The sequence below is a fragment of the Cohnella sp. 56 genome (assembly GCF_037963805.1).
Lineage (GTDB): Bacteria > Bacillota > Bacilli > Paenibacillales > Paenibacillaceae > Cohnella.
In genome coordinates this window covers 1-57,671 of record NZ_JAZDQE010000026.1, presented here as the reverse complement: position 1 = coordinate 57,671, position 57,671 = coordinate 1, and the positions used below count along the sequence as shown (strand labels likewise).

The 57,671-nt window shown below is 62.3% G+C and carries 47 protein-coding genes (1 of these 47 running past the window's edge); 8 read left to right on the top strand and 39 right to left on the bottom strand.

Features of this window, described 5'->3' with window-relative positions; genetic code table 11:
• The 8 genes from VQ071_RS28025 to VQ071_RS27990 form a co-directional block, all read right to left on the bottom strand.
• On the bottom strand, window positions 1-1,709 hold the start of the coding sequence (locus VQ071_RS28025; protein ID WP_340518029.1) for an RICIN domain-containing protein. The gene continues 4,675 nt to the left of window position 1, outside the view; only the first 1,709 of its 6,384 coding nucleotides appear in the window; its start codon is at window positions 1,707-1,709; its stop codon lies beyond the left edge, outside the window.
• A gap of 21 nt (window positions 1,710-1,730) precedes the next feature.
• Complete coding sequence (locus VQ071_RS28020) at window positions 1,731-4,166, bottom strand: glycoside hydrolase family 31 protein (protein WP_340518027.1); 2,436 nt, start codon at window positions 4,164-4,166, stop codon at window positions 1,731-1,733.
• Window positions 4,167-4,213: 47 nt separating this feature from the next.
• Window positions 4,214-5,056: a sugar ABC transporter permease gene (locus VQ071_RS28015; RefSeq protein ID WP_340518025.1), complete on the bottom strand. Its 843-nt coding sequence runs from the start codon at window positions 5,054-5,056 to the stop codon at window positions 4,214-4,216.
• On the bottom strand, window positions 5,056-6,360 hold the full coding sequence (locus tag VQ071_RS28010) for a sugar ABC transporter permease (RefSeq protein WP_340518023.1): 1,305 nt from the start codon (window positions 6,358-6,360) through the stop codon (window positions 5,056-5,058). The genes VQ071_RS28015 and VQ071_RS28010 overlap by 1 nt, the downstream gene beginning before the upstream one ends.
• 84 nt (window positions 6,361-6,444) lie before the next feature.
• Window positions 6,445-7,785 carry an extracellular solute-binding protein gene (locus tag VQ071_RS28005; protein ID WP_340518021.1) on the bottom strand — a complete coding sequence of 447 codons (1,341 nt, stop codon included), beginning with the start codon at window positions 7,783-7,785 and terminating at the stop codon, window positions 6,445-6,447.
• Between the two features lie 601 nt (window positions 7,786-8,386).
• Complete coding sequence (locus tag VQ071_RS28000; protein WP_340518020.1) at window positions 8,387-9,235, bottom strand: AraC family transcriptional regulator; 849 nt, start codon at window positions 9,233-9,235, stop codon at window positions 8,387-8,389.
• Between the two features lie 132 nt (window positions 9,236-9,367).
• On the bottom strand, window positions 9,368-10,096 hold the full coding sequence (locus tag VQ071_RS27995; RefSeq protein ID WP_340518018.1) for an HAD family hydrolase: 729 nt from the start codon (window positions 10,094-10,096) through the stop codon (window positions 9,368-9,370).
• Window positions 10,097-10,104: 8 nt separating this feature from the next.
• Complete coding sequence (locus VQ071_RS27990; RefSeq protein WP_340518016.1) at window positions 10,105-10,965, bottom strand: hypothetical protein; 861 nt, start codon at window positions 10,963-10,965, stop codon at window positions 10,105-10,107.
• Window positions 10,966-11,320: 355 nt separating this feature from the next.
• On the opposite strand from VQ071_RS27990, the gene VQ071_RS27985 reads away from it, so the two are divergent.
• Window positions 11,321-12,298, top strand: coding sequence for an aldo/keto reductase (locus VQ071_RS27985; RefSeq protein ID WP_340518014.1), 978 nt, complete (start codon window positions 11,321-11,323; stop codon window positions 12,296-12,298).
• An 86-nt stretch (window positions 12,299-12,384) separates the two neighbouring features.
• Here the strand turns inward: VQ071_RS27985 and gpmA are convergent, their stop codons facing one another.
• The gene (gene gpmA / locus VQ071_RS27980) at window positions 12,385-13,167 is read right to left on the bottom strand and encodes a 2,3-diphosphoglycerate-dependent phosphoglycerate mutase (RefSeq protein WP_340518012.1); all 783 of its coding nucleotides are present in this window, start codon (window positions 13,165-13,167) and stop codon (window positions 12,385-12,387) included.
• 252 nt (window positions 13,168-13,419) lie between these two features.
• Between gpmA and VQ071_RS27975 the strand changes: the two genes are divergently transcribed.
• A complete protein-coding gene (locus VQ071_RS27975; protein ID WP_340518010.1) occupies window positions 13,420-14,871 on the top strand; it encodes a SulP family inorganic anion transporter in 1,452 nt (483 codons plus the stop codon).
• A 105-nt stretch (window positions 14,872-14,976) separates the two neighbouring features.
• Here the strand turns inward: VQ071_RS27975 and VQ071_RS27970 are convergent, their stop codons facing one another.
• The 5 genes from VQ071_RS27970 to VQ071_RS27950 all read right to left on the bottom strand — a co-directional run bounded on the left by VQ071_RS27970 (window position 14,977) and on the right by VQ071_RS27950 (window position 25,343).
• Window positions 14,977-22,590: a hypothetical protein gene (locus VQ071_RS27970; protein ID WP_445293351.1), complete on the bottom strand. Its 7,614-nt coding sequence runs from the start codon at window positions 22,588-22,590 to the stop codon at window positions 14,977-14,979.
• Between the two features lie 480 nt (window positions 22,591-23,070).
• The gene (locus VQ071_RS27965) at window positions 23,071-23,379 is read right to left on the bottom strand and encodes a hypothetical protein (RefSeq protein WP_340518008.1); all 309 of its coding nucleotides are present in this window, start codon (window positions 23,377-23,379) and stop codon (window positions 23,071-23,073) included.
• Window positions 23,366-24,505 (bottom strand): glycosyltransferase, encoded by a 1,140-nt coding sequence (locus VQ071_RS27960; RefSeq protein WP_340518006.1) that lies wholly within the window; start codon window positions 24,503-24,505, stop codon window positions 23,366-23,368. Before VQ071_RS27960 ends, VQ071_RS27965 begins: the two co-directional genes overlap by 14 nt.
• Before the next feature lie 9 nt (window positions 24,506-24,514).
• Window positions 24,515-25,024, bottom strand: coding sequence for a hypothetical protein (locus VQ071_RS27955; protein ID WP_340518004.1), 510 nt, complete (start codon window positions 25,022-25,024; stop codon window positions 24,515-24,517).
• Window positions 25,014-25,343 carry a hypothetical protein gene (locus VQ071_RS27950; RefSeq protein WP_340518043.1) on the bottom strand — a complete coding sequence of 110 codons (330 nt, stop codon included), beginning with the start codon at window positions 25,341-25,343 and terminating at the stop codon, window positions 25,014-25,016. Before VQ071_RS27950 ends, VQ071_RS27955 begins: the two co-directional genes overlap by 11 nt.
• A 206-nt stretch (window positions 25,344-25,549) precedes the next feature.
• Between VQ071_RS27950 and VQ071_RS27945 the strand changes: the two genes are divergently transcribed.
• Window positions 25,550-26,662: a glycosyltransferase family 2 protein gene (locus VQ071_RS27945; RefSeq protein WP_340518002.1), complete on the top strand. Its 1,113-nt coding sequence runs from the start codon at window positions 25,550-25,552 to the stop codon at window positions 26,660-26,662.
• Window positions 26,663-26,957: 295 nt separating this feature from the next.
• Here the strand turns inward: VQ071_RS27945 and VQ071_RS27940 are convergent, their stop codons facing one another.
• Together VQ071_RS27940 and VQ071_RS27935 are read right to left on the bottom strand one after the other, a co-directional pair.
• Window positions 26,958-27,974 (bottom strand): Gfo/Idh/MocA family protein, encoded by a 1,017-nt coding sequence (locus VQ071_RS27940; protein WP_340518001.1) that lies wholly within the window; start codon window positions 27,972-27,974, stop codon window positions 26,958-26,960.
• A 51-nt stretch (window positions 27,975-28,025) separates the two neighbouring features.
• Window positions 28,026-28,730: a hypothetical protein gene (locus VQ071_RS27935; RefSeq protein ID WP_340518000.1), complete on the bottom strand. Its 705-nt coding sequence runs from the start codon at window positions 28,728-28,730 to the stop codon at window positions 28,026-28,028.
• 189 nt (window positions 28,731-28,919) lie between these two features.
• On the opposite strand from VQ071_RS27935, the gene uraA reads away from it, so the two are divergent.
• Window positions 28,920-30,218 (top strand): uracil permease, encoded by a 1,299-nt coding sequence (gene uraA, locus VQ071_RS27930; RefSeq protein WP_340517998.1) that lies wholly within the window; start codon window positions 28,920-28,922, stop codon window positions 30,216-30,218.
• A 335-nt stretch (window positions 30,219-30,553) separates the two neighbouring features.
• On the opposite strand, the gene VQ071_RS27925 is transcribed toward uraA, so the two are convergent.
• The 7 genes from VQ071_RS27925 to VQ071_RS27895 form a co-directional block, all read right to left on the bottom strand.
• Complete coding sequence (locus tag VQ071_RS27925; RefSeq protein WP_340517996.1) at window positions 30,554-30,976, bottom strand: hypothetical protein; 423 nt, start codon at window positions 30,974-30,976, stop codon at window positions 30,554-30,556.
• 10 nt (window positions 30,977-30,986) lie between these two features.
• Window positions 30,987-31,289 (bottom strand): hypothetical protein, encoded by a 303-nt coding sequence (locus VQ071_RS27920; protein ID WP_340517994.1) that lies wholly within the window; start codon window positions 31,287-31,289, stop codon window positions 30,987-30,989.
• Between the two features lie 17 nt (window positions 31,290-31,306).
• Window positions 31,307-34,789: a PAS domain S-box protein gene (locus VQ071_RS27915; RefSeq protein ID WP_340517991.1), complete on the bottom strand. Its 3,483-nt coding sequence runs from the start codon at window positions 34,787-34,789 to the stop codon at window positions 31,307-31,309.
• Window positions 34,790-34,978: 189 nt separating this feature from the next.
• On the bottom strand, window positions 34,979-36,220 hold the full coding sequence (locus VQ071_RS27910; protein WP_340517988.1) for an MFS transporter: 1,242 nt from the start codon (window positions 36,218-36,220) through the stop codon (window positions 34,979-34,981).
• Between the two features lie 18 nt (window positions 36,221-36,238).
• Window positions 36,239-36,676, bottom strand: coding sequence for a MarR family winged helix-turn-helix transcriptional regulator (locus VQ071_RS27905; RefSeq protein WP_340517987.1), 438 nt, complete (start codon window positions 36,674-36,676; stop codon window positions 36,239-36,241).
• 141 nt (window positions 36,677-36,817) lie between these two features.
• Complete coding sequence (gene fabI / locus VQ071_RS27900; protein WP_445293350.1) at window positions 36,818-37,600, bottom strand: enoyl-ACP reductase FabI; 783 nt, start codon at window positions 37,598-37,600, stop codon at window positions 36,818-36,820.
• A gap of 114 nt (window positions 37,601-37,714) precedes the next feature.
• The gene (locus tag VQ071_RS27895) at window positions 37,715-38,953 is read right to left on the bottom strand and encodes an MFS transporter (protein WP_340517983.1); all 1,239 of its coding nucleotides are present in this window, start codon (window positions 38,951-38,953) and stop codon (window positions 37,715-37,717) included.
• Window positions 38,954-39,071: 118 nt separating this feature from the next.
• On the opposite strand from VQ071_RS27895, the gene VQ071_RS27890 reads away from it, so the two are divergent.
• Window positions 39,072-39,974, top strand: coding sequence for a metallophosphoesterase (locus VQ071_RS27890; protein ID WP_340517982.1), 903 nt, complete (start codon window positions 39,072-39,074; stop codon window positions 39,972-39,974).
• Window positions 39,975-40,041: 67 nt separating this feature from the next.
• Here VQ071_RS27890 and VQ071_RS27885 read toward each other — a convergent pair whose 3' ends face one another.
• On the bottom strand, window positions 40,042-40,548 hold the full coding sequence (locus tag VQ071_RS27885) for a ferritin (protein WP_340518041.1): 507 nt from the start codon (window positions 40,546-40,548) through the stop codon (window positions 40,042-40,044).
• A gap of 239 nt (window positions 40,549-40,787) precedes the next feature.
• Here VQ071_RS27885 and VQ071_RS27880 point away from each other — a divergent pair, with 239 nt between their 5' ends.
• Together VQ071_RS27880 and VQ071_RS27875 are read left to right on the top strand one after the other, a co-directional pair.
• Complete coding sequence (locus tag VQ071_RS27880) at window positions 40,788-41,585, top strand: formate/nitrite transporter family protein (protein WP_340517980.1); 798 nt, start codon at window positions 40,788-40,790, stop codon at window positions 41,583-41,585.
• Between the two features lie 26 nt (window positions 41,586-41,611).
• Window positions 41,612-42,526: an L-lactate dehydrogenase gene (locus VQ071_RS27875; protein ID WP_340517977.1), complete on the top strand. Its 915-nt coding sequence runs from the start codon at window positions 41,612-41,614 to the stop codon at window positions 42,524-42,526.
• Between the two features lie 118 nt (window positions 42,527-42,644).
• On the opposite strand, the gene VQ071_RS27870 is transcribed toward VQ071_RS27875, so the two are convergent.
• The 15 genes from VQ071_RS27870 to VQ071_RS27800 form a co-directional block, all read right to left on the bottom strand.
• The gene (locus VQ071_RS27870; protein WP_340517974.1) at window positions 42,645-43,019 is read right to left on the bottom strand and encodes a hypothetical protein; all 375 of its coding nucleotides are present in this window, start codon (window positions 43,017-43,019) and stop codon (window positions 42,645-42,647) included.
• A gap of 99 nt (window positions 43,020-43,118) precedes the next feature.
• Window positions 43,119-44,177 carry an FUSC family protein gene (locus tag VQ071_RS27865; protein WP_340517972.1) on the bottom strand — a complete coding sequence of 353 codons (1,059 nt, stop codon included), beginning with the start codon at window positions 44,175-44,177 and terminating at the stop codon, window positions 43,119-43,121.
• 73 nt (window positions 44,178-44,250) lie between these two features.
• Window positions 44,251-45,093, bottom strand: a complete 843-nt coding sequence (locus VQ071_RS27860) for an SDR family oxidoreductase (RefSeq protein WP_340517971.1) — start codon at window positions 45,091-45,093, stop codon at window positions 44,251-44,253.
• Between the two features lie 345 nt (window positions 45,094-45,438).
• Window positions 45,439-46,284, bottom strand: a complete 846-nt coding sequence (locus VQ071_RS27855) for an SDR family NAD(P)-dependent oxidoreductase (protein WP_340517970.1) — start codon at window positions 46,282-46,284, stop codon at window positions 45,439-45,441.
• A 323-nt stretch (window positions 46,285-46,607) separates the two neighbouring features.
• Window positions 46,608-47,936 carry an LLM class flavin-dependent oxidoreductase gene (locus tag VQ071_RS27850; protein WP_340517968.1) on the bottom strand — a complete coding sequence of 443 codons (1,329 nt, stop codon included), beginning with the start codon at window positions 47,934-47,936 and terminating at the stop codon, window positions 46,608-46,610.
• A 27-nt stretch (window positions 47,937-47,963) separates the two neighbouring features.
• Entirely contained in the window at window positions 47,964-48,494 is a 531-nt protein-coding gene (locus tag VQ071_RS27845) for a GNAT family N-acetyltransferase (protein WP_340517966.1), read from the bottom strand.
• A 2-nt stretch (window positions 48,495-48,496) separates the two neighbouring features.
• Window positions 48,497-49,009, bottom strand: a complete 513-nt coding sequence (locus tag VQ071_RS27840; RefSeq protein WP_340517964.1) for a DinB family protein — start codon at window positions 49,007-49,009, stop codon at window positions 48,497-48,499.
• Between the two features lie 119 nt (window positions 49,010-49,128).
• The gene (solA, locus tag VQ071_RS27835) at window positions 49,129-50,298 is read right to left on the bottom strand and encodes an N-methyl-L-tryptophan oxidase (RefSeq protein ID WP_340517962.1); all 1,170 of its coding nucleotides are present in this window, start codon (window positions 50,296-50,298) and stop codon (window positions 49,129-49,131) included.
• A complete protein-coding gene (locus VQ071_RS27830; protein ID WP_340517960.1) occupies window positions 50,295-51,506 on the bottom strand; it encodes an amidohydrolase in 1,212 nt (403 codons plus the stop codon). Before VQ071_RS27830 ends, solA begins: the two co-directional genes overlap by 4 nt.
• Window positions 51,507-51,519: 13 nt before the next feature.
• Window positions 51,520-52,560, bottom strand: a complete 1,041-nt coding sequence (locus VQ071_RS27825; RefSeq protein WP_340517958.1) for an LLM class flavin-dependent oxidoreductase — start codon at window positions 52,558-52,560, stop codon at window positions 51,520-51,522.
• A gap of 20 nt (window positions 52,561-52,580) precedes the next feature.
• The gene (locus VQ071_RS27820; RefSeq protein ID WP_340517956.1) at window positions 52,581-53,333 is read right to left on the bottom strand and encodes an amino acid ABC transporter ATP-binding protein; all 753 of its coding nucleotides are present in this window, start codon (window positions 53,331-53,333) and stop codon (window positions 52,581-52,583) included.
• Window positions 53,330-54,040 (bottom strand): amino acid ABC transporter permease, encoded by a 711-nt coding sequence (locus VQ071_RS27815; RefSeq protein WP_340517954.1) that lies wholly within the window; start codon window positions 54,038-54,040, stop codon window positions 53,330-53,332. The genes VQ071_RS27820 and VQ071_RS27815 overlap by 4 nt, the downstream gene beginning before the upstream one ends.
• Window positions 54,037-54,819 (bottom strand): amino acid ABC transporter permease, encoded by a 783-nt coding sequence (locus VQ071_RS27810; RefSeq protein WP_340517952.1) that lies wholly within the window; start codon window positions 54,817-54,819, stop codon window positions 54,037-54,039. The genes VQ071_RS27815 and VQ071_RS27810 overlap by 4 nt, the downstream gene beginning before the upstream one ends.
• 21 nt (window positions 54,820-54,840) lie before the next feature.
• Complete coding sequence (locus VQ071_RS27805) at window positions 54,841-55,770, bottom strand: transporter substrate-binding domain-containing protein (RefSeq protein WP_340517950.1); 930 nt, start codon at window positions 55,768-55,770, stop codon at window positions 54,841-54,843.
• 203 nt (window positions 55,771-55,973) lie between these two features.
• A complete protein-coding gene (locus tag VQ071_RS27800; RefSeq protein ID WP_340517949.1) occupies window positions 55,974-56,861 on the bottom strand; it encodes a LysR family transcriptional regulator in 888 nt (295 codons plus the stop codon).
• Window positions 56,862-57,028: 167 nt separating this feature from the next.
• Between VQ071_RS27800 and VQ071_RS27795 the strand changes: the two genes are divergently transcribed.
• On the top strand, window positions 57,029-57,388 hold the full coding sequence (locus VQ071_RS27795; RefSeq protein WP_340517947.1) for a hypothetical protein: 360 nt from the start codon (window positions 57,029-57,031) through the stop codon (window positions 57,386-57,388).
• The last annotated feature ends 283 nt before the right edge of the window (window positions 57,389-57,671 follow it).

Below are 57,671 nucleotides of genomic sequence, written 5' to 3'. Positions count from 1 at the left end.
ACATGAATGTAAAGCTGGCTCCCCGGCACGTCGTTGCGGTCGCGCGCGCTGTGGATCTCCTTGTTGACGCCGTAGTCCTCAATGATCCAGTCGCCCGCGTCCGAGCCTTCGGCCAGCGCCGACGCCTTGAGCGCCTGACGCGCGTCCGTCACGCCTTCCAGAGTGATGAAGTGGCCCGTCGCGCGGTTCTGGATGCGCTTGAACCCGTCGCCCGATACGATCAGCCACTCGGCCTTCGGATCGCCCACGGCGGCGTTACCGTACTTGACGATGCCGCCCTCCTCGAACAAATAGAGTTGCAGCCAGTCGTTCTTAATGCGGATATAGCTCGGCTTCGGGTCCTCGCCGCCGCCGATCGGCGCGGCGGGGTCCTCGAGCGACCACTGCGCGCTGCCCCACGTCGCCTGCGCCCAGTCGTTGACGTGCCCGGCTCCGTCCTGGGCCTGCACGTTGAGCAGTGCCGAAGCGTCCGCGGGACTCGCGAAGGTGAAGTGTCCGTCCACGGAGCTGCCGCCCGAATCCTTGGCCGCCGCCTTGTTCCAGGCGGCAGGCGCGGATGCGGTGGCCGCAGGCTCGCCCGGCTGCAGATAGCGCCCGCTCTGCAAGTTGCGGATGAGCGTACCGTCCGCCGCATCGTACACGAGCCACTGCGCGGACTTGTCCGCGCCGTCCTCCGGTATGCCGTACTTCACCGCCCCGGCCTCATCCTCGTACAGGTAGCCGCCCTTCCAGCCGTCCTTCAGCCGCACGGGCGCCGTATCGGCAGCGATATCCAGCTTCCACAGCGCGCTGCCCCACGTCGCCTGCGCCCAGTTGTTAGCGTGGGCGTAGCCGTCCTGCGACTGCACGTTCAGCAGACGGTCCGCATAGACGGTGCTCGCCACGCTGATCTCGCCCGCCGCGTTCGGCGGCGACAACTGCCACAGCGCCGCGACCGCCGCCTCCCCGTCCTCCCAGGGCAGCGCCTCAAGCGGCTGGGTTACGTTTTCGGAAGCGAATACATTTTTCATATTCAAAAAATGCCCGCTCGCCCGGTTGCGGAACGCCGTCTTGCCGTCCACCGTCTCCGCGAACCACTGCGAGGACGCATCCGTCAGCGCCGGCTTGCCGTACTTGACTTGTCCGGCGTCCTCGTACAGATAGGTGCCCTGCCAAGAATTGAGGAGACGCACGGGCTCCGCCGCATCGGCCGCCTCCAGATGCCATACCGCGCTGCCCCAGCCGGGCTGCGCCCAGTTGTTGACATGCGCGTAGCCGTCCTGCGACTGCACGTTCAGCAGCCGGCCAGCATAGTCGGGACTTGTGACGCTGACCGCGCCCGGCTTGCCGGCAACGTCGCTCACCAGCCAGAGCGCACCCGGACGAGACGCATCCGCCCCCGTCGCTTCGAGCGGGTCGGTCATGCGCGCGTCCGGCGTGGCCGACGTCATATCGAGGACATGGCCGCTCGCCCGGTTGCGGATGAGCTTCTTGCCGCCGCCGGCGTCCTCGATACGCCACTGCGCGGACGCATCGGACAGCGCCGTCGTGCCGTAGCGCACCTTGCCGGCGCTGTCCTCGTACAGGTACTTGCCCTTCCAGTCGTCCTTGAACCGGACGTAGGCCGCCGTATCGCCCTGCGCGCCGGACGGTGCCGCGAACGCTTGCAGCGGCGCGAGCAGCAGCGCCGCGATCAGGCTGTAGACCAGCCAATTGCGCCATCGAACCATGCTTGAATTCCTCCTTGGAATCTATGATTGCGAATCTGTCTCTTGCAGGCGGAACGTGAGCGTGCCTGCCGCTTCGTCCGCCGTGCCGCCCGCGAGCCGCTTGCCATTCAGCTCCACGGCGACGTCCGCGGCGCCGGCATGGACGACCAGCGTCCGCTCGCGCCAGTCCGGCGCATAGCCGTCCAGCAGCAGCGCCGTGTCGATACGCAGCAGGAGCGATGCGGACTCGCCCGCCACTTCCCGCTCCGCATCTGCCGACGCGCTCGCCGCGATCCGCTCCTCGTACGACCGGTTCTGCTCGTAATCGAACGTCGTGCCGTCGTCCTCATACAGATCGAACACGGACGTATCGCCCGCGCGCGGCGGATAAACATGGAGCTCGAGCGTCTGCGGACTCTCCTCCGTGGACAGACGGTCCGAGGCGAGCGGCAAGATCGCGCCTTCCTTGACGAACAACGGGATGATGTCGTGCGGAGCGTCCGCGATGACGTAGCGGCCGCCCTCGAGCCGCTCCTCCGTCCAGTAGTTCACCCAGCCGCCCGCCGGCAGGTAGACGAGGCGCGTGTCGGTCCGCGGCCTGACGACAGGCGCGACCAGCACGCTGCCGCCGAGCATGAACTGGTCGCTCGCCGCCTGCGCCCGCTCATCGTCCGGATACTCGAGCAGCAGCGGCCGCATCGCGGGGATGCCGGTGCGCGACGCCTCGGCGAACAGGCTGTACAAATACGGCAGCCAGCGGTATCTGAGCTGCACGTACCGGCGCACGACCTGCTCGGTCCGGGCGCCGAACGACCAGGGCTCCTGCCGGATCGACTTCATCTCGCTGTGGTTGCGGTAGAACGGCATGAACGCGCCGAGCTGGCTCCACCGCTCCAGCAGCTCGCCGTGCGAGTCGTGGGCGAAGCCGCCGACATCCGCGCCGCACAGCGCGACGCCGGAGAGCCCCAGGTTCAGGCACATCGGCACGCACAGCTCCAGATGCTCCCAGAAGCTGCGGTTGTCTCCCGTCCACACGGCCGCATAGCGCTGGATGCCCGCGAAGCCCGCGCGCGTCAGCACGAACGGACGCCGCCCGCCGAGCTGCCGCTTCATCCCCTCGTATGTCGCACGCGACATCTGGTAGCCGTACGTATTGTGCAGCTCCCGGTGGGTGGCCGGGCGGCCGTCGTTGTCGTGCATGACGTCGAGATCCATCGTCTTCGATTCGTTGAACACGGACGGCTCGTTCATGTCGTTCCATATGCCTTCGACGCCGAGCTCCGCATAGTAGCGGTGCTCGTCGCCCCACCAGGCGCGCACCGCTTCGTCCGTGAAGTCCGGGAACGCGCTCCGCTCCGGCCATACTTGCCCGTAGAACAACTGGCCGTCCAGGTATTTGCAGAATCGCCCCTGCCGCACGCCGTCTCGGAATACGCGGTAGGCAGGATCTGCCTTCACGCCGGGGTCCACGATCGGCACGACGCGGACGCCCAACGCGCGCAGCTCGGCGATCAGACCGCCCGGATCGGGGAAGCGCTCCGGATCGAACGTGAACACGCGGTAGCCGTACATGTAGTGGATGTCCAGGTACACGACGTCGAGCGGGATGCCGCCGGCCCGGAAGCGGCGTACCATCTCGCGCACCTCGTCCGCCGTCTCGTAGCTGTAGCGGGATTGCTGGTAGCCGAGCGTCCATCTGGGCGGCAGCGGCATCCGTCCCGTCAGCGCCGTATACTGCGCGACGACATCCTTGGGCGCCGGTCCGGCGAAGAAGAAGTAGTCGAGCTGGCCGCCCTCCGCGCGGAAATAATAGTCGTCCTCGCCGCGCAGGTTGAACTCCGTCCGGTGCGTGTTGAAAAAAAACAAGCCGAACGCCCGGCCGCCGCGCAGCGTCATGTAATAAGGAATCGAGACGTACAGTTCCTGCGTCTCGGGATTGTGCGGCGCATATACGTCGGTGTTCCACATCGTCAGCCGCTCGCCCCGCTTGTCGAGGAAACCCGCCTTCTCCCCGAAGCCATAGAAGCGGTCGCGGGCGTCCATCGCCTTGAAGCAGGCGACCTCTCCGCGCGCATTAAACTTCATGCCGCCTGTCTCGGGCAGCAGCGGCTCGCCCGTCGCCGGATCGACAAAGGCGATGCGCAGCGGGGAGCGCTCAATGCGCACCTCCAATCGGGAGGAGGACAGCACGATCCGGCCCTCCTCCTCCCGCCACTCGACGGCGACGCCCGATGCCGGCGCGGCGCCGTCCGCCAGAATATGCGCGTTCAGCTCGAAGTCCGGCTCGCCGAGCGGGCTGTAGACGACGCGCGCCGTGTCTTCTCCGTAAAAGGCGATCGCGCCGCTCCCCCGCTCCGCCTCGAAGCGAAACCAGTCGCCGTCCCGCGCGAACGCGACGAGCCCGCCCGCATCGGACCATACGGTCGCCGCGCCTGCCGCCGCGTATAAATTCGGATGTATCGCCAAGCTGTTGTCCATGTTCGTTTCTCAATCCTTTCCGAAAGTAGAGCCGCTCGTCCGCCCTGCTACCCCTTGGTCGCGCCCTCCGCGAGCCCCGCGATCAGGTAGCGCTGCAAGAGGAGGAACACAATCGCGATCGGCAGCGCGACGAGAATCGTGCCGGCCGCGAACATCGTGAAGTTGTTGCCGACCTTGTCGTTGATGAAGCTGAACAGGCCGAGCGCGATCGTGAACTTCTCCGGCGAGCGCAGGATGATGCGCGGCGTCAGGAAGTCCATGAACGGCGCCATGAAGGTGAACAGCGCGACGACCGCCAGAATCGGCCGCACGAGCGGGAACAGGATGCGGAAGTACGTCGTGAGATGGCCCGCGCCGTCCATTTTCGCAGACTCGTCCAGGTCCCTCGGGATCGTATCCATGTACCCTTTGACGAGGAACACGTTCATCGGCAGCCCGCCCACCACATAGAAGATGATGAGTCCCGCGAACGTATCGAGCAGGCCGACGAGATTGAGCAGCAGGTAGATCGCCACCATCCCCATCAGCACCGGGAACATCTGCATGAGCAGCACCGCATAGATGCTGTTCTTGCGCCCCGCGAAGTGATAGCGGGAGAAGACGAACGCGACGAGTCCGACCATGATGACGGAGAACAGCGCGTTCAGGACGGCGACGTAAATCGTGTTTTTGTACCAGAGCACGTAGTCGCTGCGCGGATCGTAAAACAGCCACTTGTAATGCTCGAGCGACAGCGAGTCGGGGATCAGCTTGGAGCTGAACATGCTCGTGCCCGGATTGAGCGAGATGCTGACCGCCCACAGCAGCGGGTACAGAATGACGGCGAACATGATCAGCACGACGAGATAAATGCCGGCCACCTCGAGCCGCGACTTCAGCTTATGTCCCATCAGTACATGCCCTCCTCTCGGAACGAGCGCGTGCGGCGGAACTGGAAAAACGCGAACAGCGCAACGACAAGCCCCATGATGATCGAGATCGCGGCGGCCATCTTGTAGTTGTTCTGATCGAACGTGAGCGTGTACACCCAGGAGATCAGAATGTCGGTCGCACCCGAGCTTTGTCCCGGTACCGGCGGCCCGCCCTTGTTGAACAGATAGATGATGTTGAAGTTGTTGAAATTGTAGGAAAACTGCATGATGAGCAGCGGGGCGGTCGCGTAGAGGACGTGGGGCAGCGTGATGAAGCGCATCTTGTCCCAGCGCGAGCCGCCGTCGACGTCGGCCGCCTCGTACCAATCTCTGGAGATGCTCTGCAAGACACCCGTCACGAGTGTAAACACGTACGGGAAGCCAAGCCAGATCTGCACGAAAATGATCGCGATGCGCGCCCAGGTCGGATCGGTCAGCCACGGCACGGACGTGCCGAACAGCGACATGATGTCCCGGTTCACCGAGCCGAACGTATCGTTGAACATCGCGGCGAACACGAGCACCGTCATGAACGACGGCACCGCCCACGGCAGGATGAACACGGTGCGGATGAGCTTCTTGAAGCGGACGCGGGCGTCGTTCACCAGCAGCGCGAGGAAAAAAGCGAGCGTAATCTGCAAGCTCGTCGCGACGAGCGTCCAGACGACCGTCCAGGTGAGCACCGCGAGCAGGCTCTTGGTCCATATGCCTTCGGTGAACAGCGCGACGAAGTTGTCGAAGGCGACCCAGTCCAGCAGATGCGCGGGCGGCGAGTTGTACAGATTGTAGTTGGTGAACGCGAGGCAGATCATGAACAGCAGCGGGAAAATGACGATCATCGTCAGCAGCATAAACGTCGGCACGATGACGAAGTACGGGAAGCCGTGCTCCCAGCTATCGTGGAACGCCTGGCGGACGGACGGAATGCGGTAGCCCTCCCGTCTCTTGGCTGCGTCCCGATAGGCATCGCGGATGTTGAGCGCGTAGGCGGCCGCAAGCACGACGAGCAGCAGAATGGCGATGATCCCTTCGACGAGCAGCGTGCGGGAATCGTCGACATCCGGGTTGCTGCCGAGCGTGACGAAGCCATAGACGCCGTTCACGACCGGCGCCGCCAGCGCGATGCCGAGCGCCGCCGCGAGCAGCAGGAAGATGACGCCCTTGATGTAGCGGCGGTTGGCGAACTGGCCGAGTCCCGGCACGATGGACAGCAGCGCGGCCGTCCGGGGCGCCGGTCCGTATCCGGCGGGCGTGCCGCCGGCCGTCGCGTGATGGATTTGCATTGGTCTGACACCTTCCTCGTTAACGAGAAGAGGGACTGCGATGAGCCCCTCCTCCCTTCATTCTTGTATGTTGCCGCGCCGCGATCAGGCGCCCGTCATCTTGATCTTGTCTTCGATCTGCTTCACGGCGTCGTCCATCGAGCCTTGCACGTCCTTGCCGCTGGCGATGAACTTGAGCGCGTTGGCCATCGGGTCCCACACCGTATCGAGCTCCGGTACGGTCGGGAACGGCATGCCGTACGTGTTCTGCTCGGAGAAGCCGGCGACCAGCGGGTCGCTCGTCAGATCGGAGCTGGACAGCACGCTTTTGACCGGAGGCACTTCGCCCGTCTCCTTGAAGTAGTAGAGCGAGTTCTCCTCGTTCGTCATGAACGCCGCCAGATCGGACGCCCACTCGGGGCTCTTGGAGAACTTCGACAGCATCCAGCCCTTGACGCCGATGAACGAGGTCGGGTGCTTGCCGTTCTCGAGCGTCGGCAGCGGTGCGACGGCGAGATCGTCGCCGAGCTGCTTTTTCAGATCCTGGATCGCCCATGGCCCGTTGATGATCGCGCCGACCTTGCCTTGGCCGAACAGACCGCCGACGATGTCGCCGTTGACATCCTTCGGAATGTAGCCCTTCGTGAACCAGCTCTGGATGAGTTGGCCGCCCTTGACCGCGCCTTCCTTGTTGAAGCCGATATCCTTGGTGTCGAAGCCGCCGCCGTCCTTGGGCTTGAAGATGTAGCCGTCGTTGCCGCCCATGAACGCCCAGGCGTAGTAGAAGTTCGTCGCCTCGAACAGGAAGCCGTACTCCTGCTTTTTGGCGTTGGTCTTCTCCGCCATGATCTTCTCCAGATCGGCGATCGTCTTGGGCGCTTCGGGCACAATCTTCTTGTTGTAGAAGAGCGCATACGTCTCGGTGACGGCCGGCAGACCGTACAGCGTGCCGTCCTGGCTCAGCGCGGACAGCGCCTCGGGCGTGTAGGTATCGAGTACCTCCTGCTTCGCCTTCAGCTCCTGTACGAGCCCCTTGATGACGAGTGCGCCGATGCCGGGCTGGTAGAACAGGTCCGGGCCCTTGCCGGCGGGACCGTCGAGCGCCAGTACGTCCGGCTGGTCGTTCATGGCGACCGGCTTGATGTTGACCTTGATGCCCGTCTTGTCGGTGTACTTCTTGGCGATCTCCGTCGAGACGGCGATCTTCTCGGCGTTGTCGTCCTGCCAGATCGTGAGCTCGGCCGGCTTGGCCGGCAGGTCGGATGCCGCCGACGCTGATGCGGACGGCGATGCGCTCTCGGAGGCCGGAGCGGATGCGCTCGGCGCGGCCGATTGGCTGGCGGACGGCGATGCGCCGCCGTTGTTGTCGTTGCTGCCGCAGGCGGACAGCGCGCCGGCGACGAGCAGCGTGCCGAGCGGGATGGCGATTACCTTTTTGTTCAACATGTGTTCTGACTCCCTTTCCCTCTGGACCGTATGATGGTTGCGCCGCTTGGCGGGCGCGTTGATCTTGCATGCCTTCATGTTAAGGCAGAGAGGGCGGGGCCAACTACCAACTTGGTGACCGTTGATCGTAAGATTGTGACCAGGGGGAGCAGCCACTGTGGCGCGTTGCGAAGCGCGAATGCCGGGAGAACCGCACAGATTTGTGCGGTTTGAGGTGCGCGCGGGCGCGAGCAGCGAGCGATGGCGAGCGGGATGGCGCGGGCGAGCGAGATGGCGCAGGGAGAGCGTTATGTGACGCGGCGCGGCGGGTGAATGCGGAAGAACCGCACAAATCTGGGCGGTTTGAGGTGCGCGCGGGTGTGAGCAGCGAGCGGATGCGGGCGGCACGACGCGGCGCGGCGCGCAAATGCCTGAAAACCGCACAAATTGGTGCGGTTTGAGGTGCGCGCGGGCGCGAGCAGCGAGCGAATGCGGGCGAGATGGCGCGACTGGAGCGCAATGTGACGCGGCGCGGTGCGGAATGCGGAAAAACCGCACAAATCTGTGCGGTTTAAGGTGTGCGCGGGCGCGAGCAGCGGGCGGATGCGGGCGGGATGGCGCCTTACTTTTTCTTCACAGGTATCCAGATCTCGCTCGTCACATTCGCCGCCATGCCGTAGTACATTTCAAAGCAAGGGCCCTCGACCTGCTCGTATTCGGAAGTCGGGAACCACTCGGAATAGATTCGTTCCCACAGTCGCTGCAGTTCGCATTGCGGTTCCGGGAAGATCGCCCACGTCGATGCAGGGACTGCCAGCTTCGTAAATAGCTCCGGAATCTCGAGTCCCTTCGGCAAGTTGTAGCACACCATGTATTTGAAGTTCTCTCTGGTGTGATCGTATAAGGCGGCATGCAGTACCGTGTCTCCGAATCGGCCCAGCAATTCGTTCATCAGACTGACACTGCCGTCTTCATCGCACTGTTGCCGGAATACAGGCACTTCCGAGAACGCCGTCTTCTGATCCGAATCAATAAGACCATAGACGCCGAACATCTCAAAAGCCCCTCTTTGTTCAACGCGATAGTTCATTTCGACATCTCCTCTGATTGAAATATGAAAGGACATGCGAGGATAGGCTTTGAGCGTAACGCCCCGATCGCGCGCGGACGCAGGCATGATCCCGTGAAGATTTTTGAATGCACGGGCGAATGCTTCCGGCGAATCATATCCATACTTCATGGCAACGTCGATAACCTTCGCATTCGTAGTCTGGAGTTCGAACGCCGCCAATGTTAGACGCCGACGCCGAATATACTCGGATAGCGATACGCCGGTTATAAAAGGAAACATTCTCTGGAAATGATACGTCGAGCAACAGGCTTTCCGCGCAATCTCATCGTAGGAGATGCTATCCGTCAGATTGGCTTCGATATAATCCATCGCGCCTTTCATCCTGTCCAGCCAATCCATCGCCTTCCCTCCCTTCACGATCAATCTTATTGGAGATGACTATGGAATGCCTTGCATCTGCTGCACGAAAAAGTCAGCAGTATCTCTCTATCGGTCCGCAGAAGTATGTACTTGTACTTGGGAAGCGAGCGTTCAGATGAATTTTAGCAACTCACCTATGGAGTGGATAATCATAAAAGGCTGCGTAGACGAGTCGGCGGGGACTCCTTTTCTTTTGTGGTCGATCCATATCCCTCTAATCCCTACACGCTGCGGCGCCGCTACCTCCCACTCCAAATTATCTCCTACCATCCATGCTGCGTCGGCGCTGACGCCTAACTGCTCAAGCGCATGGAGATACACGCGTTCTTCCGGTTTGCCGACGCCCAGCTCTCCTTCAATCAAGATATGGTCAAAAAACGGCGGAAGATCGAACCGGCGAATCTTGATCCACTGCGTATCCGCATTGCCATTCGTCAGCAAAGCCAGTTTAATTCCTCTGGCTCGGATTTGTCTGATCGTCTCAACAGCATCGGGAAATATAGCAACCGCCTTATCCCGCTCCGCACCGTACGTAGCTGCAATATGACCGGCCAGACCAGCATCGCGGATATCGCAGTTCATGAGAGCTGCGCACACAATCTCCTGCCTCGCTTTATATAGATCGAGCCTGCCTGTCCGATGCCGCTCGGGATCGCTCCAGTACCATGAAGCTTTTTCTTTGATCGTCATCAGCAGCGCTTGCGCGGCGGCGGCGTCTGTCTTGGGCATATGATCCCGAATGGATTTTTGCCAGCATGCGTCCAAGTCCAAGCCGTGCTCGAAAGAGATGATCGTATCGTCCATATCCAGCAATATTGCTTTTGGCGGTATCACCCGCATGTAGTCTTCTATACCACCTTATACTCGGATAAACTGCGAATGGCATCGAGGGTAATGCGACCGCGCCACTCCAACCCGGAAGCAGGACCCGGAGCATCCCAGCTAATGGGCCAGCCGCCATCGGGCAGTTGTTGTCCCGCCAGCACTTCAAGATGAGCTTCTATCTGGCCTGGAGCGAACAATGGTCGACATATCGATTCCGGCTTGCTTGCAAAATGAAGAGGCGTCAGTCCGTAAGCGTCCGAAGAAGCGTCGGCCTTGAAAAAGCTGGCGCGCGGAAGAGACGTTGCGATAATATCCAGCAGGTTTGCGGCCATGCCTCGATCGGGGATGTACTCCGCCAATCTGGCAGCGCACAACAGCGTGTGAGCCTCCAAAGGCGGCTCCTCGACAAGTTTTTTTGTACAAGTGTCCGTTGCCAAGGTCAGCCATTCGTCCACTACGCCCTGGTAATGAAGAAGCCCGCAAATATCCGCTGTCGGATTAAGACCGGGAGATAGCGTGGAATTGATCCAATGACCGGCCAATGGCGACTGAAGCGCAGATGCTGTGAAAAAGGTGACAAGTCCATCCTCAGCCGCCACGGACTTCATATAATTGCAAATAGACGTTGCCAGTTCAATGTCCCGATACCCGGCTTCTTCCAACGCTCCGAGACCGACAGAAGTCAAGAGCGGCTGGCTCTCCGGGCAGCGTATATCCGGTTCCAGCGCATGCCCGAGCCCGCCGTCCTTATTCTGATAGGCGCGCACAACATGACCGACCACAGCAGGCGATTCGCCTTCAAAATGAACCCCGAACAATCTGCGTTCCAATAAGCGCGCATGGGTTAGCATAAACGTCCGTGCTCTGACCAACATCTCGTTCATAAAGTTATATTCCTCCGCCCGAAGATTTAATAGGTACCGAGTTGGACTGACCAAGGGGTGACGCCGACGTTAACGGCCGGCCTGCTCGCGTATGCCCGTGATGGGATGGAAAGGTGGATACCGTACCGCCGAGAAAAAACAAACGGCCCCTCGTCTGAAGGGACGAGGAGCCGCGGTACCACCCTATATTGGAACCATCCTGCAACACGGAATTTTGTGTTTATGCAATTTTACCCATCGTAGTTCAACTTCCACTGTATGTCAATAAGCGGATATATTAGGTTGATTGCATGTCCGCATCGTGAGACAATCTCAAGACGAGATCAAGCTGTTAGCTAAGAGAGGGGACATGTGTATGCAGTATCGCAATTTGGGCCGCAGCGGACTTCGTGTATCGGCGATCGGGCTCGGCACGAACGCGTTCGGCAAACGCGCCGACAAGGAGACTTCGATACGGATCGTACACGAGGCGCTGGACAGCGGGATCAATATGCTCGATACGGCCAATATCTATGCCGGTACGCTGTCGGAGTCGATCATCGGAGAAGCGCTGGCGGGCAGACGGCAAGAAGCGGTGCTGGCGACGAAGGCCGGTCTGCCGATGGGGCAAGGGCCCAACGATCGGGGCTCGTCCCGCTTCCATTTGCAGCGAGAGCTGGAGGGCAGCCTGAGGCGGCTGAAAACGGATTATGTAGATCTGTATCAGATTCATACATTCGATCCGGGGACACCGCTGGAGGAAACGCTGCGCACGCTGGACGACTTCGTCAGCGCGGGCAAGGTGAGATATATCGGCGCATCCAACTACGCGGCCTGGGAGCTGATGAAGGCGATCGGCGTCAGCGATCGGTACGGGTACGCGCGTTTTATATGCACGCAGGCCAGCTACTCGCTCGCCGATCGCACACCCGAGGCCGAGCTGATCCCGCTGTGTATCGACCAGGGCGTCGGGCTGATCCCCTACTTCCCGTTGGCCGGCGGTATCCTGACGGGCAAGTATGCGACAGCCGGCGATCCGGCGCCGGAAGGCTCGCGCGCGAACACCGACCCGACATTCCGCAGATTCCTGGGCGGGCGGGCCGACGAACTGGGCAGGGAATTGTCGGCGCTGGCCGACGAGCTCGGCGTAGAGCCGGCCGTGCTGGCCATCGCCTGGCTGCTGGCCCGTCCGGCGGTGGCGACCGTCATCGCAGGCGCGACCCGGCCCGGACAGCTTCGCGCCAATCTGGCGGCGGACGCGCTGATCCTGTCCGAGGACACGCTGGCGCGGCTGGACCGGATCAGCGACGACTTCCGGCACGGCGATCCGTTCGCGGTGTATCGCCTGTCCTGACCATGGCGCTGCGCCACGCCGAACGGCATCCGACCGGCGCATCGCGCTGCCGCACGAAGCGCGATGCGCGGCAGCGAATACAGGGCTTACGCCTGCTCGCGATGCGCTTCGCCCAGCGCCGGCATGACCTGCGCCGGATCGGGCGAGATTTTGCGCGGGATCTCGCCCGGCGGCAGCGGCCCTTCTTCGCCGAGATAGTAATGTGCGACGGGCTTCATATCGTCGCCCAGCTCATACACGAGCGGCACGGCCGTCGGGATGTTGAGATTGACGACGCCGTCCTCCGGCAGATCGTCCAGATACCGGATGAGCGCCCGCAGCGTGTTGCCATGCGCGCAGAGCAGCAGCTTGCGCCCGGCCGCAAGCTCGGGTACGATCGTGTCCTTCCAGTAGACGAGCGCGCGCGCCGCTGTGTCGTCGAGATTTTCCGTCAGCGGCACTTCGCCGTCGATGTCCCGGTAGCGCGGATCGTCTCCAGCGTAGCGTTCGTCCCCGCGCTCCAGCGCCGGCGGACGCTCGCTGACCGATCGGCGCCACAGCAGGACCTGATCGGCGCCGTAGCGCTCCGCCGTCTCCGCTTTGTTAAGCCCCTGCAGCGCGCCGTAGTGCCGTTCGTTTAGCCGCCAGTTTTTCGTCACGGGAATCCAGAGCAGTCCCATCTCGTCCAGAATCATGCCCATGGTGCGGATAGCGCGCGTCAGCACGGACGAATGCGCCGCATCGAACCCGTACCCGTTTGCCTTCAACACCTTCCCGGCTTGCCTGGCTTCTCTCCTCCCCTGCTCCGACAGATCCGAATCTGTCCAGCCCGTGAACCGGTTCTGGAGGTTGTATTCGCTCTGACCATGTCTCACAAAAACAATTTTCATACCCTTTCCCTCCATTCCTTTCTCAATGTTTCTATTATAAGCGTTTATCGGCCGGCGACGCATTTTCAATCTGGATGGGGTATTCATGCCTCCTGCGAACATGTATAATGAACCGGTTGACAATCGGACCCGGCTTTTCTGAGAGTGGAAAGCCTTCGTATTCAAACTGGCAAAGGGCAGGCTGCGATCGGTACGGAATGTGGCATGAACGAGAACAGTGCGCCTTTTACATCCAAGAGAGGAGTTTATTTGTTGCTGCAAAAATGGAAAAGCATCTGGTTCTTCAACACGCGCAAAGATATCTTGTCCGGATTGACAGTCGCATTCGCGCTTATTCCCGAGGCTATCGCCTTCTCGATCCTCGCCGGGGTCGACCCGATGGTCGGCCTGTATGCGTCCTTCTGCATCGCCGTGACGATCTCGATCGTCGGCGGACGCCCCGGCATGATCTCGGCAGCGACCGGCGCGATGGCCTCTCTCATGGGGCCGATCGTCGCCAAGTACGGCATCGAGTACATTTACGCAGCGGCACTGCTGACCGGCGCCATCCAGTTCACGATGGGACTGCTCCGGTTCGGACGCTTCATTACCTTTATCCCGCACTCTGTCGTCACCGGATTCGTCAACGCGCTGGCCATCATCATCTTCATGGCGCAGCTGCCGAACTTCGAGGGCTCCAACTGGCAGATGTATGCGATGGTCGCCGCCACGCTCGCTATCATTTATCTGTTCCCGCTGTTGACCAGGGCCGTCCCCTCCGCTCTCGTCGCCATCATCGTCATGACGATCGTCTCCGCCAGCCTCGGCCTGGACCTGCGGACGGTCGGCGACATGGGGCCGATCACGCAGCAGCTGCCGTTGTTCCATCTCCCGGACATCGATCTCTCCTTCGACGCGATCTGGCGCATCGTGCCGATCTCGCTCGCGCTCGCGGTCGTCGGACTGACCGAGTCGCTCATGACGGCCACGATCGTCGACGAGATGACCGAGACCAAGAGCGACAAAAACCGCGAGGTGCGCGGACAGGGCATCGCCAACATCGTCTCCGGCCTGTTCGGCGGCATGGCCGGCTGCGCCATGATCGGACAGACCGTCATCAACGTCAAGTCCGGCGGGCGTTCGCGGCTGTCGACATTCGTGGCGGGCATCTTCCTGCTGTTCCTCATCCTCGTGCTCGGCGATGTCGTGCGCGAGATTCCGATGGCCGCGCTCGTTGGCGTCATGATGATGGTCTCGATCGGCACCTTCGACTGGCACTCGCTGCGCACGCTGGCGAAGATTCCGCGCAGCGACGCGTTCATCATGGTCGTGACCGTCGGCATCGTCGTGGCGACGTCCAACCTCGCACTCGGTGTCGTCTCCGGCGTCGTGCTCAGCGCGGTATATTACGGCTGGCGCACATCACAGATCAGAGCGCATGCAGAGACGGGTGCCGACGGCGGCATAACGTATCGGATTGCAGGACAGCTCTTTTTCGGAACGATGAACCACTTCGTGGATCTATTCGACTATAAGGGCGATCCCGATCGCGTCACGATCGACTTCTCCGCCTCCCACGTATGGGACCACTCGGCCGTGACCGCGATTGCCAAGACGGTCGATAGGTACGCACAGTACGGCAAGACGATCCGGATCGTCGGACTCGATCATGACAGCCGCCGACTGGTCGAGCGGGCGGGATTGGCATCGGACTCCGCCTCTTAATTCAAACGCCCTTGCCACACAGTAAAAAGCTTCCCTACGCTGCAAGAACTGCGCAAGTTCTGCCGGTGAGGGGAAGCTTTCTGTTATTGTAAAATCGTCATCCCGTTATAAAATACGGTACATCGACCACACGACCCCGCTCCCGCTGCCTCCTAGATTAATGCCTACCGTCAATCCGTTAGCGACATAGAACAACCCGACCACGTCACCGGCATTCAGCTCCACAGTTCCAGCCAGTGTGACCGTACCGCTCCCCAGTATCGCCCTGAGCGTGAGCACTAGCACCACGTTGACATTCAGAATCGGAAACAAACCGGTAATCAGATCCGTCGTCGTCGGCGACGTCCGCCTGACGACGAAGGCTGGATTGACGCCGCTGCCCAAGCTGACCGACAACGCAGCGGTCGTCGAGTAGTTGATCGTCGCTTCAATATCGTAGCGACCGCTCGCGGGGGCAGTAAAATTGCCGGTAGTCGGATTGAATGCCGGATTCGAATAATAGGGCGATGCCACCGAAAAATTGGTCAATTGCGCGGTAGTCGACACACCCGACAGGCTGGAAATAAAGCCGGAAAAGCCAGTAGACGCGAAATCAGGTCCGGTCGGTCCGGTTGGACCGGTTGGGCCAGTTGGACCGGTTACTCCAGTTGCTCCGGTCGAGCCGGTCGGGCCGGTTGAGCCCGTTGGACCGTTTATTCCAGTTGCTCCGGTCGAGCCCGTTGGGCCGATTGAGCCCGTTGGACCGGTGATTCCAGTTGCTCCGGTCGGGCCGGTTATGCCGGTTGAGCCCGTTGGACCGGTGATTCCAGTTGCTCCGGTCGGGCCCGTTGGGCCGGTTGAGCCCGTTGGACCGGTGATTCCAGTTGCTCCGGTCGAGCCCGTTTGACCGGTTATTCCAGTTACTCCGATCGGGCCGGTTGTGCCGGTTGCCCCTGTCTCGCCGGTCGCACCTGTTGGGCCCGTTGCACCTGTAGCGCCTGTTGCTCCCGTTTCTCCGGTTGGACCTAGCTCGCCAGTCGGTCCAGTTGCTCCGGTAGCTCCGATCTCGCCTGTTACGCCAGTTGGCCCGGTTGGTCCCGTTGCTCCGATCTCGCCCGTTACACCGGTAGCTCCGGTGGGGCCGGTTACTCCGATCTCACCCGTTACGCCAGTAGCTCCGGTGGGGCCGGTTGCTCCGATCTCACCTGTTACGCCCGTCGCCCCGGTTGCTCCCGTTGCTCCGTTTTCTCCAGTTACACCCGTCACTCCGGTGGGTCCCGTTGTTCCGATCTCACCCGTTGCACCCGTCGCTCCGGTTGCTCCAACCTCGCCCGTTATACCGGTAGCTCCGGTGGGGCCAGTTGCTCCATTCTCACCCGTTACGCCCGTCGCCCCAGTTGGTCCCGTTGCACCACTCTCTCCTGTTACGCCAGTCGGCCCGGTTGGTCCCGTTGCACCGAACTCACCTGTTACGCCCGTCGGCCCGGTTGGTCCCGTTGCACCGATCTCGCCTGTTACGCCCGTCGGCCCGGTTGCTCCAACCCCGCCCGTTATACCGGTTGCTCCGGTGGGGCCGGTTGCTCCATTCTCACCCGTTACACCCGTCGCTCCGGGGGAGCCCGTTGCTCCGATCTCACCTGTTACGCCAGTCGCCCCGGTTGGTCCCGTTGCACCAATCTCTCCTGTTACGCCAGTCGGCCCGGTCGGTCCCGTTGCACCGATCTCACCTGTTACGCCCGTCGGCCCGGTTGGTCCCGTTACTCCGATCTCGCCTGTTACGCCAGTCGGCCCGATCGGTCCGGTTGCTCCCGTCGCCCCTGTGGGTCCTGTTAGCCCTATTTCTCCGGTCGGCCCCGTTGGTCCGGTCGGCCCCGTTGCTCCGATCTCACCTGTTACGCCCGTCGGCCCGGTTGGTCCCGTTACTCCGATCTCGCCTGTTACGCCAGTCGGCCCGATCGGTCCGGTTGCTCCGACTTCACCCGTCACACCAGTCGACCCGGTCGCTCCCGTTGCTCCGACCTCGCCCGTTAAACCCGTCGCTCCCGTCGGTCCCGTTGCTCCGATCTCCCCCGTTACGCCAGTCGCCCCGGTGGGTCCCGTTGCTCCGATCTCACCTGTTACGCCAGTCGGTCCGATCGGCCCCGTTGCTCCGATCTCGCCTGTTACGCCAGTCGGCCCAGTGGGTCCCGTTGCTCCGATTTCTCCTGTTACGCCAGTAGGTCCGGTGGGGCCGATTGCTCCGATCTCACCCGTTACACCGGTCGGTCCGGTCACGCCCGTTGCTCCGACCTCGCCCGTTAAACCCGTCGCTCCTGTCGGTCCAGTTGCTCCGGCAGCTCCGTTTTCTCCCGTTACACCCGTCGTTCCGCTGGGGCCGGTTACACCGATCTCGCCCGTTACACCAGTCGACCCGGTCGCCCCCGTTACTCCGACCTCGCCCGTTACACCCGTCGGTCCGATCGGTCCTGTTGCTCCGATCTCACCCGTTACACCAGTCGACCCGGTGGGGCCGGTTGCTCCGATCTCGCCTGTTACGCCAATCGGCCCGGTTGGTCCCGTTACTCCCATCTCGCCTGTTACGCCAGTCGGCCCGATCGGTCCTGTTACTCCGATCTCACCCGTTGAACCTGTCACACCAGTCTCGCCGCTTGGTCCAGTTGCTCCCGTCGCCCCTGTGAGTCCTGTTAGCCCTATTTCTCCGGTCGGCCCCGTTGGTCCGATTTCACCCGTCATACCAATCGGCCCGGTCGCTCCCGTTGCTCCGATCTCCCCAGTTACACCCGTCGCTCCGGTGGGGCCAGTTGCTCCGATCTCACCCGTTACGCCCGTCGGCCCGGTCGCTCCCGTTGCTCCGACCTCACCCGTTACACCGGTCGGGCCGGTAACTCCGATTTCACCCGTTACACCAGTTGTTCCGGTGAGGCCGGTTGCTCCAATCTCACCCGTTGCACCCGTCGCTCCGGTTGCTCCAATCTCACCCGTTACGCCCGTCGCTCCCGTCGACCCCGTTGCTCCGATCTCTCCTGTTACGCCTGTTGCTCCGGTTGGTCCCGTTGCTCCGATCTCTCCTGTTACGCCAGTCGCCCCGGTTGGTCCCGTTGCTCCTGTGGGACCTGTTAGCCCTGTTTCTCCGGTCGGTCCCGTTGCTCCGATCTCACCTGTTACGCCAGTCGCCCCGGCGGGTCCCGTTGCTCCGATCTCTCCTGTTACGCCAGTCGCCCCGGTTGCTCCCGTTGCTCCTGTGGGACCTGTTAGCCCTGTTTCTCCGGTCGGTCCCGTTGCTCCGATCTCGCCTGTTACGCCAGTCGCCCCGGTTGGTCCCGTTGCTCCAATTTCGCCTGTTACGCCACTCGGCCCGGTCGGCCCCGTTGCTCCGATCTCCCCCGTTACACCTGTCGCTCCGGTGGGGCCCGTTGCTCCGATCTCGCCCGTTACACCTGTCGGTCCGGTCGGCCCCGTTGCACCGATCTCGCCTGTTACGCCCGTCGGTCCGGTCGCACCAGTTGCTCCGTTTTCTCCTGTTACGCCCGTCGCCCCGGTTGGTCCGGTTGCTCCAATCTCACCCGTTACGCCCGTCGCTCCCGTCGACCCCGTTGCTCCGATCTCACCCGTTAAACCCGTCGCTCCGGCAGGGCCGGTTGGTCCGATTTCACCCGTTACACCAGTCGGTCCGGTCGGCCCCGTTGCTCCGACCTCGCCCTTTACGCCAGTCGCCCCGGTTGCTCCCGTTGCACCAATCTCTCCTGTTACGCCAGTCGGTCCGGTGGGTCCCGTTGCTCCGATCTCGCCTGTTACGCCAGTCGGCCCGATCGGTCCGGTTGCTCCCGTCGCCCCTGTGAGTCCTGTTAGCCCTATTTCTCCGGTCGGCCCCGTTGGTCCGATCTCCCCCGTTACACCTGTCGCTCCGGTGGGGCCAGTTACTCCGATCTCTCCCGCTGCACCAGTAGGTCCGGTTGCTCCGGTAGCTCCAATCCCACCCGTTACACCAGTCGCCCCAGTCGCTCCCGTTGCTCCGATTTCGCCCGTTAAACCCGTCGCTCCGGCAGGGCCGGTTGGTCCGATTTCACCCGTTACACCAGTCGGTCCGGTCGGCCCCGTTGCTCCGATCTCTCCTGTTACGCCAATCGGCCCGGTCGGCCCCGTTGGTCCGACTTCACCCGTCACACCAGTCGACCCGGACACTCCCGTTGCTCCGACCTCGCCCGTTAAACCCGTCGCTCCCGTCGGTCCAGTTGCTCCGGTAGCTCCGTTTTCTCCCGTTACACCCGTCAGTCCGGTGGGGCCGGTAGCTCCGATCTCGCCTGTTACGCCCGTCGCTCCGGTGGGGCCCTTTGTTCCGATCTCACCCGTTGCACCCGTCGCTCCGGTTGCTCCAACCTCGCCCGTTATACCGATAGCTCCGGTGGGGCCGGTTGCTCCAATCTCACCTGTTACGCCCGTCGCTCCGGTCGGCCCCGTTGTACCGATCTCGCCCGTTACACCCGTCGCTCCGGTGGGGCCCGTTGCTCCGCTCTCACCTGTTACGCCCGTCGCTCCCGTCGACCCCGTTGCTCCGATCTGTCCTGTTACGCCTGTTGCTCCGGTTGGTCCCGTTGCTCCGATCTCTCCTGTTACGCCAGTCGCCCCGGTTACTCCCGTTGCTCCTGTGGGACCTGTTAGCCCTGTTTCTCCGGTCGGTCCCGTTGCTCCGATCTCTCCCGTTACACCCGTCGCTCCGGTCGGTCCAATTGCACCGATCTCGCCTGTTACGCCCGTCGCCCCGGTTGGTCCCGTTGCTCCGATCTCTCCTGTTACACCAGTTTGCCCGGTGGGGCCGGTTACTCCGATCTCCCCCGTTGCACCAGTCGATCCGGTTGCTCCAATCTCACCCGTTACACCGGTAGCTCCGATCTCACCTGTTACGCCCGTCGCCCCGCTTGGTCCGGTTGCTCCAATCTCACCCGTTACGCCCGTCGCTCCCGTCGACCCCGTTGCTCCGATCTCACCCGTTACACCGGTCGGTCCGGTCACGCCCGTTGCTCCGACCTCGCCCGTTACGCCAGTCGCCCCGGTTGGTCCCGTTGCACCACTCTCTCCTGTTACGCCAGTCGGCCCGGTTGGTCCCGTTGCACCGATCTCACCTGTTACGCCCGTCGCTCCGGTGGGGCCGGTTACTCCGATCTCGCCTGTTACGCCAGTCGGCCCGATCGGTCCGGTTGCTCCGTTTTCTCCTGTTACGCCAGTCGGTCCGGTGGGGCCGGTTGCTCCGATCTCACCCGTTACGCCCGTCGCTCCGGTGGGTCCCGTTGCTCCGATCTCACCCGTTACGCCCGTCGTTCCGGTGGGTCCCGTTGCTCCGATCTCACCCGTTACTCCGGTCGCTCCTGTGGAGCCAGTTGCTCCGATCTCACCCGTTACACCGGTCGCTCCTGTGGAGCCAGTTGCTCCGATCTCACCCGTTACACCGGTCGCTCCGGTGGGTCCCGTTGCTCCGATCTCGCCCGTTACACCCGTCGCTCCCGTCGTTCCGCTGGGGCCGGTTGCACCGATCTCGCCCGTTACACCAGTCGACCCGGTCGCTCCCGTTACTCCGACCTCGCCCGTTACACCCGTCGGTCCGGTCGGTCCTGTTGCTCCGATCTCCCCCGTTACGCCAGTCGCCCCGGTTGGTCCCGTTGCTCCGATCTCACCCGTTACACCCGTCGGTCCGGTCGGTCCTGTTGCTCCGATCTCCCCCATTACGCCAGTCGGTCCGGTGGGGCCGGTAGCTCCGATCTCGCCTGTTACGCCCGTCGCTCCGGTGGGGCCGGTTGCTCCGATCTCGCCTGTTACGCCAGTCGCCCCGGTGGGTCCCGTTGCTCCGATCTCGCCCGTTACACCCGTCGGTCCTGTTGCTCCGTTCTCTCCCGTTATGCCCGTCGCTCCGGTCGGCCCCGTTACTCCAACTTCACCAGTTGAACCTGTCGCACCAGTCTCGCCGCTTGATCCGGTTGTTCCCGTTACACCCGTCGCTCCGGTGGGTCCCGTTGCTCCGATCTCGCCTGTTACGCCTGTCGCCCCGGTGGGTCCCGTTGCTCCGATCTCTCCTGTTATGCCAATCGGCCCGGTGGGTCCCGTTGGTCCGACTTCACCCGTCACACCAGTCGACCCGGTCGCTCCCGTTGCCCCGACCTCGCCCGTTACACCCGTCGCTCCGGTCGGTCCTGTTGCTCCGATCTCCCCCGTTACGCCAGTCGCCCCGGTGGGTCCCGTTACTCCGATCTCTCCTGTTACGCCTGTCGGTCCGATCGGCCCCGTTGCTCCGATCTCGCCTGTTACACCGGTCGGTCCGGTTGGACCTAGCTCTCCTGTTGCACCCGTCGGGCCAGTTATCCCAGTTGCCCCCGTTGCACCTGTCTCTCCGGTCGGTCCGGTCACGCCCGTGGCTCCAGTCGGCCCTGTATTTCCTGTTTCCCCTGTTGGACCAGTTGCTCCGGTAGCTCCGATTTCGCCCGTTACACCTGTCGCTCCGGTGGGGCCGGTTGCTCCGCTCTCACCTGTTACGCCCGTCGGCCCGGTGGGGCCTGTTGCTCCGATCTCGCCTGTTACGCCAGTCGCCCCGGTGGGTCCCGTTGCTCCGTTCTCGCCCGTTACACCCGTCGGTCCTGTTGCCCCGTTCTCTCCCGTTATGCCCGTCGCTCCGGTCGGCCCCGTTACTCCAACCTCACCAGTTGAACCTGTCGCACCAGTCTCGCCGCTTGATCCGGTTGCTCCCGTTACACCCGTCGCTCCGGTGGGTCCCGTTGCTCCGATCTCTCCTGTTACGCCAATCGGCCCGGTGGGTCCCGTTGGTCCGACTTCACCCGTCACACCAGTCGGCCCGGTCGCTCCCGTTGCTCCGATCTCGCCCGTTACACCGGTCGGTCCTGTTGCCCCGTTCTCTCCCGTTATGCCCGTCGCTCCGGTCGGCCCCGTTACTCCAACCTCACCAGTTGAACCTGTCGCACCAGTCTCGCCGCTTGATCCGGTTGCTCCCGTTACACCTGTCGCTCCGGTGGGTCCCGTTGCTCCGATTTCTCCTGTTACGCCAGTCGCTCCGGCGGAGCCGGTTGCCCCGATCTCACCTGTTACGCCAGTCGACCCGGTGGGTCCCGTTGCTCCGATTTCACCCGTTACACCCGTCGCTCCGGTGGAACCGGTTGCTCCGATCTCGCCTGTTACGCCAGTCGCCCCGGTGGAGCCAGTTGCTCCGATCTCTCCCGTTGCACCGGTAGCTCCGGTAGGTCCGGTAGGTCCGGTATCTCCAATTTCACCCGTTACACCAGTCGCTCCGGTCGCTCCCGTCGGTCCTGCTGCTCCGCTCTCACCTGTTACGCCCGTCGGCCCCGGGGGGCCCGTTGCTCCGATCTCTCCCGTTACACCAGTCGCTCCCGTGGACCCCGTTGCTCCGCTCTCACCCGTTACACCCGTCGCTCCGGTGGAACCGGTTGCTCCAATCTCGCCCGTTACACCCGTCGCCCCAGTCGGCCCTAATTCGCCTGTCGTACCCGTCGCTCCAGTCGCTCCTGTAGCGCCCTTCGCTCCCGCAAGCCCGGTCGAGCCGGTAGCGCCAGTCGCTCCAGTAGGTCCGACAGGCGTGCCTCGCGTCTCGATACGGACAAACGCAGAACCCTGCTTGACATCAATATCGAGCGAATCCGATACAAAAGTTATATGCTGCTCTGCGCCGACGGTCGCACTTCCCGTCGGACCGTAGACGTAAAAGAGAAATTGCCCTGGCATGAGCGTCCCTGTCGCTCCCGTGGCTCCAGGCGGGCCGGCCGAGCCAGCTGGCCCCGTCGATCCCGTCAGACCCGTCGGGCCTGTCGGACCAGTTGGGCCTGTCGGACCAGTTGGGCCTGCCGGACCCTTGGGACCAGTGGGGCCGATTCGCCGCAATAGACTGTCGAGCCTGACCTGCAGCTGGCGCTCGTGCTCGGTCAGTCCCGCGATTGTCCGGCGCACGCTGTCGTTGATCGTCAACAGATCGCTGATCGTCGCAGGCGGTCCGCTCGCTCCGGGCAACGTGCCAAGGACGTATTGAATCTTCTCTCCCTCGGCGTTGAGAATATGGCTCATCCCCAGCTCCTCATACGCGATCGATGACAGCAGAAGCGTCAACGCGTCTTCCCGCGTCATATCGACGACGGGCGTTATATTAGGCATGTCGGATTGAGTCATACGACCTCCCCCTGGCTCGCGATCATCGAACGGCTGCGGGTACTAATCGAGCCTCACGCGCAGTGCCTTTCTCAGTTTCTGAAGAAGCAGCGTTTCATGAATGACTATCTCGTCCATTGTCCATCTGACGGACTCCCCGAGCTCCAGCCATTGATGAATGGACGGCGATTCCTTCAATCGGACCGGCGAATCGGGATCGCCCAGTGCGTATCGGATTTTTTCGGCCTCCGCATGGACGATATGGGCCAGCGCCATCTCCTCGCGGGCAATCGATGACAGCAGGTCCAACATCGGCTGGCTCAGCCTGTTCTGCTTCACGGCCGATCCTTGACCGAGATCATCCTGCTGCATATGTGCCCTCTCCCCTCTCGCCCTCGATTCGCGACAACCCCTCCGCAGCTTCGTCCAAGTCAGGGAATGCCGATAGCGCACGCGCATACGCCTCTCTGGCGCATTCAGCGGCACTCATTTTTTCGTAGCAGCGGCCGATGTAATAATCGGCATAGAAGCTGCCGCATCCCCTCCGGGACAAATGCAGCGAGCATCTTTCCCCCATCCGCCTGCACGTCTCGAAGGCCGCGAGCGCCTGCTCGTACCGTTCGAGCAGCAAGAGGATTATTCCTTTGTAAAAATGCAAATCCACATAATCCGGGTAGAGGGCGATCGCCTTTTCAATGCCCGGCCAAGCGCCCGCAAAGCTCCCGTGTGCGATCATGATCTCGTATTTCAACCTGTAGACGATGGATGGGGGGAGCTGTCCCGACGCCAAAAAACCGACAATCGCCTCGTTGACGAGCGCGAATGCCTCCGATTCGTTGCCCGCACGATGCAGCTCCGCAGCAAGATGATAATCCGTCCAGGCGCATCCGCCGGCGTTTTTTTCGGCGACAAGCATTTCTATGTTCCGCAACGATTTCTGCCGGCGCTCGACCGCTTCCTCCAGGTAGCCGTAATGGTGAATGCGTATGGGCAAGATGCCCGGTATCGTCCCTGGCTCGAGGCGGATGCCTCCCCCGATCATGAGCTGCTCATGTACGGTACGGGAAAAACAGATATGCTCGCGGTTGCGGAACAAGCGATGATGAGCCAGCGTATAGCAACGATTCGGATCGGGTGGTCCGCCGCCGACATAGTGAATTGTCTCGACCAGCAGCAGCTCTGCCTTCGTCGTCTCGATCGCATCGCGGAGCAGCTCTCCATCTCCCGCCTGGAGCGCTTCGTCGGCGTCCATCCACAATATCCATTCGCCATTCGCACGGCCCAAGCTGTAGTTCCTCGCATCCGCGAAGCTGCCGGTCCACGGGTAGCGATAGACTTCCGCTCCCGCCGATCTGGCGATATCGGGCGTGCTGTCCTGCGAACCGGTATCGACGACCACCATCTCGTCGACCACGCCCGCGACACTGGCCAGACAGCGCTCGATGACGTCCGCCTCGTTTCTGACGATCATGCACAAGGACAATTTAGTCCGCGACATGTTGCCCTCCTATCGGCGCCTGCGATTCGCCCGTTTTTTCTTTTTGAAGCGAGCTTGCGCCGATAAAGAATCGTCCGCCGCACGGCCGCTGCGTCTACCGGCCTGCCGGCCGGCACGATTGCCTGTCGCAGCGGGAGTCCGGGCCGCGCCGCCCTGCTCCGATGCGACAGATCGCGTCTGGGCAGCGACAAGTTGTTGCCTTAGACGCTCGATACGCGTGCGAAGCAGCGACATCGGATCGCTCGCCTCTCCGTTCGTTCTCCCGTACGATCCGCCGTTTCGGCCGAGCTCTGCCTCGAGCGTACCGGATCTGGCTTCGATCAATGCGCACAGATGCGAGCACGCACGCTGCATCCGCGCCGCGGGCTCTCCGTGCCGGCTCTCGGACTGCGCTTCGCGCTGAACGGCATCCCAAAAATACGCCAGCGCCTCCGTCAACTCCGACAGCGCCGCAGCGTTTACCGTGCTTAACGTTTCGACAAGCGTCCCCTGTTCGCGATCTTTTCCGTTACTCTTCATCGTTGTCGCATGGATCTGCGCCGCGAACGCGATTCTGCCTGTAGAAATCCATCGCCGCTTCCATCTTGCGCAGCAGCAGCCATTCCTTCATGATGACGACGTCCAGCAACTTGACCGCCTGTTCCCCCGACCTTTCCAATATCTGCTCCCGCCGACACTCGGTGCCGCTCGCAGATGCTGCGATCATCGCCTTCCATTTATCCGCCTCCGCATGCAGGAGATGGGCGATCGCCGTCTCTTCGAGCGCGACGGACTTCAAGAGGTCGACGACGACCTGCTCCTTGCTCGGCCGGAAGGGTTCTTCGGGAATTCTCGGCATGCTCAAGCGCGCGGCCTCCTTTGCCCGTCCTGGAGACATCCGTGCAGGACAAACTTTGTCGATTACTCCTTAAAATTATCGTATGACCGCAAGCGATCATTAGACCAGACGATTTCAGCCGAGCCTCGCGCGCATACATGCGCCCCCGCAATCATGAATAAGAATAGGAAACATAGCGCCCATCCTGTCTATCGGAGGAATGTCACGTGATTACGGTCAGCCTGTGCATGATCGTCAAAGACGAGGAAGACGTCATCGCCCGCTGCCTCGACAGCGTGGCCGATCTCGCCGACGAGCTGATCGTCGTCGACACCGGCTCCACGGACCGCACGGTCGAGATCGTCGGCCGCTATACGGACCGGAAGTATACGTTCGCATGGACGGACGATTTTGCGGCCGCGCGCAATTATGCGTTCGAGCAGGCTGCGATGGACTACATCTTGTGGCTGGACGCGGACGACGTGCTGACGGAGATTAACAGAGAGAAGCTGCGCGCTTTGAAGCAGACGTTGACAGACGAGGTCGATTCGGTCACGATGCTGTACGAGCTGGCGGAGGACGATTGCGGGAACGTCACCTTTCAGCTGCGGCGGAACAGGCTCGTGAAGCGGTCACGCGGATTTCGCTGGATCGGAGCGGTACACGAATATCTGGAGGTCGGCGGTACGATCGCCAGCAGCGATATTGCCGTCAAGCATATGGGTAAGCCGGGCAAACGCGACAGCGAACGCAATATTCGCATATACGAGCGGCGTCTGGCGGAGGGCGAGACGCTGTCCCCGAGAGATCTGTATTACTATGCCAACGAGCTGTGCGATCACGGCCTGCACAAAAAAGCGATTACGTATTACGAACGCTTCCTCAACGAAGGCGGCGGATGGATCGAGGATAATATATCGGCATGCGGCCGGCTGGCGGACTGTCACCATGTGCTCGGCGATATGAAGTCCGAACTGGAGGCCTCGCTTCGCTCGCTGCAGTTCGACGCGCCGCGCGCCGAATTCTGCTGCAGAATCGGCTATCACTTCTTATCGACTAGCCGCTACGGCGAAGCGGTGTTCTGGTATGCCTTGGCGACCGAACGCAAGCTGCCCGAGGGCCATCTCGGCTTCGACAATCCCGCTTGTGCCACATGGCTGCCCCATCTGCAGCTCTGCGTATGCTACGACAAGCTGGGGCAGCACGCGCTCGCCATCCTCCACAACGATCTCGCGCTTCAGTATCGCCCGACCGATGCCGTGATGCTTGCTAACCGCGATTACTTTGCGAGGCGCCTGTCGCTCTCGACGCCGGACGATGCCGCCGGCAGAGGTGCCTAAGTGCCGCTTCATCGTTCGGTTTGGCTCCTATGTCAAAAGGCCGCCGTTCGGCGGCCTTTCAGGTGCTATTTGCAAAGCAGCGCGGTTGCCCATTCGCTTGTCGCGGACGGCTTGCTCCTGCAACCGTGCTTTCCGCGATTGCAGCACATTCCGATGACCCAGTCGCTCCCGCAACCGAATGTAACAGCGCTTGTCTGACGCGGCCGCCCCGCATGGGCGCTTGGCGACGATTTTTATCCTCTACCGCTCCCGACAGCGACCTCGGATAACCGCCGCCAACCCGGCTTGTCCGCGATTACTCCGGCGCATGCCCGCCGTTTGACGTCTCGGCGTCCGCCGGATAGACGATGCCGATCTGCCGCCTGGCCTCGTCCATGACATCCATGACCGCCAACATGCGCTCGTGCGTGTTCGTATCCGACTCCGTCTTGCCCGCCCGGACCAGGTCTACGAATGCTTGCAGCTCATAAACCATCGAATGCGCCGATTGCGGCTCGGAGATGTCTTCCTCGCGGCCGTCCCGGTAGCGGATGCGCACACGCTCCGGCTGACTGATCTGATCGATCAGAATGCAGCCCTCTTCGCCCTGGATCTCGCTCGGCGCATACGAGTTGGTGATCTTGGAGTACATCGCGACAGCCTCCATGTCCGCATACCGCAGGAGCACGCTGCCCTCGCCGTCCGCCCCGGATTCGAGCATGATGCCGCTCGCCTTCACCTCGAGCGGCGCGCCGAACCAATAAATCGCCGGATAGAGGCAATAAATGCCCAGATCCATGAGCGCCCCGTTGGACAGTAGCGGATTAAATGCGTTCAGCACCGTCCCCGCCCGGTAGGCATCGTACCGCGACGAATACTGTCCGTAGTTGCCTACGTAGCGCCTCACCTTGCCGATCTTCGGCAGCGCCCGCTCGATCGCGCGGAAGCTCGGCATGAACGTCGGCTTCATCGCCTCCATGAGCAGCACGCCGGCGCGGCGGGCCTCCTCGATCATGCGACGCGCCTGTGCGCCGTTCGAAGCGACCGGCTTCTCGCAGAGCACATGTATGCCGTGCCGCATGAACAGCATCGCCTGCTCGGCATGATAGACGTTCGGCGTCGCGATATAGACCGCGTCGATCTCTCCGCTCACCGCCATCGCTTCCATATCGTCATACGCGTGCGCGATGCCGTGCCGCGCGGCGTATTCCTCCGCCCGCTCCTTGGACCGCGAACATACCGCGGCCGCGAGGAAGCCCCCCGCTTCCTTCGCGGCCTCCAGCAGTCTGTCCGTAATCCAGTTTGTGCCTACTAATCCGAATCGTACTGTCATGAATGTCGGGCTCCTTGTGCATTTGAGGTATGATGACTACTTCTTATTAGATCATACGCCTTCCCGGAAAAACAAGCTGCGGTAAATGTATCTCGACCCCGCCGGCTTGAAATCGAGCGCCAAATAATCCGGTGCCGCGTCGACCGTGCGAAGCGCCCCCGAACGGACGCGGCTGCGGACAAGCGCCTCCGCGGCGCGCGCATCGGCTGCATCCATCGCGGCAACGAGTGCGGCTGCGTATGCATGATTGGCCGCGAGCGCCCGGCAGAACGGCAGCAGATCGGCCGCAACCGCACCGTGCGCAGCCGAAGAAAAATAAAATTGAAGCGTCCCCGGCGGGATCGTGACGCCGGTGGCGAATACATCCGCCGTACCCGGCGCCGGATAGTCGATAAAATAACCGATGCCGTTCGTGCCGATACCCTTCTGAAGACGCGCCGCCAGCGGAGCGGCATGCTTGAGCTGCCGCTTCATCCCGTCGAGCCGCAGCCCGACGACGTTGTCCGACCACCGTCGCGCGAACGCCCTGTCCGTCGCAACCGTCCGATAAAACGGCAGCATCGCCCGCGCCGACAGCCTTAACGCCGATACGACCGCCGCAGTGCCGCAATTTACCGAGCGCCCAGGTCGGCTGCATCGCCCGCAGCCCGCTCCCGCTCCGATCAAGAGCAGCGGCCGGCTCGGGACGCCGAGCTTCCTGTTCGGCGTCCTGCCGGTCTTCATCGGCTGCGTTGTCGCTCGCTTTCTTATCGCCATGTCGACACTCCTCTCCGCCTTGCCGGATCGCACGCTCTCCCGATACCATATGACGAACGATGCCGAGCGGGAAGACATTTTGCTCGGAACGCCGTTTTTCACGAAAACATCGCTTGTCAAATCGGCATGAACTGTATAGAATCGACAAAGGATTTATACATAAAAGCGGTTAATGGAGGTATTCCTACATTGTCGAGGCGTGAAATCGGTATTCTAGAACGGCCCCCGCTCGGCCAGAGCCTCATGCTCAGCCTGCAGCATCTGTTCGCCATGTTCGGCTCTACGGTGCTCGTGCCGAACCTGCTGGGCGTCGATCCGGCGATCTGCCTGCTGATGAACGGCATCGGCACCTTGCTCTACATCTTCATCTGCCAAGGCAAGATTCCCGCCTATCTCGGCTCGAGCTTCGCGTTCATCGCGCCGGCAGGCGCGGTCATCGGCACGCTCGAAGCGCCGGGCGCCGGCTATGGTGCCGCACTAGGCGGATTTATCGCGGCGGGCGTCCTCTTCGTCATCGTCGCGCTCATCGTGCAGTACGCCGGCACCGGATGGATCTCCGTTGTCTTCCCGCCGGCGGCCATGGGCGCGATCGTGGCGGTTATCGGTCTCGAGCTCATCCCGGTCGCCGCCAGGATGGCCGGCTGGATCGCGAAGCCCGACGTACCCGACTGGTCCCCGGACGGCACGGTCATCTCCGTTTCCGTCTTCACGCTCCTCGTCACCGTGCTCGGATCGGTTCTGTTTCGCGGCTTCATGAAGATTATCCCGATCCTGTTCGGCATCGTCGCGGGGTATGTACTCGCCTGGCTGCTCGGACTGACCGACTTCACCAAAGTTTCCGACGCGGGCTGGCTCGCTTCTCCGACATTCACGGCACCATCGTTCGAATGGTCGGCCATCCTCACGATTCTGCCCGCCGCGCTCGTCGTCGTCGTCGAGCATATCGGCCATCTGATCGTGACTAGCAACATCGTCGGCAAGGATCTGTCCAAGGATCCGGGATTGCATCGCTCTATGCTCAGCAATGGCATCTCGACGATTCTGTCCGGCTTCGCCGGATCGACGCCGAACACGACCTACGGAGAAAACATCGGCGTCCTCGCCATCACGCGCGTCTACTCCACCTTCGTCATCGGCGGCGCGGCCGTCATCGCGATCGTGCTGTCCTTCCTGGGCAAGCTGTCCCAGCTCATCGCAGCCATCCCCGAAGCCGTCATGGGCGGCGTCTCGCTGTTGCTGTTCGGCGTCATCGCCGCTTCCGGCCTGCGCATGCTCGTCGAGTCGAAGGTCGATTACAGCAAGCCCGTCAACCTGTTCCTCACGACGGTCGTGCTCGTGACCGGCCTGTCCGGCGTCACGATCAAGGCGGGCGACTTCTCGCTCTCCGGCATGGCGCTCGCCACTGTCGTCGCGATCGTGCTCAGCCTGCTGTTCAAACTGTTCGAGCGACTCGGCTGGTCGAACGAAAAAGAAGAAGACGCGCATTAAACCTGCGCCTGCCGTGAGCCGACCAGAGCCCCGGAATTTCCGGGGCTTTTTTTAATGCAAAAAACCGTCAGGGAGGAGATCGTTCCCTGACGGTCCTTAAGGTGAGCGGATACTCGAAAATGGCGAGAAAATAAGATTGCTATTTTGAAGGCGCGGCCGGTTTGCGAAGCGATAAGAATGCCGCACATCGTTATTCCGAGCGCGGCACCGGTTTTCGAGAAAATAAGGATGCCGCACATCGCTATTCTGAGCGTGGGGCCGGTTTTCGAGAAAATAAGAATGCCGCACATCGCTATTCCGTAGATGGCACCGGCTTTCGAGCAAATAAGAATGCCTCACATCGTTATTCCGAGCGCGGCACCGGTTTTCGGGCAAATAAGAATGCCGCACATCGTTATTCCGAGCGTGGCACCGGTTTTCGAGCAAATAAGAATGCCGCACATCGTTATTCCGAGCGCGGCACCGGTTTTCGAGCACATAAGAATGCCGCACATCGTTATTCCGAGCGCGGCACCGGTTTTCGGGCAAATAAGAATGCCGCACATCGTTATTCCGAGCGCGGCACCGGTTTTCGAGCAAATAAGAATGCCGCACATCGTTATTCCGAGCGCGGCACCGGTTTTCGAGCAAATAAGAATGCCGCACATCGTTATTCCGTACGTGGCACCGGTTTTTGCACAAATAAGAATATGGCCGCCAGCTCCCTGCGCCAGCTCCAGCTCCAGCCAGGTCCGCGCAACGCCCCCTCCAGCCGCCAACGCCTTGCCCTTAAGCCAGTCCGAACCGCTTCAGCTGCTCCCATTGGCCCTCCAGCCGGAGGATCTCGATCTGCTTCGCGCCGATGAGGTCGAAGTGCGGATACGGACGCCGCTCGTGAATGTACGCCGGGTTCAATCCGAAGCGCATGCACCAGTCGGCCAGCCTGTCGAGGTCGCCGCAGCCGACCTTCGTGACGGTATTCACGCCGGGAAATCGCGGCTCGTACCAGTAGTGCGTCAGATACGCGACCTCCCCGCCGGCCACCTTTCTTTTCCAGGCCTCAAGCTCCGCCCGTGTGACCCCGAACGCCATAATCGCTTGTCCTCCTCTTATCCTCTGCGGCTCCGCCTCGACTGAATCTCCTCCGACCACTTGAGCAGCAGCTCCTCGAGCTGGACGGGACGGATGGGCTTGCTCAAATAATCGCTCATGCCGGCAGCCGCGCAAGCCTCGCGATCTTCCTGGCGGGCGAACGCCGTCAGCGCCACGATCAACGGACGCTTGGGCTCGGGGACGAGCTCCCGTATTCTGAGCGTCGCCTGCAGGCCGTCCATCGTGGGCATCTGAATGTCCATGAGCACGATATCGAAGCGCTGCTCGAGCACGGCGTCCACCGCGGTCTGCCCGTCGGCGGCTATGAACGGTTCGTAGCCGAGCTTGTTCAGCATGACGCGGATAATCTGCTGGTTCACCGCGTGATCCTCCGCGACCAGAACCCGCATCGGTCCGAAGCGGGGAGCGCTGCGGCCGGCAACATGGCCTGCGGGGACGGCCGGCGCCGATTCTGCGTACGTCTCGGCTGCGGCCGCCAGTTCGCTCAGCACGTTCGAGGACAGCGTGAACCGGAACGTCGAGCCCTGCCCTTCGATCGTATCGAATCCGATCGAGCCTCCCATCAGCTCCACCAGCTTTTTGCAGATGGACAGGCCAAGCCCCGTGCCCCCGTATTTGCGGTTCGTGCCCAGATGCAGCTGGGAAAACGACTGGAACAGCTGGCTCTGCTTGTCCTTCGGGATGCCGATCCCCGTATCCTGCACGGCGAATTCGACGAGCACCGAATCCCGGTTCCTCGTCGGCATCGCCCGTACGAACAGGAAGACGAAGCCCGTATCGGTGAACTTGACCGCGTTGCTCATCAGATTGACCAGTACCTGCCGCAGCCGTACCGGATCGCCGATCATAATATCCGGCACATCTCCCTCGAAGCGCAGGCCGAGCTCAATCTGCTTCTCGGCGGCCTGCGGGGCGAACAGGCGGATGACCTCCTCCGCCGTATCCCGGACGGAGATCGGCTCATAGTGCAGAGCAAGCTTGCCCGCTTCGATCTTGCTGAAGTCCAGTATCTCGTTCAGGATGTGCATGAGCGATTCGCTGCTCTGACTGATGACTTGCGCATAGCTGCGCTGCTCCTCGGTCAGTTCGGTGTCGAGCAGCAGCCCCGTCATGCCGATGACCCCGTTCATCGGCGTCCGCAGCTCATGGCTCATGACCGACAGGAACTCGGACTTCGCGCGGTCCGCCCGCTCGGCGTTTTCCTTTGCTTCGATAATATTTTTCTCGCCGGTCATGTCCCTGAAGACGACAACCGCACCCTTGGCTACCCCGTTGTCGTAGGTCGGCGTGATCCGGTAGTCGGCGAGGAAGCTCGTTCCGTCGCTTCTCCAGAAGATCGCGTCCTTGTCCTGGTGAGGGCGCCCTTCGCGCAGCGCGCGGATCAGCGGCGAATCCTCGTCCCAGTAGTTTATCCCGTCCGGCCCGGTCTGCAGTAGATACCGGAGAACGGATATATCGGGCAGCCGGTCCTCCCGAAGCCCGAGCATCTCGGCGCCCGAATGATTGATGAACGTGAAGCCGCCGTCCTGATCGAGCCCGAAGATGCCTTCGGACACCGAATTCAGAATGCGGGCGTGCTCCTCGTTCAGCTTGTTGATGCGCTCGGTGTGCCGCTTGGACGCCGTAATATCGCTCGCGATCCCGTAGAAGCCGACCGTCTCGCCGTCGACGACGATCGGGACGTTCGTGATGCTGATATCGAGCACTTCCCCGCCTTTGCGGATCAGCCGCGCCTCGTACGTCTGAGGCGTACCCCGGATTGCCAGGTTCACCCGCTTCGTCAGTGCCTCAAGGTCGTCGGGATGCGTGAGCGGCGCGAACGTAAGCTCCCGAAGCTCCTCCATCGTATAGCCGGTCAGCTGCGTCATGGCCGGATTGACTTTGGTGAAGCTGCCGTCCAGATTGAAGGAGCAGATCGGCGTGTTGTTGAGATCGAACAGACACTTGTAGCGGCTCTCGCTCTCCTTCAGCTTCGCCTCCGCCCGCTTGCGGTCGGTCACATCGATGGAGATGCCGAATACGCCCACGACCTCGCCGTCCACGATGATCGGAATGTTCGATACGTTCGTCTCGATCTCGCGGCCGTCTTTATGCAGGATCGTGACTTCATAATTTTGCGCCTGGCCCTGCGCGGCCAACCCGAAGTGATGCGACGTTTTTGCAACGTCCTTCGGCGGCACCAGCGGACCGTAATACATGCCGATCAGCTCTTCGAGCGTATAGCCGGTCAGCTTTTCGAGATTGGAGTTCGCCGTCAGATATTCGCCCTTCAGGTTCATCGAATAGACGGCCGATTGATTGTATTCGAACAGCGACTTGTAGCGCTGCTCGCTCTCTTGGAGGCGCTGCTCGAACTGTCTGCGCTCGGTCATGTCCTGCACTGATCCGAGCAGCCGCGAAGGCGTCGCGGACTCGCCGTCGATAACCTCCCAGTTGCTCTGCAAAAAACGGACGGTCCCGTCGGAATCGACCACGCGGTATTGCACCGAATCGCGAAGCGCAACGGCGGACACCTGGTTCAGGTGCTGCCGGATATGGACGCGGTCTTCCTCGGGAATGTGAAGCATGGCGTCTTCGATGCCGGCCGGCTCGAAATCTTCGGGCAGACCGAGCAAGCGCTTGGCGCCCTTGGACAGCGCGAGGGCGTCGCTGGCGAGGTCCAGCTCGTAGGTCCCCATCTTGGCGATCCGCTGCGCCTCGTCAAGCTTGTCCTCATATTCCTTCCGCTCGCTCACGTCTCTGGCGACGGACAGCACCTTGTCGCACTGATCCGTCTCGTCCCAGATGACCTGTGACCATACCTCGAACCACATAAAACGGCCGTCCTTGCGGCGAACTCTCCGCAGGAAAAAACGATCGCTGGAAAACAGCTTGCCCGGCTCGCTCATCTCATGCGCATCGTCGGGATGATAATAGCTCGGGCGCATCGTGCCTGCCATCTCTTCCGGGGTATAGCCCAGCACGTCCAGACATGACGGAGCAATATATTGAAGCTCTCCCTCGATCGTACTGACCGAGACGAGATCATGCGAATTGCGGGTCAGCAGCATATAGAGATGTCTATTGTCCAGGACCGGAATCCGCTCTGTCTTGAGGCTGGTGATGTCCAGCATCTCGGCGCACAAATAAAGCGCTTCGTCCGTCTGCGGATCGCGCACCGTCGACAGACGCATCCGCACCCATACGAAGCGGCCGTCCTTGTGCAGCAGACGCTTCTCGATCTCTTCCATGTAGCCGGGCTGCGCCTTGCATCTGTCGGCGGCCTGCCTGTAAAAGGAAGGACGGTACGGATCGCGGTCGGTAATGACCGGAAACGGCACATGCAGAAGCTCCTCTTCCTTATAGCCCAACATGTCGCACAGTGCGGGATTCAGCTTCAGCAGCGTATCGTCCGCCGCCGAGATGACGGCAAAGCCGTTCAGCGAGAAGTTGCTGGCTTGTTGAAAAATCAATCCCTCATCCAAGGAAGATGATGTCATTCGGGAACCCCCATCGCTCGATCGTTCGTAATGATTATATCATGGCTTGTTCGCCGGGCATGAAGATCATGCGGTACGCACAATCGCTTTTCTTCAATAATAAACCGGTGCAGCCTATTACGAATCATCGGCGAGGGCCTCCGACGGCTTCGTCCGTGAACCCGGTCGCGCCTTGACGGGCAGCGCGGCTCAGGCTGCCGTCTGCGAACTCTGCTTCGCGTCGCGGGCGACGCCGGCAATGCGTAGTACGACATAGAGAACCAGAAAAGCGGCCATGATCAGCGCCGAGTAGTCGTACATGCGGGCATAGCCCGTACGCGCGGCGATCGCGCCGAACAGCACTGCGCCGAGCGCGACGCCAAGGTCGGTCGAGTTGTAGTACATGCTGTTGGCGAAGCCGTGCCGCTCCCGGGGGGTGCTCCGCAGCATCCACGCCTGGAGCGTCGGCTGGATCGCGCCGAAGCCGAGGCCGTACAGCAGCGCGGAGACGACAAGCTGGGGCAGCGCCGTCGCGCCGGCGAGCACGAGCATGCTGGCGAGCACGCAAGCCGCAGCAGGGATCAGCACCGCCGCATGTCCCCGCCGGTCGAAGATTCGGCCCGCAATCGGGCGCACGAGGATGACGGTGATCGCGTTGAACAGGAAAAACAGGCCGACCTGCCCGATCTCTACGCTCTCGCCGAACAGCGCGATAAAGCTGAGCAAGCCGCTGTAGGTGATCGACAGCAGCATGTTCAGCAATGCGGGCAGCAGCAGCGGTTTGACCGTTCCCTGCGAAGCGCCTGCCGCTGCCGTGCCTGCCGCCCGAGCGGCGACTGCGGCAGGACCGGGCCGCGAAGGTGCCGGCTTGCCGCTGCGGGCGGCGCCGGACAGGAGCAGCACGGCCGCGGACAGCAGCGCCGCAGCGGCGCTCGAGGACGTCAGCGCGGCGAAGCCGGCCTCGTGCATCACATTCATGCCGATCATCGGACCGAGCGACATGGCCAGGCTCGTCGACAGGCCGAAGTAGCCGATGCCTTCGCCGATGCGGTCCTGCGGGATGATGCGGGAGACGAGCGTCGGGATGATCGTGCTCGCCATCCCGAAGCCTGCGCCGTACAGCATGCGCAGCGCGACGAGCGATCCGATTGCGTCCGCATTGGCGCACAAAAAGGTCGTGAGCACGGCGGCGGCCAGACCGGCGTACAGCAGCGCGGTCCGTCCCAGCTTCGGCATGAGCGCCGCCGTCGCGAACCGGCTCGCGATCGCCGCCAGCGCGAACGTCGCCGTCACCAGGCTCACCGTCAGATCACCGCCGGCCAGCTCGCCCTTGACGTACATCGGCAACGACGACAACAGCATCTGCAAATTCAGAAACAATAAAAAGAAGCTGAGCGTCAGGCAGATGAATGCCTTCGTCCACAGCGGGGCGGGTCGGTTCTGTTCATTCATGTTGTGTAGGCTCCTTCTTCAATTGAGCTGGTCGAGATGGCGGCTCAAGCGGTGCAGCAGATCGAGCAGCGTCTCGCGCTCCTCCGCCGTCAGGCAGGCGCCGGCTTCCTCCATCGTCTGCCGCTCGACGGGAATCGTTTGTTCGATCAAGCGCCTTCCCTCCGGCGTCGCTTCGATCAGGATCGCTCTGCGGTCCGCCTCGTCGGCGCGCCTGGCGACCCAGCCTTTGCGGACGAGATGGTCCACGATGCGCGTCGTCGTCGGCTTGTCCTTGCCCGCCCGCTCGCCGAGCTCGCGTTGTATGAGCCGCTCCGTCCGGGAGGCGTAGTAGAGCACCGACCACTGCTCCGGCGTTATATCGTATGCCTTCAGCCGATGCAGCAGCATATTGGACATCCGGCGGTATACGAGTCCGGTCGCGAATCCGAGCGAGCCTTCCAGTCCTGCACGCTTCATCCGTTTATCACCCTCAATTGGTTGTCATGACAACTATATACCTGAATGGCCTGTGCGGTCAAGGAAATTTGGGCTGCGCATATATAAAACGAGACTGTCCCCAGGCCGTCAAGCGACCAGTGAGACAGTCTCATGCGGGCGTCAGCCCGCGATAATATGGAAGCCCGCATCCACATGCAGCACTTCGCCCGTGATGCCGCGGGACAGGCCGCTGACGAGGAACATCGTGGCGTCACCGACCTCGGATTGATCGACGTTGCGCCGCAGGGGCGCTTTTTCGACCACCGTGTTCATAATGTCGTTGAATCCCGATACGCCCTTCGCTGCGAGCGTACGGATCGGTCCCGCGGACACCGCGTTCACTCGGATGCCGTACTTGCCCAGATCCTCCGCCAGATAGCGAACGCTCGCTTCGAGAGCCGCCTTGGCGACGCCCATCACATTGTAGTTGCGCATGACGCGCTCGGCGCCCAGATACGTCTGGGTGACGATGCTGCCGCCTTCGGTCATGAGCGGCTTCGCGGCCTTGGCGACGGCGACCAGGGAGAACGCGCTCGACTCCTGCGCCAGCAGATAGCCCTCACGCGACGTATCGACGTATTCGCCGCCCAGTTCGTCCTTGTCCGCGAACGCGAGCGAGTGCACGACGCCGTGGACGACGCCGGCCTCCGCGCCGATCTTGGCGAACGCCGCCTCAATCGACGCATCGTCCGATACGTCGCACTGCACCGTCAGCAGCGGCTCGATGCCGCTCTCTGCGAGCAGCTTGGCGAGCTTATCGTAGGAGCGTTCCTTGCGATACGTAAAGATAAGGCGGGCGCCTTGCGCATGCAGCGACTTGGCGATCCCCCATCCGATGCTTCGTTCGTTGGCGATTCCCATGACGATGACATTCTGACCGTTAAGCAATCCTGACACTTCCATCTACCTCCGCTTGCGCTGTGAACTTGAGATGATTCATTATAGCCCAAAGCGGAGGCGAAGGACAGGCCGGCCCCCTGTCGGCGCCCCGACACATGGAGCCCGAGCTCAGCAAGTTCAGCTCTCGGCGGCGTCCGGATCGAAGCCCCGCGTCTCCTTGCCCAGTGCGAGCAGGACGACGACGCCTACCGCAATCGCGCCGCAGAAGATGAGGAACACACCCGTAATCCCGGTCCCCCGCTCCAGCAAATATCCGACGAGATACGGTCCGATCACGCCCCCGATGCGGCCGAACGAGGCGGCCATGCCCGCACCGGTCGAGCGGATTCGCGTCGGGTACAGCTCCGGCGTATAGGCGTACATCGCGCCCCATGCGCCCAGATTAAAGAAAGACAGGCATGCGCCCGCGGTCATCAGCATACTGTCGGAGACGGCCGCGCCGAACCACCAGGCGCTGAGTGCCGTGCCGACCAGATAGATCGTCAGCACGAGCTTGCGGCCGAGCTTCTCGATGAGCCAGGCGGCGCTGAAGTAGCCGGGCAGCTGCGCCAGCGTCATGAACAGCACGTACTCGAAGCTCTTGACGAGGCTGAATCCCTTGAGCACCATAACCTGCGGCAGCCACAGGAACATCCCGTAGTAGGAAAAGACGACCGTGAACCACAGCACCCACAGCGCCGCCGTTGCGCCGCGATGGCGCGGCGCCCACAGCTGTGCGAACCGCTCGGACAGCTTCGCCTGCGTCCGCCTGGCCTGCTGCGCCTTGAAGCGGGGCGGATCCTGCACCGCGCGGCGCAAATAGAGCGCGTACAGGCAGGGCAGCGCGCCGATGACGAAGGCGATGCGCCATCCGTAATCCGGGATTACGAAGTAGCCGATGAGCGCCGCGGCAATCCAGCCGACCGCCCAGAAGCTCTCGAGCAGCACGACGGCGCGTCCGCGATCCTCCGCGCGCGCCGACTCGGACACGAGCGTCGACGCGACGGGCAGCTCGCCGCCGAGGCCGAAGCCGGCGACGAACCGCAGCAGGCATAGCACGGCGAAGCTCGCGGCCAGCGCCGACAGGCCGCTGGCGATACCGAAGACGAGCAGCGTAGCGAGCAGGATGATACGCCTGCCGTAGCGGTCCGCCAGCGAGCCGGCGACCGCCGCCCCTGCGGCCATGCCGACGGAGCCGATCGCCGTGAGGAAGCCGAGCTGCTGCTTGCCGAGCTCCCAGTCGGCGGCGAGAGCGGCCGCTACGAACGAGATGAGTCCGACGTCCATCGCGTCGAACAGCCAGCTGAGCCCGGCGCTGAACATAAGTTTGCGTTGACCCGCGTTTTTGGCGCGGAGGTCCGAGATGGCTTTGGCCATCGGGCTCCCTCCCTTGGCTTTGACAAGTGTTTCCCTAGTCTTACCCAAATTCGGTCCTTGCTTTGTTTGACGCCGTTTTTTTTGATACATTATGGAAATGGGAGAAGGAGGAAGCGCTATGCCGGATATCGTGTGGCAATCGTTTATTGTGCTGGCGGCAGCGCTCATCGCTCTCGTGCTGCTCGGCGCCGCTTACGCCATTTTCATCGAGCCCGCCCGTCTGATCGTGACCCGCCGCGAGATCGTCTCCGCGTGGCTGCCGCCGGGCTTCGACGGCATCAGGATCGTTCAGTTCAGCGACACGCACATCGGTCCGAACTACTCGCTGCAGCAGCTGAGCGGACTGATCGCGGCGATCAATGCGGAGCGGCCGGACATCGTCGTATTCACGGGCGACCTGTTCGACGCGAGGAAGCGCAACGCCGAGCGGGAGAAGGACCTGTCGCCCCTGCTCTCCCGCATCGAGGCGCCGCTCGGCAGATTTGCCGTCTACGGCAATCACGACTTCGGCTACGAGCGCAACAGGCGCTCGCATAATCCTTCGCTGGTCCGCGCCGGCTTCGAGGTGCTGCTCAACGACACCAGGCGAATCCGCCGGCCCGACGGAGCGCATCTGTCCGTATCCGGGCTGGACGACTACGTGCTGGGCCGACCCGACCCGCTGCGCGCGCTGTCGAAGCTGCGGCCGGACGGCTTCAATCTGCTGCTCGTCCACGAGCCGGATGTCGCGGATTCGCTCGCGCGATTTCCGATCGATCTGCAGCTGTCGGGCCACAGCCACGGCGGCCAGGTCAAGCTGCCGCTCCTCGGCGCGCTCGTCCGCACGAAGCTCGGCAGCCGGTACTTGTCCGGCCAGCATGTCGTCTCCGACCGGCGCAGGCCGCCGCGGCCATATCTGTTGTACGTGAACCGAGGCATCGGCACGACGCGCTGGCGCGTGAGATTCGGCAGCGTGCCCGAGCTGTCCGTATTCACGCTGCGGCACGGGAATCCGGACCGGCAGGCGGCAGACATGCCATAAAACAAGCCAGGCGGCGCATAGTGTGCGCACTGCCTGGCTTGATATCGGATGAAGGAACCTCTGCGTCTTATTCGGCTGCCGGCGGGGTGAAGCTGCGCTTCGCGAACTCGGCATCCATCATGAAAAACGCATTGCTGTCGTTGTCGATGCGCTTGAGCTTGGAGATGATGCTGTCGAAAAGCGCCTCCTCCTCGACCTGCTCGTCGATGAACCACTTGAGGAACTGGATCGTCGCATGCTCGCGGTCGTTGAGCGCCAGGTCGGACAGGTTGTAGATGCGGCGCGTGACCTCCTGCTCGTGCTCGTACGCGTGCTCGAACACTTCGAGGATCGAGCCGTATTCGTTTTGCGGATCGGGGATGCCCTTCAGCTTGACCTTCTTGCCGCGGTCGTTCAGATATTTGTAGATCTTGGACGCGTGGTAGCGCTCCTCCTCGGCCTGAACGACAAAAAAGTTGGCGAAGCCGTCGAGGCTCTCCGCCGAGCAATAACCGGCCATCGCGAGATACACATGCGCGGAATGCAGTTCAAAGTTAAGCTGCTCGTTAAGTGCGTCATGCAGCGTATCGTTCATCATGTCAAGCCCACCTCCGGAATGTTGTGCATCGCTTTACATTTTACCACAATCTGTCTGGCTCATGCTCGCACAATTCGACAATCGGCCGCACGGCGGCAGGCGATGCAGCCCGCCCGTCCTGTCGGGATGGTCGGGACTCGGCAATCCGGGTAAAAAAACATGGACCGGGCGGCTTGATCATGTCATAATCGAGGAAAATATTGGACTTTGGATGAGTGCGAAGCGAGGTGAATCTCATGGAAACGGAATCTCTGCGAATGGTGGAAAAGCTGGCCGAGAAAAAGATGAAAATATTCAGGCAGAGCAAGCTCCGCTATCTGGCGCGGTCCGCGCTCGCCAGCATGTTCATCGGCTTCGGCGTCATCGTCGCCTTCAAGACGGGCAACTATTTTTACCTGGAGCACTCTCCGCTCACGTACCCGATGGCGGCCATCACGTTCGGCGCGGCGATCATCCTGATCGTGTACGGGGGCGGCGACCTGTTCACAGGCAATACGTTCTACTATTCGTACACGGCGCTCCGGCGCAAGATCCGCTGGTCCGACACGATCAAGCTGTGGTGCTGGAGCTACTTAGGCAACATTATCGGCGCCTGCATCTTCGCGTTCATGATCTTTGCGACCGCCCTGTTCAAGGACGCGAGCGTCAACGGCTTCCTGCTCAGCGTCGTCGACAAGAAGATGAACACGCCGGTCGGCGAGCTGTTTTTTCGCGGCATTCTGTGCAACTGGCTCGTCTGCCTCGCCTTCTTCGTGCCGATGTCGATGAAGGAGAACGGTGCCAAGATGTTTGCGATGATGCTGTTCGTCTTCTGCTTCTTCATCTCGGGCTACGAGCACAGCATCGCCAACATGTGCACGTTCGCGATCGCGCTCGTGCTGCATCACCCCGGCACCATCTCGATCGGCGGCGTGCTGCACAATCTGATCCCGGTCACGCTGGGCAATCTGATCGGCGGCGGCGTGCTCATGGCGTATATGTATTATTATGTAAATAAGCCTTTTATGGATGACGAGACGAAGGACGAGCATTAATTCAATTGGACGAGGAGAGGATCTGTATGAAAAAAACGAGAATCGTCATTGTCGGTGCGGGAGCGGTAGGTTCGACCACGGCATATACGCTCATGCTGCGCAATCGGGTCGACGAGCTGGTGCTGATCGACGCCAACCATAAAAAGGCGGTCGGCGACGCGCTCGACATGAACCACGGCATGCCGTTCCTCGGCGGCGGCGATCTGTGGGCGGGCGGCTACGAGGACTGCAAGGACGCGGACATCATCGTCATCACGGCAGGCGCGGCCCAGCGCGAGGGCGAATCGCGCGTCGATCTGCTGAAGCGCAACGCCGTCATCATCGACAGCATCGTCGAGGAAGTGCTGAAGTACAATACGACGGGCATCCTGCTGATCGCATCCAACCCGGTCGACATCATGAGCTATATTACGTGGAAAAAATCGGGATGGCCGATCGAACGCATCATCGGCTCGGGCACGCTGCTCGACAGCGCGCGCTTTCGCTACCTGATCGGCGAGAAGCTGAAGATCGATCCGCGCAGCGTGCACGGGCACATCGTAGGCGAGCACGGCGACTCCGAGCTGCCCCTCTGGAGCCTCGCCAACGTCGCGGGCGCCGAGCTGTCCCTGAGCGACGCGGACAAGGAAGAGGTATTCACGAATACGCGCGACGCCGCCTATCAGATCATCAGCGCCAAGGGTGCGACCTACTACGCGATCGCGCTGGCGCTCGACCGGATCTGCACGGCGATCCTGCGCGACGAAGGCGCCGTCCTGAACGTATCGACGCTGCTGCACGACTACCACGGCGTCTCCGACGTATTCCTCGGCGTGCCGTGCATCGTCGACCGCCAGGGTGTGCGGGAGATCATCGACATCAAGATCTCGGACTTCGAACGCCAGCTGCTGCACCGGTCGGCGGACAAGCTCAAGAACCTGATCGCCAGCATCGGCGTATAACGCCCGAACGAGACAGAGCAGCCCCCCGGCCGTCAACCGACTGCCGGGGGGCTGCTCTGCGCTTGTGCCGGGGCGACGCGGCCGGCCTATCCATGGGGATGCCGGCGCTGCGGCCCGCTTATTCCTGCGCGATGAGGCCGAGCCGGTCGCGCCAAGCGACCGGCACTTCGCCTGCCGGCAGCTGCCGGTCGGCGGGCGAGCGCAGCGCCGACAGCGCGGCGGACAGCTCGCCGAACCACGCCGCGTCGCGGATCGCGAGCGATACGTCGATCAGATTGCGCAGCTGCTCCTCGTTGTAGTCGGTCTGCTGCGGCAGCGCCCGCAGCGCGCCTGTCTGCACCGCGATCTCCGTGCCGATCGCTTCCTCGCGATCCGATGCGGTGACGAATATGCCTGCGGCGCCTTGCATCGACAGAATCGAATTCACGAAGCCTTGGATCAGTTCTCCCTGTCTGGTCGTCCCCGTCACCCAATCTCCTACTTCAAATCGCATGCAAATCACCGCCTGTTCGTAATCATCAGTCATCGCGGGCTGTACCTATCCCCGCCGACTATACTGTTATTATAATGGTTACAGTTCGTGCTGTCAAGGCTATCCAGCATCCCGGGCAGGCTCATCCGCGCGGCCGACCTCGGTCAACATGCGTCCGAGGTCCGCGAACAGGCTGCCGATCTGCTTGAGCTGCTCGGGGTCCGCGCCCGCGATGCTGCGTCTGAAGCATTCCAGCTGGACGAGCCGGGCGCGCTCGACTGCCGCTCTCAGCCGCTCGAACGCGGCTTCCGAAGGATCGGTCACCGTATCGGCGTAGCGGTCCACGCATTCCGCGGCGGCGGCGAGCGGCTCGGTCAGCTCGAGCGGCTGCCCCTTCGCGGCCTCCAGCTCGAGCAGGCTGCGCGCGATGCCGCGCACCTGCACGGATATATGTTCAAGCCGCTCCATCGCCTGCGATACGCGCTCGACGCGTTCGCGCCGTCTGCGGCCGAGCGGCACGAACTTCAGACTCTGCCGCGCCAGCTCCGTCGCCTCGTTCCCCCGCTTGATGAGCTGCAACAGTCCGCGCGCCTCTCCCAGCACATGCGCGGGTTGTCTTTTTCCCATCAACGCCTCGTCGAAGTCCCTCAGCACCGCCGCGATCCGCTTGCCCAGTCCGGACGCCGCATTCAGCGCCTCGCGCGTCGTGTCGCGGGGCACGAGCGCCAGATTGACCGCGATCGCCGCGACCGAGCCGATCATCGTCTCCAAGATCCGGTAGGCCGCATAGCCGTGCGCGTTGCCGAAGGCAAGCACCAGCAGCGCGGTGACGCCGATCTGGGAGCCGATCTGGCTGTTCAGCTTCAGCGCGCCCGATACCGCGAGTCCGGCGAACACGACGACAGCCACCGTCGCCGCGTTCACGCTGAACCACTGTCCCGCGATCATGCTGATGCCGATACCGACGACGATGCCTACGATCCGGTATATTCCCTTTTGAATCGAATCGGCAACCGTCACCTGCAGGGTCAGAATCGCGGCGATGGGCGCGAAGTAAGGATACGAATGCGGCGTCAGACTCTGCGCCAGCAGCCAGGACAAGCCGCAGGCCAGCGCCGTCTTGAACGTCTGGAGATCGATGCCGAGCCGGCGCAAAAATCGCCATGGACCGCTTAACATGCCGCTCACATCCTAAACCTGTAGTTACTACCCGTATAACGCCCGGATCGTCGCCACGGCGGCACCTGCTATTTTACCAATTCAGATGCAGCTTGCGCGTATTCGTTACGCCGTCCAGACCCGTCGGGTCTTGCTGCGCCTTGAACCGCACGAACGCCTCCGCCGCCTCGGACGTCCGGATGCGCAGCGGCTTCGGATCGCTATGGACGACGCCCCAGACGACATCGGCTACCGAATCCGCCGTCTGCGGCACGGAAGTGCGGGCGCGGAACGCCTCCAGATAGCGCATCAATACCGGCTTGTACTCGTCCTCGCGAATGCCGCCCGAGCTTTCCACTTGCGCCATGACCGTGTCCGTGAAGTTCGTCGCGATCGCGCCGGGCTCGAGCAGCGTCACGTCGATGCCGAACGCCGGCTTATAGTACGTCGCCAAGCTTTCGAGCAGCCCTTCGACCGCGAACTTGCTGGCGCAATAAATCTCGTTGAACGGCTGTCCCACGAGCCCGCCGACGCTGGACGTTGCGATGATATGGCCGCTATTCCCTTTGCGCAGCAGCGGCAATGCCGCCCGGATCGTATGCATGACGCCGTATACGTTCGTATCGAACACCCGCTCGATGTCCGCAGGGTCCGCCTGGCCCAGCGCCCGCAAGTATCCGAAGCCCGCGTTGCAGAACAGAACGTCCAGACGCCCTGCTTGCGCTTCGATCCGATCGAACGCAGCCTGCAACGATGCCGGGTCCGTCACTTCCATCTCGATAAAATGAAGGTTCGGTACGTCCGCATACTGTTGCGCATCCCGCTCCACGTTCCGGGTTCCCGCGTAGACCGTCCAACTTCCTTTCTTCGCGAACTTGAGCGCCGTCGACAGGCCGATGCCCGAGGATGCTCCTGTAATCGCCATAATACTGTTCAATCGAACACCTCCCGTTCGGATTAACGTTACTTATTGGTATCTGCATTTCATTATCGCAAAGCTGCAAAACCATTACAATTCCGGCGACGCGTTGGCGCATGTACGAAGCGAATAACCCTCCGACGGCAATCGCTGTCGCGCAGACATCGCTAACGGGGCTGCTATCGCGCAAAAGTGCAGGATAAAGCGTCTCTTCGCCGACATTTCGTCCAACCGGCGATACCTGGCACGCATTTTTGCGCGGCATGCGCGGGGCTTCAACCTCCCATGCCTCTCCAAAGGCGCGCCAGAAACCGTCAGGGAAGCTTCCCTGACGGTCCTGTGCGCCGCATACGACGGACGCGTTTATACTTCAAACGGCGGAACGACGCGTCCATCCGTATCGGTGAATCCGTATTCCAGCGCCAGCTTGCCGACTTGAAGCACCTGCCCGTGCTTAAGCCTCACATCGCCGTCTTCCGCCAGAGCGGCTACAGCCTGCCCGATATAATGCGTCGACTCCGTCTGCCTGAGCGCTTCGACCTCCTGCCAATGCGCTTCATCCGTATTGAAACTTTGCAGGACCAGTTCTGTCCGCATCCAGCCGGGAGAGACCGCGACCGCCGTCAGCTGCGTGTCTTTGAGATCGCGCGACAAGCCGAACACTGTGCGGTTAATCGCATTTTTGGCAAGATCGTAGAAGAAGGTTCCCAAATACTTGTCGTGATCCCAGAACGTCGTGTGCACGATCAATCCGGAGCCGGATTCCAGCATCAACGGAATTGCATAATGGCTCGTCGCGATTTGCGCACGCACGCCGCCCTGGAACATCGCATCCCACATGTCGAGCGGGTATTCCCAGAAAGGCTTGGACTGCAGCCCCACCTCCAGATCATGCAATCCCCAGACATTATTCACAAGGATATGAAGACTTCCTCGTTCCTGCCGGATTCTCTCGACCACAGCTTGCGTATCCCCGTCACGGGTATGATCGCAGCGGCATGCATAAGCCTCTCCGCCCTGCTTTACAATCTCCTCGACCGTGTCGTCGACACTGCCCGGAAAACCGTTTGTCGTAGCGCCTCGCACACTCCTTCCGGTCACGTAGACGGTTGCTCCGGCTTTCCCGAGCTCGATGGCGATCCCTCGCCCCGCCCCCCGGCTTCCTCCGGTGACGAGCGCGATTTTCCCAGCAAGCTTTTTCAAATTCATCTCCTCCTTCGCGGTCATTTATTCCATCATACAACCGTAATATGTCATCTACTGTCATATTAAAATGTGCAAAGTAGTCTTTGCCCCATTGCGGTTCTGCGTGACAGCAGATACTTTGTATTGCAAGCCCCGGATGCGGCATACTGCTTCATGCTGTTCGATAGGCGGACGAGCAGCTGCGGGGCGGTCGGGCTCAGCGTTAACTCTCGTATAGATGAGTTCTCTCCGTCCGAAAATGCAAACACGACATCCACTGCCTTTGCGGCAACCGATGTCGTGTTTCGTGTAATTGAAGCTGTGGACCAAGCTTCGGCGGATAAGGCCTAGACGGTCGCCCGCGCCAGGGCATGCCGGTTGACCGGAATCGGCACGCCCAGATTGCCGCGGAGCGTCTCGGCTTCGTATTCGGTGCGGTACAGGCCGCGCGCCTGCAGCAGCGGCACGACCAGCTCGACGAAGTCATCGAGGCCGCTCGGGAACGCCGAATGGATGATGAAGCCGTCGGCCGCCTCCTCCTCGTGCCACTGCTGGATCAGATCGGCGATCCGCTCCGGTGTGCCGATGAACTGGCCGCGCGGCGTGGCCGCGCGCAGCGCGACCTCGCGCAGCGTGAGTCCCTGCTCGCGGGCGTCCCGCTTGATCTTGTCCGTGCCGCTGCGGAAGCTGTTGCTGCCGATGTCGCCGATGTCGGGGAACGGCTCGTCGAGCGGATATTGGGAGAAGTCGTGGTGGTCGAAAAAGCGGCCGAGATAGTCCAGCGCTTTGTCGATGGACACCAGGTTCGCGATCTCCTCGTACTTGCGCTCCGCCTCCTCCTGCGTCCTGCCGATGATCGGGCCGATGCCGGGCAGGATGACGATATCGTCACGCGAGCGGCCGAAGCCGACGGCACGATCCTTGACGTCGCGGTAGAACGCCTTCGCCTCCTCCAGATTTTCCTGGCCGGTGAATACGGCGTCCGCTTCTTTGGCCGCCAGACTTTTGCCGCTCTCGGAGGAGCCCGCCTGGAAGATGACCGGCTGTCCCTGCTCGGACCGGGCGATGTTCAGCGGACCTTCGACGGAGAAATAGCGGCCTTTGTGGTTCAAGCGGTGCATCTTGGACGGCTCGAAGAAGACGCCAGACGCCTTGTCGCGCACGAACGCATCGTCCTCCCAGGAATCCCACAGCCCTCTGGCGACCTCCAGATATTCCTCCGCAATCTTGTAGCGCTCGTCGTGGCTCGGATGCTCTGTCTTGCCGTAGTTGCGGGCGGAGCCTTCGAGCGGAGAGGTCACGACGTTCCAGCCGGCGCGTCCGCCGCTGATCTGATCGAGCGAGCCGAACTGACGCGCCACCGTGAACGGCTCGCTGTACGAGGTGGACAGCGTTCCGACGAGCCCGATCTTTTTGGTGACGGCCGCGAGCGCCGACAAAATCGTGATCGGCTCGAAGCGGTTCAGAAAATGCGGGATCGACTTCTCGTTAATATACAAGCCGTCCGCGATAAATACGAGATCGAACAGCCCCTCCTCCGCCTTCTGCGCCGCCTTCACATAGAACGGCAGGCTGACGCTGGCGTCCGCCGGAATCTCCGGATGTCTCCATGCGGAGATATTGCCGCCTACGCCGTGTATGATCGCGCCGAATTTCAGCTTTTTGCGTGTGGTCATTGTTTCTCCTCCTTTAATATAGGCGATTTAAATCTTCAGCAGCGACGCGTCGTCCAGGTGCAGCCGGTAGCTCTTGACGAGGATATCTCCGTTGTACAAGTCTTTGTCGTATGCGCGCTCGAAGCCCAGGCGCTCGTACAGGCGGACGGCGGAAGCCATCAGGTCGGAGGTGTGCAGGTGCAGCGTGCGTGCGCCCAGCTCCCGGGCACGGCGGGCGGATTCGCGGATAAGCGCGGTGGCGACGCCGCGCCCCCGAGCGGCGGGCTTGACGGCGATCAGCCGAATGATCGGAGCTTCGATGCCGAGCTCGCGCCCGTAGGCGGCCAGCGAAGAAGGGAACAGGACGGCGCTGCCGACCAGCTCGCCGTCATGCTCGGCTACGAGCCGGGCGAACGGGCCCGGCTCGTCGACGGAGGCGGCGATGTTGCGCTTGTACTCGGCCCAGCGCTCCCCGGGCATGGTGCCTTCGTACTGGCCATAGGCGTCCAGCAGCACCGCCAGTATCGCTTCGCGATCGCGGTCCAGAGCATCTCTGACGTGAACAGCAGACGATGTCATCGTCAAGCCCCCTCCCGCTCGGGCAGTGCGCCGCCGCGCTGTTCGGCCGCCGCCACTCCCGCCTTGATCCGCTCGATCTGGCCGACATGCCGCAGCACATGCGCGTTGAAGCCGCGAACGACGTCGGCCAGCGATACGCGCTCGCCTTTCGCATTGACCGCTTCCTTGGCCCAATCTGCCGGGGACAGTCTGCGAAGCAGCCTCGCGTTGTACGCGAGCAGCGCGCGGTAGCCTGCCAGCACGTCCGCAGCCTCGGCCTCGTTGCCGTATTGTCCCTCGACCCACGGGTCCTGGCTGAATGCGGGCAACCGGACCGACGAGCCGGACAATATCTCGCGGATACGGAAAGATACTACGATGAGATGATCTGCGAGATGGACGAGCACCTCGGTCACGCTCCACGCGGAGGGCGTCGGCTTCCAGGTCAGAGCGGCTACGTCCAGCTCTGCGATCGCCGCGCCCAGCGGCTCGTCGGCATGCAGCAATGCTTCAATATCGGCGGCATGGTTGCTCATGGGATTCACTCCTTTGGATGGGTGGGGGTTCAGGATGACGTTGACGAGAAACTTCAAGACTGCAAAGACGGAACTTCAAGTTTGCATAGGCGGAACTTCAAGTTTGCATAGGCGGAACTTCAAGACGGAATAGGCGCGGACGCCGGCGGCGCGAACCGCGACAGCCCGAAGGGCAGCAGATCGGCCGGCGGCCGGTCCGTCGCCGCCCATACGGCCAACGCCTCGCCGAGCGCGCTCGCGAACTTGAAGCCGTGGCCGGAGAAGCCTCCGGCCAGCAGCACGCCGGGCAGCGCGGGATCGGCGGCGACGATGAACTGCTCATCCGGCGACAGCTCGTAGCGGCATGCCGCGCCACGCAGCAGGCGGCCCGCGGCTCCCGGCAGCATCGACTCGAGCGCCCTCCGCAGATTCGCTTCGTCGTCGGGATGCGCGCCGAACGGGGCGAGCGGCTCGCCGGGCAGCCACGGCTGTCCGCCGTCGTGACGGCCGATCTTCACACCCGCTCCGCCGATGCTCGGGAAGCCATAGTAACCGCCGCCGAGCCCGCCGAACGTGAAGCCGGGCAGCGTGCCCGCCGCATACAGCCGCTCGTCGGCTTCGAACCAGCCGACGACCTTGCGCACGGGAGCGACCGGCAGCGACACGCTCGGCTCCAGCGTCTTGAACCAGGCGCCGGCGCTCACGATCGCGCCGCCCGCTTCGAACACGCCGCGGCTCGTCTTGACCTTCACGCCCGACCCGCCCGGCCCAGGCTCGATCGCGAGCGCCGCCGTATTCGTCAGCAGCTCCGCTCCTGCCGCCAATGCCTGACGCCGGTAGGCGGCCACGCACCGCTCGCTGAACAGATAGCCCGCGTCCGGCTCATACAGCCCGGCATAAGACGGCGGCGGCGCGAATCCTGGCCAGCGCTTCGCAATCTCTCCGGCATCCAGCAGCTCATAGTGGACTCCCTCCCGGTCGGCATCGGCCAGACGGCCCTCGAACGAGTATTCGCCGTGATCGCTCATATTGAGCACGCCGGACCGCTCCAGCAGCCGCTCGCCGGTCATCGTCTCCAGCTCGCGCCACAGCGCGTCCGCGCGCAGCGCGAGCCGCACGTAGTGCGGCCCTCCGCCGTATACGTGGCGAATCAAGCGCGGCTCGCCGTGATGGCTGCCGCCCGTGTGCGGCGGGTCGAACGCATCGAGCAGCAGCGTGCGCAGTCCGCGCGCGGCCAGATGGTAGCCGGCGCTCATGCCCACCGAGCCGGCGCCGACGACGATGACATCGTATACGGTGCCGGCGCTCATACGCGTACGCCTCCTGCGGCGGCGTCATCCTGCTTTTCGCCCTCGCCCGCTCCGCCCGCGGCCGCGAGTTCGTCCAGCGCTTCGCCGGCCACCGCGGCCAAGTAGGAGGCTGCGAGCGGCAGCGCGGATTCGTCGACGTCGAAGGCCGGATGATGCCATTCGTGCGGGCCGCTCGTGCCGAGGAAGGCGAAGACGCCTGGCGCTTGCTTCAGATAGAGCGCGAAGTCCTCGCCCGCCGGCGACGGCTTCGGCGCCACGACCTCGAGCCCGGCCGCCTCGGCTGCGCGCGCCGCTACGCGCGCCCAGCGCGCATCGTTGACGACGGGCGGCGGTCCGCCCGTCCAGCGCGTCCGCGCCGTCGTGCCGAATGCGGCGGCGACGCCGTCCACGACCTGCTCGAAGCGGCGGCGGACCTCGGTCCTGACGCCTTCGTCGAACGTGCGGATCGTGCCGTCCAAGATCGCCTTGTCGGAGATAACGTTCCAGGAGGCGCCCGCGGACAGCCGCGTGACGCTCACGACGGCGCTGTCGAGCGAGCTGACGTTGCGGCTGACGATGCTCTGCAGCGCCGTCACGATATGGGCCGCCGTCACGAGCGGGTCGAGCCCCGCCTCCGGCATAGCGGCATGGGTGCCCTTGCCGTCGACCTCGACGGCGAAGCCGTCCGCGGCCGCCATGATCGGACCCGGCTTGATGCCGATCGCGCCGACCGGCAGGTCGGGCTTGTTGTGCAGGCCGAACACCGCGCGCACGCCCTCAAGCGCGCCGCTCTCGATCACCTGCGCGGCCCCCTTCGCCTTCTCCTCCGCCGGCTGGAACAGCAGCCGCACCGTGCCGGCCAGCTCCGGCTCCCGCCGCTTCAGCAGCGCGGCGGCTCCGATCAGCGCCGCCGTGTGGAAGTCGTGTCCACACGCGTGCATGACGCCCGGACGGCGCGACGCGAACGGCAGCCCGGTCTCCTCCGCGACCGGCAGCGCGTCGATGTCCGCGCGCAAGGCGACGACCGGTCCGCCATACTGGCCGCCGATCTCGGCGACGAGGCCGGTCCGCAGCGGATAATCCGCGATCCGGATGCCTGCCTGCCGCAGCCATTCTCTGATCGCCGCGGTCGTCTCGTACTCCTCGCCGGACAGCTCCGGATTCGCGTGCAGCCGGCGCCGGATATCGATCAGGCGGTCGGTGAACGCGCCCGCGTCTTCGTTGCTCATATTTTTTTCCTCCTCATGCGCCCCCCGTTCGGTCCGCCCCTACGGGCAGCTCCTCGAACGCTTCCTTGATCAGCCTGATCGACCGCTCGCGCTGGGCAAGATCGGGGAGGATCGTCGTGAACAGCAGCTCCTTCACGCCGTAGATTCCCGCCAGCTCCAGGAGCCGCTCCCGCACCTGCGCCTTGGTGCCGCGCGTGATGTCGGCATCCCGAACCTCGGCGGTGAACGTCTCTCCCGCCTGCCGCGCGAATTCCTCCGCCTGCTCCAACGTGCCGACGTTCACCGTCTTGCCGCTCGCCAGCGTGACGCGCACGTTTTTGAACTCGCCGGCGAGCGCCGCGGCCTCCTCCTCGGTGTCCGAGGCAATGACCGACAGCGCCAGAATCGCTCGCGGACGGCGTCCCGTGCTGTAGTCGAAGGCTGTGCGATACGTCTCGAAGGCGCGCGCGGCCGTGTCCGGATCGTTGTTGATGAACAAGGCGAACGCGTACGGATACCCTCGCCGCGCCGCCAGCTCGGCGCTGGACACGCTCGTACCGAGCAGATGGATATCCGCCGGACGCTCGGGCAGCGGGCTCGCCTGTACGCCGGCCAGCGGATGCGACCCGTCGGCCGGGCCGCCCAGGTATTGCTCAAGCTCCCCGAGCTTGGCCTCCAGATCGCCGGCCTGGCCCTGCTTACCGACGCCCTGCAGCGCCTGCGTCGAACGCGGCAGTCCGCCGGGCGCGCGGCCGATCCCGAGCTCCACGCGGCCCGGGGCGAGCGATGCGAGCACGTTGAAGTTCTCGGCCACCTTGTACGGACTGTAATGCTGCAGCATCACGCCGCCCGAGCCGATGCGGATGCGCTCGGTTCGGGCGAGCAGATGAGAGATGAGCACCTCGGGCGACGAGCCCGCCACGCCCGGCGAATCGTGATGTTCGGCGACCCAGAATCGGTCGTAGCCGAGCTCCTCCGCCACCTGCGCCAGCCGGATCGTGCCTCGCAGCGCTTCCCCGGGTGTGCTTCCCGGGTGAACGATGCTTTGATCCAGTATGCCTAAGGATAACGCCATCGGTTCCAGCTCCGTTCGGTTTATATGTTGTAGACGCCTTCGGGCGTCATGCGCTTCAAGAACTGTCTCGTGCGCTCCTCCCGCGGCGACCTGAAAAACTCGGCCGCCGTTCCTTCTTCTACGACGGCGCCGTCGTCCATAAAGACGATGCGGCTCGCGACGTCCTGCGCGAACGCCATCTCGTGGGTCACGATAATCATCGTGATGCCTTCGCGGGCGATCTTGCGGATGACGGCCAGCACTTCGCCGACCAGCTCCGGATCGAGCGCCGACGTCGGCTCGTCGAACAAAATGACGTCCGGATTCAGCGCGAGCGCACGGGCGATGCCGACCCGCTGCTGCTGGCCGCCCGAAAGCTGGCTCGGATAGGCGTCGAGCTTGGCGCCGAGGCCGACCTTCTCGAGCAGCTCGGCGCTGATGCGGCGCGCTTCCTCCTTGGGCGTCTTGCGGACGATGACGAGGCCTTCCATTACATTTTGCAGCGCCGTCTTGTGACGGAACAGATGATACTGCTGGAACACCATTGCGGAGCGCCCGCGCAGCCGGTGAATGTCCTTTTTCGAAGGCTGGCCGCATTCGACCTCGCAGTCGCCGATCCGGATCTGTCCGCTGCCGGGCCGTTCCAGGTAGTTGATGCAGCGCAGCAGCGTCGTCTTGCCCGAACCGCTCGGTCCCAGGATGGCGACGACTTCTCCTTTTTCGACCGTCAGATCGATGCCCTTCAGCACCTCATGCCGGCCGAACGACTTGCGAATCTGCTTCAAATCGATCATGCGACCCCTCCTTTGTCGTACCGTGCGACCCGCTTCTCCAGCAGCGCCGTGAGCCGCTCGATGACGATCGTGAGCCCCCAGAAGATCAGCGCGGCCGCGATATAGGATTCGAAAAACTTCCAATTGGTCGAGGCGACGATCTGCGCCTTGGCGTTGATCTCTACGACCGAGGCTGTAAAGGCGAGCGTCGAGCCGTGCAGCATCCCGATCGTCGAATTGGACAGATTGGGCAGCGCCGCCGCGAACGCCTGCGGGAACACGATGCGCCGGAGCGCCTGCCAGGTCGTCATGCCGACCGCATAGGCGGCTTCGATCTGCCCGCGGCTGACGGCGAGCAGTCCCGAACGGACGACCTCGGACATATAGGCGCCGGCCGTGATCGAGAACGCCACGTAGGCGAAGCCGATCATCGGCACCTGGACGGATCGGAACGAAATTCCGAGCGCCTCGGACAGCGCGTCAATCGCGATCGGCAGTCCGAACATGACGATCAGCAGATGGGTGAGCATCGGGGTGCCGCGGATAAATGTGACATACGCAGACGAGAGTTCCCGCAGTACGGGTACCCGGTAAATGCGCGCCAGCGCGGTGACGATGCCGAGGATCAGCCCGCAGCCGATCGATACGAAGGTGATCTCGAGCGTCGTCGGGATCGCAGCCAGCAGCTTGACGAACGCCTCAGCGATAAATGCCGGATCGAGCTTCATCGAAGCGCCCCCTCCTCGGTCAGATTCAGTCTGCCGGATGCGTCTTTGCGCCTCGCTCGCCTACTCCTCGCCGTGGATGCCGATTCACCGTCCGCCGTCTCATGGCGAAGCAGGCGCCGCTCCAGCCTGTAGAGCAATCTCTGAAGCACGAAGCTGAGCATGAAGTACAGCAGCGCGAGCGCCAGGTACGATTCGAAAAACCGCTGGGAGATCGTCGGCAGTGTCTGCGCCTTGCCAGTCAGCTCCATGATGCCGAGGGAAAACGCCAGCGAAGTATCCTTCAGATTGGCGATGATCAGATTGCCGAACACCGGCATCGCCACGGCGACGGCTTGCGGCAGCACGATCCGGCGGAACGCCTGGTAGCCTGTCATGCCGATCGCGTAGCCGGCCTCGACCTGGCCGCGGTCTACGGAACCTACGGCCGCCCGGATCGCCTCCGAGATAAACGCGCCGCTGTGCAGCGCATACGCGGCGATGACGAAGACCAATACCGGGGTACGGGAGACGTCGATATGGAGCGTCTTCAGCATCTCGGGCAAGCCGTAGTAGATCAGGAATAGCTGGATCAACAGGGGCGTGCCCCGGAAAAACGATACGTACACCTGCGACAGCCGCTGCAGGACAGGAACCCGGTACAGTCTTGGAAGGGCGATGAGCATGCCGACCGCCGAACCGATCAGCAGCGAGAAAACGACGATCTCCAGCGTGATCCATATGGCCGGAAGCAGCTTGACGAAATAGTCGTAAACATAGGAGATATCGACAGACGCGCCCATGCGGCGTTCATCCTCCCTCCGCTATTTGACGGTGTCGGCCGTGAAGTCCTGGCCCAGCCATTGTTTGCTAAGGTTGCCGAGCGTACCGTCGGCCTTGAGCTGCTTGATCGCGCCGTCGATATCGTCGGCGAGCTGCCGGGATTCGGGGTCGTCCTTGCGGAATACGAACAGAATGTCGGCTTCGCTGAGATCGTCGCCGACCGTCTTCAGCTTGCCTTGCGGGTCGATCAGCGGCAGCGCGAAGTCCGCACCGAGCGTAGCGTCCACGCGTCCGGTCGATACCTGGTTCACGGTATCGTTCGCGGCCCCGTTCTGATAGACGATGTTGATTTTTTTGTCATGCTCTTTGTTGTAATTTTCGAGGATTTGCGCTTCGGCGCTCGTTGCGCCCGTCAGCACTTTTTTGCCGGCCAGATCGTCCAGCGAATGGATGGCGTCGTTATCCTTGGCGACGATAATTTTGTTGCGCCAGTGGGCATAGGGTTCTTTGTTGAACAGATACTTTTGTTCGCGCTCCGGATTTTTCTCCATCTCGTGCGCGACGAAGTCGATTTTTTTCGTCTCCAGGCTGAGCAGCAGGTTGCCGAAGTCCATCGTCTGAAGCTCGAACTCGTAGCCGGCCAGCCGCTCGTCGATCTCCTTCACCAGCTCGACGTCGAAGCCCGTCAGCTTGCCTTTTTCGTCCAGGAACGCCACCTTCGGGAACTGTGTGCCCGTGCCGACGACGATTTTCTTAACTTGATCAGCCGCGGGCGAGCTCTCCGCCGGGGAAGCCGACGCGGACTGCGAGGCTTGCGTGGATTGTACGGATTGCGAGGATTGCGCCGAAGGGGAAGTGCCGCCCGTTGCGGCAGCCGCTCCATTTTCATTTTTGTTGCCGCAGCCTGCCGTCACCGCGACCGCTAATGTCAACACGATACCCGCCGTACCCGACCATACTCTTTTTTTCATATCGAATCCTCCACCCTTTTCATGAGTTCTGCTGCTTGCAGCGGCGATCTCCGGATGTCAGGTCGATTCACCATATTTGATTGTTTATAATTCTTACCTGTTTAGTAAGTATTATATGATCATAAATCTACACGCTGGCGGCGTGCGCGTCAATACGATCTCTAATAGATAAATTCAATAGGCCAATCGCGATATCCGATCGATCAGATGGCGGCTGGGAAGGCGTGCGCAGACGCTTCCCGGAGCATCTGCACGAAGGCCTCGTTCTCCCCCTGCACGGAGATCAGGCTTGTCTTCAGGGCGATGCCGGATGTCTCGGCAAAATCGACGGGAACGAGCGAGCCTTCCTTCTCCTCGTGGCGAACGCTGAGACCCGGCAGGAAGCAGATGCCTTCCCGCAGCAGCAGCAGCCGCTTGGCCGATTCCAGGTTGTCCGTCTGCACGATGAGATTCGGCAGCAGCTCCAGACTCTCGAATACGCGGTGGATGCGCAGCCAATCGAGAGCCCCGCATTCGAAAAACAGCAGCGGCTCGCCGGACAGCAGCTCGATCTTCGGATGCGGATGGGACGCCAGCGCGTGATCGCGGTAGACGTACAGGCGGATCGGATCCTCGTACAGAATGGTCGAACGGATGCCGGGATGCTTGAACTGGCGGACGAGGCCGATATCCAGATCGCCGGAGAGCACACGAGTGCCGATCTGCTCGGTCGTCCCCGTCGTCAGCTTGAGCTGAACGCCCGGTTGGCTGCGCCTGAGCGCAGGCAGGATATACGGCAGCACATATTGGGCGGCGGACACGGTGCAGCCGATGTTCAGCTCCTCCTTGGGCGCCTGCGACCGCCGCACCTGCTGCTTGCCCTTGCGGTACGTATCGAGCAGTTGCTCGGCGTAAGGTCTGAACAGCTTGCCTTTGTTCGTCAGCAGCACCTGCTTGCCGACGCGGTCGAACAGCTGGCAATCCAGCTCGCGCTCGAGCGATTGGATGCGTGCCGTGACGGACGGCTGGGACAAGAACAGGGCCTCAGCCGCCTTGTTGAAGCTGCCGTAATGGAGCACGTGCACGAAGGCTTCGATATTTTCGATATTCAAGCGAATACCTCCTTCTTTAATTCCTTGTTTGTGGGTAATCTTAGTTTGATTTATTGACTGCTGTCAAGCTTAATACCTTCAAAATAGGCATCGAACCGCGTGCATCTCCCCAAGCGGCCTGTCCGTCAGCTGCATATTGTAACGTAGGGAAGGAGGTGGATGCGTCAATGCGGACCAATCAGCTCTACCCGCGGCTGTACCTGTACAGCGACGAAAATTATTGCGGGAATCGTTACGTATGGCGCGGCAACCGGGCGCTGCGCAACCTCGACCGGCTGTACAGCCGTCTCGGCAGTCTGCAATTCTACTCCCCTCGGCGCGACGCGACGCTCGTGCTGTTCAGCCGGGCGAACTTCCGCGGCCGCTTCCGCATTTATCGGGGAACGACGAACATTCGCAATCTCAACGCGCTATTCGGCGGCCGAGGCGTCGGCTCGTTGATCATGACCAGCGCCTGCCTCACGCCTTCGCAGGTTCGGGAGATCAGCCGCACGGGCTGCCTGCCCCCCGGCTTCCTGGTCGTATGATGCGTTTCTAAAAAGTAAACAAACGGGACGAAGCGGAGGGGTCTCCTGCTTCGTCCCGTTTGAAGTGTGCAGCCAACTGCCGCGATCTGGAGTCTATCGCCTCTCGTCGTGCAGGCGATGAACCGCCCGGCTCCACGCCGAGCCCGATCGCCTCTCCTAGTATATCGTTTCATAAATAACAAAACTATATTCCCCTCGAACATGCTACAATATGGATAGCCTAATTCGAGCGGAGTGACATCGTGCCATTCAAGTCAAACAAGAAGCCTCTAGCACTATCACA

Bases quoted from the DNA above. Each gene is read 5' to 3' on its own strand.
- VQ071_RS27915 (WP_340517991.1), bottom strand. From the start codon at position 34,789: ATGACATCATCTTCCTTGGATGAGGGATTGATTTTTCAACAAGCCAGC.
- VQ071_RS27940 (WP_340518001.1), bottom strand. From the start codon at position 27,974: ATGACAGTACGATTCGGATTAGTAGGCACAAACTGGATTACGGACAGA.
- VQ071_RS27970 (WP_445293351.1), bottom strand. From the start codon at position 22,590: ATGCCAGGGCAATTTCTCTTTTACGTCTACGGTCCGACGGGAAGTGCG.
- VQ071_RS27855 (WP_340517970.1), bottom strand. From the start codon at position 46,284: ATGAATTTGAAAAAGCTTGCTGGGAAAATCGCGCTCGTCACCGGAGGA.
- gpmA (WP_340518012.1), bottom strand. From the start codon at position 13,167: ATGAAAATTGTTTTTGTGAGACATGGTCAGAGCGAATACAACCTCCAG.
- VQ071_RS28015 (WP_340518025.1), bottom strand. From the start codon at position 5,056: ATGGGACATAAGCTGAAGTCGCGGCTCGAGGTGGCCGGCATTTATCTC.
- VQ071_RS27850 (WP_340517968.1), bottom strand. From the start codon at position 47,936: ATGACCACACGCAAAAAGCTGAAATTCGGCGCGATCATACACGGCGTA.
- VQ071_RS27890 (WP_340517982.1), top strand. From the start codon at position 39,072: ATGCCGGATATCGTGTGGCAATCGTTTATTGTGCTGGCGGCAGCGCTC.
- VQ071_RS27845 (WP_340517966.1), bottom strand. From the start codon at position 48,494: ATGACATCGTCTGCTGTTCACGTCAGAGATGCTCTGGACCGCGATCGC.
- VQ071_RS27960 (WP_340518006.1), bottom strand. From the start codon at position 24,505: ATGTCGCGGACTAAATTGTCCTTGTGCATGATCGTCAGAAACGAGGCG.
- VQ071_RS28000 (WP_340518020.1), bottom strand. From the start codon at position 9,235: ATGGATTGGCTGGACAGGATGAAAGGCGCGATGGATTATATCGAAGCC.
- VQ071_RS27820 (WP_340517956.1), bottom strand. From the start codon at position 53,333: ATGATCGATTTGAAGCAGATTCGCAAGTCGTTCGGCCGGCATGAGGTG.
- VQ071_RS27955 (WP_340518004.1), bottom strand. From the start codon at position 25,024: ATGAAGAGTAACGGAAAAGATCGCGAACAGGGGACGCTTGTCGAAACG.
- VQ071_RS28005 (WP_340518021.1), bottom strand. From the start codon at position 7,785: ATGTTGAACAAAAAGGTAATCGCCATCCCGCTCGGCACGCTGCTCGTC.
- VQ071_RS27965 (WP_340518008.1), bottom strand. From the start codon at position 23,379: ATGCAGCAGGATGATCTCGGTCAAGGATCGGCCGTGAAGCAGAACAGG.
- VQ071_RS27990 (WP_340518016.1), bottom strand. From the start codon at position 10,965: ATGAACGAGATGTTGGTCAGAGCACGGACGTTTATGCTAACCCATGCG.
- VQ071_RS27905 (WP_340517987.1), bottom strand. From the start codon at position 36,676: ATGAAGCGTGCAGGACTGGAAGGCTCGCTCGGATTCGCGACCGGACTC.
- VQ071_RS27950 (WP_340518043.1), bottom strand. From the start codon at position 25,343: ATGCCGAGAATTCCCGAAGAACCCTTCCGGCCGAGCAAGGAGCAGGTC.
- VQ071_RS27885 (WP_340518041.1), bottom strand. From the start codon at position 40,548: ATGAACGATACGCTGCATGACGCACTTAACGAGCAGCTTAACTTTGAA.
- solA (WP_340517962.1), bottom strand. From the start codon at position 50,298: ATGAGCGCCGGCACCGTATACGATGTCATCGTCGTCGGCGCCGGCTCG.
- VQ071_RS27895 (WP_340517983.1), bottom strand. From the start codon at position 38,953: ATGGCCAAAGCCATCTCGGACCTCCGCGCCAAAAACGCGGGTCAACGC.
- VQ071_RS27875 (WP_340517977.1), top strand. From the start codon at position 41,612: ATGAAAAAAACGAGAATCGTCATTGTCGGTGCGGGAGCGGTAGGTTCG.
- VQ071_RS27985 (WP_340518014.1), top strand. From the start codon at position 11,321: ATGCAGTATCGCAATTTGGGCCGCAGCGGACTTCGTGTATCGGCGATC.
- VQ071_RS27865 (WP_340517972.1), bottom strand. From the start codon at position 44,177: ATGTTAAGCGGTCCATGGCGATTTTTGCGCCGGCTCGGCATCGATCTC.
- VQ071_RS27880 (WP_340517980.1), top strand. From the start codon at position 40,788: ATGGAAACGGAATCTCTGCGAATGGTGGAAAAGCTGGCCGAGAAAAAG.
- VQ071_RS27995 (WP_340518018.1), bottom strand. From the start codon at position 10,096: ATGCGGGTGATACCGCCAAAAGCAATATTGCTGGATATGGACGATACG.
- VQ071_RS27920 (WP_340517994.1), bottom strand. From the start codon at position 31,289: ATGGCGTTCGGGGTCACACGGGCGGAGCTTGAGGCCTGGAAAAGAAAG.
- VQ071_RS27910 (WP_340517988.1), bottom strand. From the start codon at position 36,220: ATGAATGAACAGAACCGACCCGCCCCGCTGTGGACGAAGGCATTCATC.
- VQ071_RS27870 (WP_340517974.1), bottom strand. From the start codon at position 43,019: ATGCGATTTGAAGTAGGAGATTGGGTGACGGGGACGACCAGACAGGGA.
- VQ071_RS27840 (WP_340517964.1), bottom strand. From the start codon at position 49,009: ATGAGCAACCATGCCGCCGATATTGAAGCATTGCTGCATGCCGACGAG.
- VQ071_RS27795 (WP_340517947.1), top strand. From the start codon at position 57,029: ATGCGGACCAATCAGCTCTACCCGCGGCTGTACCTGTACAGCGACGAA.
- VQ071_RS27830 (WP_340517960.1), bottom strand. From the start codon at position 51,506: ATGAGCAACGAAGACGCGGGCGCGTTCACCGACCGCCTGATCGATATC.
- fabI (WP_445293350.1), bottom strand. From the start codon at position 37,600: ATGGAAGTGTCAGGATTGCTTAACGGTCAGAATGTCATCGTCATGGGA.
- VQ071_RS28010 (WP_340518023.1), bottom strand. From the start codon at position 6,360: ATGCAAATCCATCACGCGACGGCCGGCGGCACGCCCGCCGGATACGGA.
- VQ071_RS28020 (WP_340518027.1), bottom strand. From the start codon at position 4,166: ATGGACAACAGCTTGGCGATACATCCGAATTTATACGCGGCGGCAGGC.
- VQ071_RS27815 (WP_340517954.1), bottom strand. From the start codon at position 54,040: ATGAAGCTCGATCCGGCATTTATCGCTGAGGCGTTCGTCAAGCTGCTG.
- VQ071_RS27805 (WP_340517950.1), bottom strand. From the start codon at position 55,770: ATGAAAAAAAGAGTATGGTCGGGTACGGCGGGTATCGTGTTGACATTA.
- VQ071_RS27825 (WP_340517958.1), bottom strand. From the start codon at position 52,560: ATGGCGTTATCCTTAGGCATACTGGATCAAAGCATCGTTCACCCGGGA.
- VQ071_RS27810 (WP_340517952.1), bottom strand. From the start codon at position 54,819: ATGGGCGCGTCTGTCGATATCTCCTATGTTTACGACTATTTCGTCAAG.
- VQ071_RS27935 (WP_340518000.1), bottom strand. From the start codon at position 28,730: ATGGCGATAAGAAAGCGAGCGACAACGCAGCCGATGAAGACCGGCAGG.